A 55675-nucleotide genomic window follows, 5' to 3' on the forward strand; every position below is an offset into this window, starting at 1 on the left:
TGCGCCAGCATGAAGACGGCCGCAAGGCGCTGGAAGCCGCGCTCGGCGACAAGGTGCGTACCACCTCGGTGGAGAACGTGCCCGAGGGTCCCGACGCCGAACGCGTGATCCGCGACCTGGCGCAGCAGGGCCACAAGCTCATCTTCACGCCCAGCTTCGGCTACATGGAGCCCACGCTGAAGGTCGCGCGCGACTTTCCCGACGTGAAGTTCGAGTCCATCACCGGCTACAAGACCGCGCCCAACGTGGCCACGGCCAATGCGCGCTACTACGAGGGGCGCTACCTGGCGGGCATCGCGGCCGGCCGCATGACCAAGACCGCGCTGGCAGGCTACGTGGCCGGCTTTCCGATTCCCGAGGTGCTGCAGGGCATCAACGCCTTCACGCTCGGCATGCGCTCGGTGAACCCGCAGGCGCAGGTCAAGGTCGTCTTCCTGGGCGAGTGGTTCAACCCGCCGCGCGAGCGGGACGCCGCCATGGCGCTCTTCGACCAGAACGTGGACGTGATCGCCTTCCACACCGGCTCCACGGCCGTCATGGCCGCGGCCCAGGAACGCGGGCGCATGGCGGTGGCCTACCACTCGGACATGCGCAAGTTCGGCCCCGAGGCACAGATCGCGGCGGTCACCCACCATTGGGGCGACTACTACACCCGCCGCGCGCGCGCAGCGCTGGACGGCAGCTGGAAGCCGCAGCAGGTCTGGGGCGGCGTGAAGGAGGGCATGGTGCGCGTGGGCCATTTCGGACCGCGGGTGCCCAAGGCCGTGCAGGACGAGGTGCTGGCGCGCCAGCAGGACATCGCCGCCGGGCGCCTGCGGCCCTTCGCGGGGCCGATCGTGGACAACAACGGCCGCACGGTCGTTCCGGCCGGGAGCGCCCTCTCCGACGAGCAGATCCTCAAGATGGACTTCCTCGTGGCCGGCGTGCAGGGAAGCCTTGCAAAATAGCCGCATGAAAGCCTACCGCGCCGGACTGCTTCGCTTCGACGACGAGGGCCGCGCCGTCCACGACAGCGACGGCTTGCTGGTGGTCGGCCCCGACGCCACGGGTGCCCAGGTGGTCCGTGCCGCCGGCTCCTACGCGGCGCTGGCGGGCAACTTCCCGGGCGTGGCCATCGAGCACCTGCCCGGGCGCCTCATCGCGCCCGGCTTCATCGACCTGCACGTCCACTTTCCGCAGACCGACGTGATCGGCTCGCCCGCCGAGGGCCTGCTGCCCTGGCTGGAGAACTACACCTTCCCGCACGAAGCGCAGTTCGCGCAGGACCTGCACGCGCAGGAGATGGCCGAGGTGTTCCTGGACGAGCTGCAGCGCCATGGCGTGACGACGGCGCTCACCTTCTGCAGCTCGCACCCGGCCTCGGTCGACGCCCTCATGGGCGCTGCCGAGCGTCGCGGCCTGCGCCTCATCGCGGGCAAGGTGCTGCAGGACCGCCATTCGCCGGACGGCGTGCGCGACGACACCGAGCAGTCGCTCATCGACACCGAGAAACTCATTCGCAGCTGGCACGGCCGCGGCCGCCTGGGCTACGCCATCACGCCACGCTTCGCGCCCAGCTGCTCGGAGGCGCAGCTGCGCGGGGCGGGGGAGCTGGCGGCGCGTTATCCGGACGTGTGGATCCAGTCGCACGTGGCCGAGAACCGCGACGAGATCCTCTGGGCGCGCGAGCTGTTCCCCGCCTCGCGCAGCTACCTTTCCGTCTACCAGGACTTCGGCCTCATGCGCCCGCGCGCGATCTACGCGCACTGCATCCACTTCGACGACGAGGACCGCGCCCTCATGCGCGACACCGGCGCCGCCGCCGCCGTGTGCCCCACCAGCAACCTGTTCCTGGGCAGCGGCTTCTTCGACTACGAAGGCGCGGACCGCGTGGGCTTCCGCTACGGCCTGGCCAGCGACGTGGGCGGCGGCACCAGCTTCAGCCCCTTCCACACCATGCTCGCGGCCTACTACGTGGGGCGCGAAGGGCAGACCAAGCCGGGCCTGTCGCTCACGCCGGGGCAGCTGTGGTGGCAGCACACCGCCGGCGCCGCGCAGGCCCTGGGACTGGACGGCGTGGTCGGCAACCTGCAGCCGGGCTGCGAGGCGGACTTCCTGGTGCTCGACCCGCAGGCCACGCCCCTGCTCGCGCGCCGCACCGGCCATGCGCGCACGCTGGACGAACTGCTCTTCGCGATGATCGTGCTGGGGGACGATCGGGTGGTCGAGCGCGTCCACATCGCCGCCGGCACCTGAAGCCGCACTCCTACAATCGCCTCCCCGAGGAGAGTCCTTCATGATCAAGAGCGACAAGTGGATCCGCCGCATGGCCGAACAGCACGGGCTGATCGAGCCCTTCGAGCCCGGCCAGGTGCGCGAGGTGGACGGACGGCGCGTCATCAGCTACGGCACCTCCAGCTACGGCTACGACATCCGCTGCGCGCCCGAATTCAAGGTCTTCACCAACATCCACAGCACGGTGGTGGACCCGAAGAACTTCGACGAGAAAAGCTTCGTCGATTTCCACGGCGACAGCTGCATCATCCCCCCCAACAGCTTCGCCCTCGCGCGCACGCTGGAGTACTTCCGCATCCCGCGCAACGTGCTGACCATCTGCCTGGGCAAGAGCACCTACGCGCGCTGCGGCATCATCGTCAACGTCACGCCCTTCGAGCCCGAGTGGGAAGGCTACGTGACGCTGGAGTTCTCCAACACCACCCCGCTGCCCGCCCGCATCTACGCGGGCGAGGGCTGCGCGCAGGTGCTTTTCTTCGAGAGCGACGAGACCTGCGAGGTGAGCTACAAGGACCGCGGCGGCAAGTACCAGGGCCAGCGCGGGGTGACGCTGCCCAAGGCCTGATCAGGCCTGAACCACCGCGGCACGCGCTGCCGCCAGATCCCAGCCGCCCCAGCCGCAGCTCTTGAACAGCACGGGACCGGACCCGCGCGGGCGCGCCGTCCCTTCGAGCAGCGCGGCCAGGGTCGGGAAGTCCTCCAGCGGCAGGCCGGCCTGCATCAGGTCGCCAGCCTCGTGCCGCGCGTCCTCGCTGTCCAGCCACACGCCGCCACCTTCGGCACACTGTTGGCACAGGTCCGCGGACAGCTCCCGCATGCGCGGGGTGAAGGCGCCCACGGCGGCGATGAAGGCGTCGCCCCGGGCGCGCGAGGACAGCACCACCGCGTCGGCCGGCGTGGCCGTGACCACCAGGGGGCAGTGCGCGAGCTGCGCATCCGGGTCGCTCACCACGTCGGCACGCAGGCCGCGTTCACGCGCTAAAGCCGCCAGCGCCTGCGCGCCCTCCGCGCCGCGCGAGGCGATGCGCACTTCGCGCAGGGGCAGCGTGTCGGCGAAGGCTTCGAGGTGCGAGCGGCCTTGCGCACCGGCGCCCACGATCAGCAGCGGCCCCTCGGGCACGGCGGCCAGCGTGCGCGCGGCCAGGGCCGAGACCGCGGCCGTGCGGCGCGCGGTCACCGTGGGGCCGTCCAGCACCAGGCGGCGCTCGCCGGTGGCGATGTCGAAGACCACCACGTCGCCCTGGATGGCCGGGCGTCCCGTGCCGGCGTTGGCGGGGGTGTAGGTGATGAGCTTGGCGATGGCCAGGCGGGCGTCGAAGGCCGGCATGAGGAAAAGGCTGGCGCCGCCCGGCAGGGCCTGCACCGATCGTGCGGGCACCTGCACGGACGGGTCGCGCAGCACCTCGCGCAGCGCCTGCAGCAAGGCGGGGTAGGGGAGCCGCGCGGCCGTGGCGGCCGCGTCGAGCCATTCGGAGGTGGCAGGCATGCGCCGATTCTGTCCTACAGCAGCGTGCGCCCGTTCAGCGCGGCGCAGCCACGCGGGCCTTCCTACGATCACCGGACCTTTCACAGCAAGGCTTTGCCCATGTCCGCCGCCCGTTCACCGTCGCCCTTCGCACCCCTGGGGCACACCGTGGGCATCGTCCTCATCGCATTGCTGGCGCTGGCTTTCTACCTGGTGTGCAGCCATCAGGTGCGAACGGCCGAGGCGCGGCGCATCACGCTCCAGGTGCAGCAGGCCGCGTTCAGCGACTGCCTCCAGTACGTGGTGGGCTCGACCATCGGGGCCTGCACCAGCCGCCTGGGCGCCCAGCCGGCCGGCGCGACCGAGCTTCCCGCCGACGCACCCCAGCTCGTGGTCGGACGCTGACAGCGCGTGCGGATGCGGCGCTGCAACATGGCGCTGCTGTCCGACAGCGCCATCGCCTAGGCGCCGACGCGGTCGAGCCATGGGGTCGTCCTAAGGTGGCGGCATTGCAAATGGAAACACGCGATGCCCCCCGTTCACGGATTCGATCTTGACGACGCTGCCCTGCCGGCGTCCACATCGCTGGAAGCTTGCGACGAGGCCACGACTGCCTTGGCCACGGAGCGGGCTCAGCAAACGGGCACCCTGCTCGGCCAGTTCGCCACGCTGATGGCCGAGCACAGCCGCGGTGTGGAGCCCGAGTTGATGCAGACCGACCGGGAATACGCGCTGTGGCAGCTCGCCTGTGCGCACAGCATCGGCGATCCGGTGCTCAAGCAGCTGGCCGTGCGGCTTTTCGGCATGGTGGACAGAGCCTTCGAACCGGGCCCGTAAGTTGCCACCGCCCAGTCATCGGCTGGGCTTCGGGCCTTTGGACTCCGTGGCGCCCCCGCCCGAGCCGTGGTGTTTGTCGGGCTCGGGTCAAGAACCCGTCTGTCGTCTGTCGTCCCTGCTGCCCGGTCCTTACCCTCGCGGCTGCACCTCGGCGCCCTCGATCAGGAAGCGCACGCGTCGCGCTCCCTGCCATTCATCCGCATCCAGCCGGAACGCCAGCCTGGCTTTTCCGGGCAGCGGCTCGGTCCGTCCGAACCAGATGCCGTCCACCGGATGCCCGTGGTGCCGCAGCTTGAGCGCCAGGTGCCGCTCGCCCACGAGCCGCTGCGAGACGATCTCCAGCTCCTCGCAGAACACGGGCGCGGCGAAGCCCTGCCCCCAGACTTCCTGCTGCAGCGCATCGACCAGGTCCACGCGGCGCCACTCGGGCGCGAGCGGGCCGTCCGTGTGCAGGCTGCGCTGCAGCGTGGCGGCGTCCAGCCATTCGGCCGCCACTTGCGCGATGGCCTGCTCGAAGGTGTCGAAGTGCTCCTCGGGCACCGTGCAGCCCGCCGCCATGGCGTGGCCGCCGAAGCGCAGGAGCACGCCCGGGTGCCGCTTGGCCACCAGGTCCAGGGCGTCGCGCAGGTGGAAGCCGGGAATGGAGCGGCCCGAGCCCTTGAGCTCGTGCTCCTTGCCCGGCGCCTGGCTGGGGGCGAAGACGAAGGTCGGGCGGTGCAGCTGGTCCTTCAGGCGCGAGGCGACGATGCCGACCACGCCCTCGTGGAACTCCGGGTCGAAGACGCAGACGGCCGGCGGCGGTGTCTCGCTCTCGTCGAAGAGCGCCTGCGCCAGCTCCAGTGCCTGTTCGCGCATGCCGGTTTCCAGTTCGCGCCGTTCGCGGTTGATGCCGTCCAGGGCGCGCGCGAGTTCCTGGGCCCGCGCGGCGTCGTCGGTGAGCAGGCATTCGATGCCCAGGGTCATGTCCGAGAGGCGCCCGGCGGCGTTGATGCGCGGGCCGAGGGCGAAGCCGAAGTCCAGCGCGCTGGCCGTGCGCGCGTCGCGCCCGGCCACCTCGAACAGCGCCGCCAGGCCGCAGGGCAGGGCGCCCGCGCGCACGCGGCGCAGGCCCTGCGCCACCAGGCGGCGGTTGTTCGCGTCCAGGCGCACCACGTCGGCGACCGTGCCCAGGGCCACGAGGGGCAGCAGCGCATCCAGCTTGGGCTGGCCCTGCTCGCCGAAGGCGCCGCGCGCGCGCAGCTCGGCCCGCAAGGCGAGCAGCACGTAGAACATCACGCCCACGCCGGCGATGCACTTGCTGTCGAAGCCGCAGCCGGGCTGGTTGGGGTTGACGATGACGGCCGCCTCGGGGAGGCGCTCGCCAGGCAGGTGGTGGTCCGTCACCAGCACCTGCAGGCCCAGGGCATTGGCCTCGGCCACGCCCTCCACGCTCGCGATGCCGTTGTCCACGGTGACCAGCACGTCGCAGCCGCGCTCGCGCACGCGGCGGGCGATGGCTGCCGTGAGGCCATAGCCATCGACCACGCGGTCCGGCACCAGGTAGTCCACCTGCGTGGCGCCCAGCAGGCGCAGTCCGCGCACGCCCACCGCGCAGGCGGTGGCGCCGTCGCAGTCGTAGTCGGCCACGATGCACAGGCGCTTGCGGGCGGCGATGGCGTCGGCCAGGAACACCGCCGCGTCCTGCGCGCCCTTGAGGCCCGACGGCGGCAGCAGGCGGGCCAGGGCGTCGTCCAGTTCCTCGCGGCTGGCGATGCCGCGGGCCGCGTACAGGCGGGCCAGCAGGGGATGGAGCCCCGCCTGCTCCAGGCTCCAGGCGGTGCGGGGGTTCACGTCACGGGTGATGATCTTCATAGGGAGGCGAGCACCTGCGCCGGGGTTGGCGCGCTGCGGAAAAGGCGGGTGGCGCGGGCCCACGCGCCGGGCGGGGGCAGGGCCCAGGTCTGCGCGTGCGAGTCGCCGCACAGGGTCAGTCGAACCTCGCGGTCCGGCGCGAGGGCGTCGAGCAGCCGGGCGATCGGGCCGTCGTCCAGCGCCCGCCAGGCGTCCTGCCAGGCGGCCTCGTCGCCGAGCGCCGCCGCCGGGCCGAGCGACTCGTCCAGCGCGATGGGTGGCGAGGCGGGCGCGGCAGCCTCGGGCAGCGCCCCGGCCGCGCTCAACCAGAACGAATTCACCGGCAGCAGGCCGCGGGCCTCGCGCGCCTCGTTGACCGGGTGGGTGTAGAGCAGCATCTGCATCTCCTGCTGCAGCCGCCGCAGCGGCCGCGCCTCGGGCCCGCGCGGCAGCCAGTCGTCCACGACCGCCCCGCTCACGCGCCCGAGCGATGCGCAGGCCAGGCCCCGCAGCAGCTCGCCGCGGGCCAGCCAGCGCAGCGGCTCCTGGTAGCGAAGCTGCAGCCCGTCTTCCTCGAAGTACGGGGCCATGGCGTCCAGGAGGGCGCGGGAGTCGCCTTCCTCCAGCGCGAGGGACTCGGGGGGCTGCATGCGCACGTGGTCCGTCGCGACCGCCCAGTGGCAGGGGGTGATCCAGCCCCAGGCGGCGCCTGCGGGGTCCTCGCCCTGCCGGCGCAGGTCCCAGGCGGCGCGGGGGGCGTGGCCGTCGCCGGCCCAGAAGCCGCAGGCACGCGCCAGGACGCGCTCGTGGGGAGTCGAGAGCATGCGCGGCCCGCCCTCGTCCAGGCCCATGGGCGCCAGCCGGGCCAGCAGGGCGGACAGCTTGGGCAGCGCCAGCGCCCCCAGCGCGTCGCGGCACCACGGCGCGGCGCAGGATGCGTGGGCCACGAGCACATGAACGCCTTGAGACATGGCGCCATTGTCCCGGATGCCACAATCGCGCTCTTTGGCTCCGGGGCCACAAGCCCCGATTCACGCCCGGCATGCGACTTCCGTACGAACTGCTCCTGGGCTGGCGCTACACCCGCGCCGGCCGGGCCACCCGCCGCAACGGCTTCATTTCCTTCATCTCCGGCGTGTCCATGCTGGGCATCGCGCTGGGCGTGGCGGCGCTGATCATCGTGCTGTCGGTCATGAACGGCTTCCAGAAGGAAGTGCGCGACCGGATGCTGGGCGTGGTCTCGCACATCGAGGTCTATGGCCCGGGCGGCGGCACGCTGCCGGACGTGGCCCGCAGCCTGCGCGAGGTGGGCCAGCACCCGCAGGTGCGCGGCGCCGCGCCCTTCGTGGCCGCGCAGGCGCTGATCGCGCGCGGCGAGGACATGCGCGGCACCCTGGTGCGGGGGATCGACCCGGCGCTGGAGCCGCAGATCACCGAACTTGCGCAGCAGCTGCAGGGCGGCGCGCTCGCGCGCCTCGTGCCCGGCGAGTTCGGCCTGGTGCTGGGCGGCGAGCTGGCGCGCGCCCTCGGGGTGCGCGAGGGCGACCCGGTTACGCTCATCGCGCCCAGCGGCCAGGTCACGCCGGCCGGCGTGGTGCCGCGCCTGAAGCAGATGACCGTGGTGGGCACCTTCGACTCGGGCCACTACGAGTACGACAGCGGCCTGGTGATGATGCACATCGAGGACGCGCAGCGCCTGTTCCGCCTGGAAGGGCCCACGGGGCTGCGCCTGCGCCTGGCGGACCTGCACCAGGCCCGCGAGGTGGCGGCCGAGCTGGCCACGCAGATGACGGGGCCCGTGCTGGTGCGGGACTGGACGCGCCAGAACCGCACCTGGTTCGCCGCCGTGCAGCTGGAAAAACGCATGATGTTCATCATCCTCACGCTGATCGTCGCGGTGGCGGCCTTCAACCTGGTGAGCACGCTGGTGATGACGGTGACCGACAAGCGCGCCGACATCGCCATCCTGCGCACGCTGGGCGCGAGCCCGGGCAGCATCATGGGCATCTTCGTGGTGCAGGGGGCCACCGTGGGCGTGGTCGGCACCCTGGCCGGCCTGCTCCTGGGGCTGGCGGTGGCGCTGAACATCGACGTCATCGTGCCGGCGCTGGAAAGCGCCTTCAACGCGCGCTTCCTGCCGCAGGACATCTATCTCATCAGCCGCATGCCCAGCGAGCCGCTGGCCAGCGACATCGTGCCCATCGCCCTCATCTCCCTGGTGCTCGCCTTCGTGGCCACGCTCTACCCGAGCTGGCGCGCCAGCCGCGTCAATCCCGCGGAGGCCCTGCGCTATGAATGACTCCATCGACCTGAACGGCGGCCCGGTGCTGCTGGCCGAGGGGCTGACCAAATCCTTCCGCGAGGGCGGGCTGGAGGTGGACGTGCTGCGCGGCATCGACCTGGTCGTGCACCCGGGCGAGACCGTGGCCATCGTCGGCGCCTCGGGCTCGGGCAAGAGCACGCTGCTGCACCTGCTGGGCGGGCTGGATGCGCCCTCGGCCGGAAGCGTGCTGCTGCAGGGACAGCCGATGGCCTCGCTGGGTCCCGCCGAACAGGGACGGCTTCGCAACCGGCACCTGGGATTCGTCTACCAGTTCCACCACCTCCTGCCCGAGTTCAGTGCGCTGGACAACGTGGGCATGCCGCTTCGCATCCGGCGCCAGCCCGTGGAGCAGTGCCGCGAGGCGGCGCAGCGCACGCTGGCGGCCGTGGGCCTGGCCGAGCGCGTGCGCCACCGGCCGGCGGAACTCTCCGGCGGCGAGCGCCAGCGCGTGGCCATCGCCCGCGCGCTGGTCACCCAACCGGCCTGCGTGCTGGCCGACGAGCCCACCGGCAACCTGGATCGGCGCACGGCCGAAAACGTGTTCGACCTCATGCTGCAGCTCGCGCGCGAGCAGGGCACGGCATTCGTGCTGGTCACGCATGACGAGTCGCTCGCCGCGCGCTGCGGGCGGCAGCTGCGGCTGGCGGGTGGCCGCCTCGGCTGAGAAGGTGTGAATGAATCTACTGCGCGGCCCGATCTGGCGCCTGCGCTTCTCGCCGTACCCAGGTACGGCTGCGATGCTCGGCGCCACCTCGGACCGCTCGCTACGATTCCTTCACACCTTCTGACTGCGAAGCTCTCAGACGCAGCCGGGCACCAGCCACACGACCAGGGTCTCGTACACCACGGCCACGGCTGACAGGCCGGCCATCCCCAGCGTGGTCCAGCCCACGAACCTGGGTAGCGGCGCGGCCCCGCGCCGGGGGCGCGCCCGCAGGGCGAAGAGCGCGATGAGCCCCAGGGCCAGCACGCCGGACGCGACGATGACCAGGCTGGTGGCCGGCAGGCCCGCCCAGGTCCAGTCGGCGTTCGGACGGGCGCAGACCACCCCGGTGAAGCCGTAGATCAGCACGAAGTGCAGGGCCCAGATGATCGGCCCCGAGCAACTCAGGAGCAGCAGGCGCTGGAAGGACGGGCTCGCCATGGTTCACCCCAGCAGGCGCGGAAAACCGTGGACCACCGCCACGCCGATCACGCCCTGCACCACGGTGTAGTACCAGTACAGCCGCGTGTTCTCGAAGCTCACGCGGCGGGTGGACGTGAGCAGGCCGGCGGCCGCGCGGGCCATGCAGTAGCCACCCATGAAGGTCATCAGGACGGCGTAGAAGCCCTGCACGGAGATGATGGTGTAGACCACCGCGCCGTAGGCGTCCTGCGTCGGTCCGAGCCCGGTTCCCCGCTGCGCCTGGATGTCCACCACCAGGGCGCCCCACAGCAGCGCGATGGCCAGCAGGATCGCCAGGTGCCAGGGCCAATGCGGGCGGGCCTGCGCACGCAGCAGGCGACGACCGGCCCAGCCGATCAGCACCGCGCTGGCCACCTGCATCAGTGCCGAGGCGACTGCCAGCAGCGGGTCGGCCCAGCGGGCGCCCTCGCGCGGCCACAGCTGCGGGGACACCGTCCACAGGTAGAAGTAGGAGAAGACGAGCGACGCGAAGATCGAGCCCGAGACGATGACCAGCACCATCATGGCCCACCAGGAGTGCGACTTCGGCCCGTTGCAATAGACCTGCAGCCGGATGCCGCCGCCCACGTCCACCGGCGGGTGCGAGAAGCCGGGGTCGGTGGACCAGATCCAGCGGAACACCGAGGCCGTGGCGATCACCGCGCAGGCCAGCGCCAGCCACACCAGCTTCACGGTCAGCAGCAGGAAGAAGGCCGCGGTGAAGACCGCGGCCAGGAATGGCGACCAGCCGTAGCCCGGCATCTGCAGCAGGTACTGCGGCTTGGCGTCGATGGGGCTGGTGACGATGGTCTCGCGGCCACCCGTGGGTGCGTTGGGCAGGTAGTACTGACCGTCCTCCACGTCCTTGGAGAGCTTCGGCTGGTCCCACAGCGGCTCGCGGCTGGTGACGAAGGGAATGCTGCGGTTGGCGTAGTTGCCCGAGGGCAGCCACTCCAGCGTGCCGGCGTTCCACACGTTGCCGGCGTTCTCGCCGGTCATCCGGAAGTGCATCGCCAGGTCCACCAGGAACACCAGCACGCCGGCCGCGATCATGTAGGCGCCCACGGTGGAGAGCATGTTGAGCGTGCCCCAGCCCATCTCCGCCGGGTAGGTGTACACCCGCCGGGGCATGCCTTCCAGGCCCGTGATGTGCATGGGAAAGAAGGCCAGGTTGAAGCCGATGAACATCAGCGCGAAGCAGATGCGCCCCAGCGTCTCCGACAGCGGCTTGGAACTGGCATAGGGCATCCAGTAGTAGAAGGCGCCGAAGAGCGGGAAGACCATGCCGCCGATCAGCACGTAGTGCAGGTGGGCGACGATGAAGTAGGTGTCATGGGCCTGCCAGTCGAAGGGCACGATGGCCACCATCACCCCCGTCAGGCCGCCCAGCACGAAGATGAAGAGGAAGCCCAGCACGAAGAGCATGGGCGTCTTGAGCGCGTCGATCTTCTTCGCCGCCGCAAGGGTCGCGATCCAGGCGAAAACCTGGATGCCGCTCGGGATGGACACGGCCATGCTCGCGGCCGAAAAGAAGCTGAGCGACAGCTGCGGAATGCCGGTGGCGAACATGTGGTGCACCCACAGGCCGAAGCTGAGGAAGCCCGTGGCCACCAGCGCGACGACGATGAGGCGGTAGCCGATGAGCGGCCGCTGCGCCATGGTGGGCACGATCATGGACACCATGCCCGCGGCGGGCAGGAAGATGATGTACACCTCCGGGTGGCCGAAGAGCCAGAACAGGTGCTGCCACAGCAGCGGGTCGCCACCCAGGTCGGCGATGAAGAAGGGCCAGTGGAAGGCGCGTTCCAGCTCCAGCAGGATGGTGGCCAGGATCACCGCCGGGAAGGCGAAGATGATCATGCCGGCCAGCACCAGCATGGACCAGCAGTAGATCGGCAGCTTGTCCAGCGACATGCCCGGCGCGCGCGTGCGCAGGATGCCCACCACGATCTCGATGGCGCCGGCGATGGCGGAGATCTCGATGAAGCCGATCCCCAGCAGCCAGAAGTCGGCGTTGGGTCCAGGCGCGTACTCGAAGCTGGTGAGCGGCGGGTACATGAACCAGCCGCCGCGCGGGGCCAGGTCGAAGAAGATGCTGCAGAAGAACACCGTGCCGCCCACGAAGTAGGCCCAGAAGGCGTACATGCTCAGGCGCGGGAAGGGGAGGTCGCGCGCGGCCAGCATGTTGGGCAGCAGCAGCACGCCCATGGCCTCGACCACCGGCACCGCGAACAGGAACATCATCATGGTCCCGTGCATGGTGAACAGCTGGTTGTACAGGTTGTGGCCGACCAGGTCGTTGTCCGGCACGGCCAGCTGGGTGCGCATGATCAGCGCCAGGATGCCGGCCAGCACGAAGAACATCAGCGAGGTGCCGACGTAGAAGGCGCCCACGTAGTTGTTGTTGACAACCGAGAGGAACTTGAAGCCCGAAGGCGGCGCCCAGATGCGCTTGAGTTCGGCCAGTTCCCGCTTGTCGTCGCGCGGGCCCGGGTTGGGCAGGCGGCTGAAGTCGATCTCGTGGTCGGGCGTGGTCATTCGGTCAGCGCAGCTGGTAGAGCAGGAACAGCGCACCCAGGTAGGCGAGCAGGATGAAGAAGGAATCCACGCCCATGCGGCCGATGGTGCGGTTGCGCCGCTCGATGAGGCCGATCAGGAAGATCACCGTGAGCAGCACGCCCAGCAGCGCCAGGCCCAGCGAGAACACCCCCGCCTCGCCGAGCACCGGCGGGCCGGCGTACACCGCATCCACCAGCACGATCAGCGCCACGTTGAACAGGTTGGTGCCCAGGATGTCGGAGATCGCCATCTCGTGCTGGCGCAGGCGCATGGCCGAGACCACCGTGCTCAGCTCGGGCAGGGACGTGGCGAAGGCCAGCAGCACCGCGCCCGCGAAGCCCAGGCCCAGGCCCGTGCGCGTGCCGATGGCCTCGCCGGCCTGGCTCAGGAAGAAGCCGGCCACCAGGATCACCGCGCCCCCCGCCGTCGTGCGCAGCACCAGCGAGCGCATGGAGGCCGCATGCAGCGGGTCGGCCTGCGGCTCGCGCGCGGCGGCGGTCGCCTCGGCGTCGCGCAGGGCGGGGTGCTCGCGCGGCACCCAGGGCTGGCGGCCCTGCGCGCGCGAGATCATCCACAGCGAGAACAGGTAGAGGGCCGGCAGCGACCAGGCCCCGATGCCGATGCCCAGCAGGGGGAAGTCGCCTGTCGCGATGGCGAAGGCCGCCACCACCAGCAGCAGCATGGTGAGCGTGGCCTGCAGCAGCAGGATGGGCGAGGCCGAGACCACCGTGAGCGCATCGCGGCCGATGAAGCCGTCCACGGCGGCCAGCAGCGCCTTCTGCATCGCCACGCCGCCCAGCAGGTTGTTCACGGCGAGCGCCGGCGCGCCCGAGGCGGCCGAGAAGACGGACACCGCGCCTTCGGGCAGCGAGGTGATGCCGCCCAGCAGCACCATGCCCACCGTCACATGGCCCAGTCCGCTCTTGACGGCAATGACATTGGCGTAGCGGGCCAGGCGCGTACCGGCCAGCCACACCGCCACGGCGCAGACGCCGAAGACCAGGTACATCGTCCACAGCGGCACTTGGGCGGTATCGATCACGTTCATGCGCGCGTCACCGCAGGCTCATGAGCCACTCGGCCAGCGCGCGCAGCTCCTCCGGCGAGAACTGGTGGTAGGCCGGCATGCGCGCGCCGTCCTTGATGTGCTGCGGGTTGGCGATCCATCCGGCCAGCGTGCCCACATTGTTGGGAAGCGTGGCCGCCGCGATCCAGCCGCGGCGACCCACGTGCGTGAGGTCGGGCCCGATGCGGCCGTCGGCCGGCGTGCCGCGCACCGTGTGGCAGACACCGCAGCGGTTCTCCAGGAACAGGCGCTGTCCGAGCTGCAGGCGGGGCTCGGGCGGGGTGGATGCGGGCTGCTGCTGCGCCTGGAGCCAGCGCTGGAAGTCCGCCGCGGGCTGCGCGACCACGTGGAAGGCCATCTTGGCGTGCTGCGCGCCGCAGTATTCCGCGCACTGGCCGCGGAACACGCCGGGCTCGCGCGCCTCGATGCGCAACCAGTTCACGTGGCCGGGGATCATGTCCAGCTTGCCCGCGAGATTGGGCACCCAGAAGCTGTGGATCACGTTGTCCGAGACCAGCGCCAGTTCCACGGGCACCCCGGCGGGGATGACGATCTCGTTGGCCGTCTCCACCAGCACGCCGCCCTGCGGGTCCAGGTACTTCACGCGCCACCACCACAGCTCGCCCGTCACCTCGATGCGCAGCACCGAGGCGGCATCCGGCTGGCGCACCAGCGGCGAGACGGCCGAGAGCGTGTAAACCAACAGGGCCGTGAGCACGACCAGCGGGAACACGATGCCACCGCCCACGACCCAGCCGTGCTTTGCGAGCGAGGCGCGCAGCCGGCCCGGCCCGGCCACGGCCAGCAGCACGAGCAGCATCACGAAGACGAAGATGATGGCGCCGCCGACGAACAGCACCCAGGTGATCTCGAGCACCTGCGCCGCGCCTTCGCTCCAGGCCTCGAAAGCCGATTGCGCGGCGGCGCGAACCGGCGGCGCGGCGGGGGAGGGCACGGATGGAATGGCGGTCATGCGGCGGGTGGCAGGGACGTTCGCCGGCGGCGAGCGTCTCGTTCAGTTCGCATCTTGAAGAATCCGCGTGGCCGATGGGGCGGGCGCCGTGCGGCTTTTCAATTGCGTGCTCCTGTTACCTTGCGCTCGCGCTGAGTCTGGCCCCGCGCTGCGCGGCCGCCGTCCAGAATCGTGGCAAAGGTGTCCAGAGTCTCCATCGCATTCCTCCTGCCCGTGGCCTGCGCCGCGCTCCTGTCGCTGGGAGCCTGCTCGAGCGAGCCGGGTCCCATGCGCATCGCCGGAGGCGACCCGCAGCTCGGGCGTGAGCTGATCCAGCGCTACGGCTGCGTGGCCTGCCATGCCATCCCGGGCCTGAGCAGCTACGGCGCCAACGTGGGGCCGCCGCTGCACCGCATGGGGGAGCGTGCCTACGTCGGCGGCGTGATTGCCAACACGCCGGACAACCTGGTGGCCTGGCTGCAGAACCCGGCGGCCATCGATCCGCGCACGGCCATGCCCCGGCTGGGCATTTCGGAGCGCGAGGCGCGGCACATCGCGGCCTATCTCGTGAAGCCTCACTGACCGCCATGACCCTGCGCATCCGCCTCCGCACCCTCGGCCTGGCCCTGCTGGCGGTTCTGGCCGTCGCGGGCCTGGGTGCCTGGCTGTTCGTTTTCTACGGGCTCTACAACGTCGCTGCCTCGCGGCAGCACTATTCGCCGGTGTATTCCCTGCTGAACTACGCGCTGCATCGCTCGATCGCCGCGGAGTCCCGGGGCTTGGAGCCGCCGCCCAACCTGGTCGAGGCCGGCCGCATCCGAAGCGGCGTGGCGCTGTACCAGGCCCACTGCCTGCAATGCCACGGCGCGCCGGGCGTGTCGCCATCGGTCCTGGCCTTCGGCATGACGCCGGAACCGGTCAACCTGATGCCCAGCGCGCGCGCCTGGCCGCCCGAGCAGATCTTCTGGACGATCAAGCACGGCATCAAGATGTCCGGCATGCCCGCCTGGGAGTGGCGCATGCCGGACGAGCAGATCTGGGACCTGACCGCCTTCGTGAAGGCCATGGCGGTGATGTCGCCGCGGGACTATGCGCAGCTCGTGGGAGGGGTGCCGGACCCGGGACCCGGGCGAGCGTCACCCTCGGGCGGTCGGCAGCCGGCTGCGACCTCCACGGGAGCCGGCGCCGGCTGGCGCCCTCGCGAGACGAGCCCGCAGGACGCGGGGCTGCTGGGCGACCCACGCATCGGCAGGGAAAAGGTCGGAAGCTACCTGTGCGCCACCTGCCACGTCATCCCCGGCATGACGGGCGCCACGCGCTCGGTGGGCCCGCCCCTGAACGGCATCGGCACGCGCACCTACATTGCCGGTGTGATCCGCAACCGGCCGGAGAACATGGTGCGCTTCCTGCTGAACCCGCAGCAGGTGGACCCGCTGTCCGCCATGCCTCCGCTGGGCCTGAGCGAACAGGACGCGCGGGACGTGGCGGCGTTTCTCTATACCTTGAGGACGGTGGAGTAGGGCGGGGCGAGCGGACGAGGTGTCAACTTCGCCCCGAACGTGGCGCGCTCTTCATTGAGGCTTTTGTCACCGCGTCCTTCCGCCGTTGGCAGGCATGGCCGGCCGCAACCTTGCGCCGGAATCAGCGGCCGGATGTTCACCGCTTCGGCTCCGCACTACTGCCCACGGCGCAGTGAGCAGGAAAGGAGGCTTGGGCTGCGAGCCAGGCATTGTCGGCCGCCAAGCTCCGCGCCCCTTGCATCTGGCGTGCCGCGTACTCCACGGCCTTGGTGAGGTCCGGCCCGGCCTTGACGGGCTGGTCGAAGACATGGAGGAGCAACTCCGTCACTTGGTTGCCACGCAGACCGGTGCTCTTGACAACATCGACCAGTTGCAGGGCGAGCAGTTCGTTGCGAAGGTGTCCGACGGACAGCTGCCTCTGATCACCGCGGATCTTGGCGAGCAGGGGCTGGGCCAGACTTGCACACTGCCGATCCGCGAACGCTATTGTGAACATTGCCTGGTTGCGGTCGATGGCCGCCTTCTGGTGGCGCAGGGCGCTGCTGGAACTGGAGCCGCCGCCGGGCTTCAACTTCCATTGGCCCCAGCTCACACGGACCTGGGTGGAGTCCGCCAGCTTGGCTCCAGCCAGGAGAGGCTGCAGGTGACACAGCTCTTTGACCTTTGCCGCGCTGATCGGCGGGGGCGCAGATGTAGCGGACGGGCGGGTGCCGCTGAAATAGGCGCTGATTCTGGCGAACATGGCTTGTCCTCGCGAAGAATGATGGGTCGACTCGTTTGAGTCTGCCCATCAGTACTGCGCGGGCCAGCTTGGTTCGATGCACTGCCCGACCAGAACGCCTGCCGCGCCTACCCCCGCGCCGAGATCAGCGCCAACCCGCTCACCGGATCGTGCCGCCGCGCCAGGTACCCCGGTGACTCGACCAGCAGCAGCTCCAGCGTGGGCCGCACGCGCGCCTCCAGCAAATGCCCGCCGACGCAGCTGCCGTCGCGCCGCCCCAGCACCGCGTGAAGGTGGATCTTGGGTTGGTCCCCCTCCAGGGCGATGTCGCCCAGCAGGGACAGCACCTCCACCTGCTCGTCCACCTCGATGCGCTGGTAGTCCTTCTTCTCCCAGTCGAAGTAGCCCAGCGTGGCGCGCTCGAAGGCGCCGATGGCGCTGATGCGGCTGCTGGTGAGGCTGCGCTCGGCGGCGAAGCGCTCCAGGGTGGAGACGACCTCGTCGCCGGCCTCGTAGATGAGGGCGATCGTCTGTTCGGGGCTTTCGTTCAGGACCTTGGCTTTCATGGTTCAACTCCTTGACGTGCGTGCCCGGGCGGGCAGCGCTTGTTGCAGGGCCTGCGCGATGTGCAGGGCTTCGCGTCCGGTGCACTGGTGGATCTGCTCGCGGCAGCTGTAGCCGTCGGCCACGAGCCAGTCGTCCTCGGACCATTCGCGCACCGCCGGCAGCAGCACGCGTTCGCCGCAGGCGATGGACACCTCGTATTTGTGCGCCTCGAAGCCGAAGGATCCGGCCATGCCGCAGCAGCCGGTGTCCGGGGCGGACAGCGCCAGGCCCAGTCGGTCCGCCAGCAACGACTTCTCGCCGGCGAAGTCCAGCACCGACTTGTGGTGGCAGTGGCCGTGCACCAGGGCACGTCGCACCGGCGGCTCGAAGCGGGCCTGGGGCGCATGCCGCTCCAGGAAGTCCGGCAGCAGCATGGACTGTTCGCGCAGCCGCCGGGCCTGCTGGTCGTTCGGCAGCATCTGCGGCAGTTCCTCCTTGAAGACCGAGAGGCAGGCCGGCTCCAGCACCACGATGGGCGTGCCGGCGCGCAGGTCCTCGCCCAGCGCCTCGGTGATGCGCTGCAGGTAGCGGCGGGCGTCATGAAGGAAGCCGAACTCGTAGAGCGGCCGGCCGCAGCACAGCCCGCCGGGCGGCACCCGCACGCGAAAGCCCGCGTGGCGCAGCACGTCCACGGCCGCATGCGCCACCTGGGGATGGAAGTGGTTGTTGAAGGTGTCGGCCCAGAGCAGCACCTCGCCGGCGCCTGCGGGTGACGGGCCGTCGCGAAAGCCCGAAAGGAAGGTGCGCGGTGCGAAGGGCGGGATGCGGCGCTGGGCCGCGATGCCCACGATGCGCTTGGCCAGCGTGGAAAAGGGCGCCGTCTGGCTGAAGAAGTTGGCCAGGCCCGGCGCGTGCGCGGCCAGGCGCGACCACCGGTCCACGTGGCCGAAGGCGTGGGCCAGCAGCGGCCGCGGCGCGTGCTGGTGCCAGTGGTGCATGAACTCGGCCTTGTAGCTGGCCATGTCCACCTTCACCGGGCATTCGGCCTTGCAGCCCTTGCAGGACAGGCACAGGTCCAGGGCCTCCTTGACCGCGGGCTCCTGCCAGGGCGGGTGCAGCGTGGCGTCGGCGCGGCTCGCGTTGAGCATCTCGAACAGCAGGTGCGCGCGGCCGCGCGTGCTGTGCATCTCCTCGCCGGTGGCCATGTAGCTCGGGCACATGGTGCCGCTCTTCTTGCGGCATTCGCCCACGCCCACGCAGCGCAGCGTGGCGCGGGCGAAGTCGCCGTGGTCGGCGGCGAAGTGCATGACCGTCTCGACCGGCTCCGGCGCATAGCCGGTGCCCAGGCGCAGGTTCTCGTCGGAGCGGTAGGGGTGGACCACCTTGCCGGGATTCATCTTCCCTTGGGGGTCCCAGATCGCCTTGAATTCCTCGAAGGCCCGGACCAGTTCCTCGCCGTACATGATCGGCAGCAGCTCGCCCTTGGACTGGCCGTCGCCGTGCTCGCCGGAGATGGAGCCGTCGAAGCGCACCACCAGCTCGGCGGCTTCGCGGATGAAGCGGCGGTACTTCTCGATGCCCGGTGCACTGCGCAGGTCGAAGTCGATGCGCGTGTGCACGCAGCCCTGGCCGAAGTGGCCGTACAGGTCGCAGCCGTAGCCATAGGCCTCGAAGAGCTTGCGCAGCGCGCGCAGGTAGTCGCCCAGGCGCTCGGGCGGCACGGACGAATCCTCCCAGCCCTCCCAGGTGAGGTGCTCGCCCGGGACGTGCGCCGTGGCGCCGAGGCCGGCCTCGCGCACCGACCAGATCATGGCCTGTACCTGCGGGTCCTCGATGAGCTTCATGCTGGGGGCGCCCTGCGCGCCGCGCAGGCGCTCCATGAGCTGCCGCGCCTGCGCGCTCGCGTCCTCGGGCGTGTCGCCGCCGAACTCGACCAGCAGCCAGCCTCCGCCCTCGGGCAGCAGCGCCACGCCTTCGGGGTGCAGGTGGTTGCGCTCCATGTCGGAGACCAGCCGGTCGTCCACGCCTTCGAGGGCGACGGGCTTGGCCTGCATCACCTCGGGCACGTGGTCGCCCGCCTCGTACACCGAGGGGTAGCCGAGCACGAGCAGGCTGCGGGAGGGCGGGCGGTGCACCAGGCGCAGCCGGGCCTCCAGCACCACCACGCAGGTGCCTTCGGTGCCGACCAGGGCCTTGGCGAGGTCGAAGCCATTCTCCGGCAGCAGCTGCGGCAGGTTGTAGCCCGAGACACGGCGCGGGATGCGCGGGAAGCGCTCGCGGATGGCGTCGGCATGGCGCTCGGCCAGCGCCTTGAGGCCGCGCGCGATGTCGGCGCGTCGGTCTGCCGCGCTGCACAGGCGCTCGAAGGCGGCGTCGTCGGTCGCGCCCACGGTCATGCGCAGGCCGTCGTAGGTGAGGATGTCCAGCTCGATGACGTTGTGCACCGTCTCGCCGCCCATCACCGAGTGCGGGCCGCAGGAGTTGTTGCCGATCATCCCGCCCAGGGTGTTGTGGGTGTGGGTGGCGGGGTCGGGCGCGAAGGTGAGGTCGTGGTCGCGCGCCGCGTGGCGCAGGTCGTCGAGCACGCAGCCGGGCTGCACGCGCGCGATGCGGGCCTCGGGGTCGATCTCCAGCACCTGGTTCATGTACTTGGAGAAGTCCAGCACCACGGCCACGTTGCAGCACTGGCCGCACAGGCTGGTGCCGCCGCCGCGCGAGAGCAGCGGCGCGCCGTGCGCGTGGCAGGCCGCCACCGTGGCGACGACGTCGTCCACGTCGCGCGGGATCACCACGCCGATGGGCGTCTGGCGGTAGTTGGAGGCGTCGGTGGCGTAGAGGGCGCGACTGCCGGCGTCGAAGCGCACCTCCCCGCGCACCGTGGCGCGCAGGTCGGCCTCCAGGCGGCGCGCGTCCAGGCCCGCATCATCCGGCGCGGTCTCGTGCCGGTGCGCCATCAGGACTTCTTCTTGCCCTTGCCGCCGACCAGGCCGTCCCACCATTCCTTGGCGCTGGCGATGACGATGCCCACGGCTTCCGGATCGCCCGAGACCAGCGCCTTGGCATAGGAGCGCGCCTGCTTGGCCGAGACGTGCGGCGGCACGGGCGGCACCTTGGGATCGGACATCACCTGCAGCAGCGCCGGCCGGTCCGCGCGCAAGGCTTCGTCCCAGGCCGGGCCGATGGCCTCGGGCGTTTCCACCTTGATGCCCAGCAGGCCCAGCGATCGCGCGTACTCGGCGAAGGGAAAGCTCGGCAGCACCTGGGAGCCTTCGAACTTGGGGTCGCCGCCCATGATGCGCTGTTCCCAGGTGACCATGTTCAGGTCGCCGTTGTCCACCACCAGCACCACCAGGCGCGGGTCGGCCCACTGCTTGTAGCGGTGCGCCACGGTGATGAGGCCATTGATGCCCAGCATCTGCATGGCGCCGTCACCGCTGATGGCGATCACCGGCCGGTCCGGGTAGGCCAGCTTGGCGGCCAGGGCATAGGGCACGGAGGGGCCCATGGTGGCGAGGCCGCCCGAGAGCGAGCCCATCATGCCGCGGCGGAATTTCAGGTCGCGCGCGTACCAGGTGGCCGTGCTGCCCGAGTCGCAGGTGATGATGCAGTGCTCCGGCAGGCGCGGCGACAGCTCCCAGAAGATGCGCTGCGGGTTGATCGGGTCGGCGGTGTTCTGCGAGCGCGCCTCCAGCACGCCCCACCAGTCGCGCACCTGGCCTTCGATCTGCTCGCGCCAGCCGCGGTCGGTCTTGCGTTCCAGCAACGGCAGCAGCTCCTGCAGGGTGAGCTTGCTGTCCCCCACGAGGTTGACCTCCATGGGGTAGCGCAGGCTCAGCTTGCGGCCGTCCAGGTCGATCTGCACGCCGCGCGCCTGGCCCTCCTTGGGCAGGTACTCGGAGTAGGGGAAGCTGGACCCGACCATGAGCAGCGTGTCGCAATTGCTCATCATCTCCCAGCTGGGCTGCGTCCCCAGCAGGCCGATGCTGCCGGTGACGAAGGGCAGGTCGTCCGGCACCGCGGCTTTGCCGAGCAGGGCCTTGGCGATGCCGGCGCCCAGGCGATCGGCCACCTCGATCAGTTCGTCGGTGGCATTGAGCGCTCCCGCGCCCGCCAGGATGGCGACCTTCTTGCCCGCATTGAGCACCTCGGCCGCGGCGCGCAGGCTGGCCGTGTCGGGCGCCACGCGCTTGCCGGTCAGGCCGATGCCGCTGTGGACGGTACTGTGCAGGCGCGGTGGCTTGTCCACCGCGTCCATTTCCTGCAGGTCGTGCGGCAGGATGATGCAGGTCACGCTGCGCTGGTCGCGCGCGATGCGCATGGCGCGGTCCACCAGGTGGCGGATCTGCTCGGGCACCATGGCCGTGTGCACGTACTCGTGCGCCACGTCCTTGAAGAGGGTGTTGAGGTCCACCTCCTGCTGGTAGTCGCCGCCCATGGCCGCGCGGGCGGCCTGGCCCACGATGGCAACCACCGGCTGGTGGTCGGCCTTGGCGTCGTACAGGCCATTGAGCAGGTGGATCGCGCCGGGCCCGGAGGTGGCCATGCACACCGCCACCTCGCCGGTGAACTTGGCATGCGCGCAGGCCATGAAGGCCGCCAGCTCCTCGTGCCGCGCCTGGATGAACTCGATCTTGTCGCTGGCGCGGTCCAGCGCGCCCAGCAGGCCGTTGATGCCGTCGCCGGGGTAGCCGAAGATGCGCCGCACGCCCCATTCGTGCAGGCGCTCGAGGATCTGGTCGCTGGTGGTGGTGCTCATGGCGTCTCCCGGTTGCATGCGGGCCGGGCACGGCCGGCCCCCTGCGGTTCATTGTGGGACGCCACCCGCCCGCCGGGCGTTCACGGCTAGCAGGTGCAAATGGCGTAGTTGGAAGTTACATGGCCGCCCGGAGGCGGCCATGTCGGGGCAGCGTTGCAGGCGGCGCTACAGGATCCGGTTGAACCACAGCAGCGACAGCCCCCCCGCCCCCAGCGCCAACAAGGCCGCGGCGAGCGCGAAGAGCGCCGAGATCTCGGTTTCCTTCTTCTCCACCGTGAGGCGTGAGCTGAGGGACTGGTAGACCTTCTTGAGGTCCTGGGCGGTGCCGGCGTAGAAGTACTCGGCGTCCGTCTTGGTGGCGATCTGCTTGAGGGTTTCCTCGTCCAGGCGCACGCGCATGGACCAGCCCTCGAAGCCAATGGTCTCGCCATCGATGGTGCCCACGCCCACGGTGTACACGCGCACGCCGCGGTCGGCGGCCATCTTGGCGGCCTCCAGGGGATCGACGCCCGTGGTGCGCTGGCCGTCGGTGAGCATGATGATCGCGGCCGAGTTGTAGGAGCCGGGCGGCACCGGGGTGAACTCCTTCTTCTCCTTGCGCTCGGCGTTGATGGCGAAGCCACGCTGGCGCTCGCGCCCGGCCTGCAGGGCCTGCAGCTCGATGCCCTGGTCGGGGAACAGCGTGGCCAGCGAGATGACGATGGCATTGCCCGTGGCCGTGGCGCGCTGGAGCTGGAAGCGGTCGATGGCCGTGACCAGGTCTTCCCGGTTGGTGGTGGGCAGCTGCGCCACCTGCGCCGAACCCGCAAAGGCCACGATGCCGACCTTCACGTGCCGCGGCAGCTCGCCCAGGAAGCTCTTGGCCGCGTTCTGGGCCGCGACCAGGCGGTTGGGTTCGACGTCGGTCGCACGCATGCTGCCGGAGACGTCCATGGCCAGGATGATCGTCTGGTGCGCCGAAGGCAGCGCGATGACCGCCACCGGCCGCGCCGAGGCCAGCAGCATGGCCGTGAGCGAGAGCAGGAAGAGAAGCGGCGGCAGGTGCCGGCGCCAGGCCGAGCGCGTGCCCATCGCTTCCTTGACCACCGACAGCGAGGCATAGCGCACCGCCATCTTCTTCTTGCGGCGCAGCAGCGCGATGTACAGCAGGACGAGCAGCGGCAGGGCCAGCAGCAGCCAGAGGTAGTGGGGCCAGAGGAATTGCATGACGGGACTCTCAGGTCAGGCGGCTTGCTTCAGGTGGGCGGGCAGGCTGCCGGCGGCCAGGCGCAGCCGGCGCTTGCGCATTTCCATGAACCGCATCAGCGCGTCCACCAGGTCGCCGTCGGTGGACAGCTCGAGCGCATCGACGCCCGCCTTGGCCAGGCCCTCGCGCAGCTCGGCTTCGCGCTGCGCGGCCACGGTGGCGAAGCGCTTGCGAAAACCCGGATCGTGCGTGTCCACCAGGAGCTGCTCGCCGGTTTCGGCGTCGCGCAGGGTGAGCAGGCCCAGGTCGGGCAGTTGCAGCTCGAGCGGGTCGAGCAGGCGCACGGCGACCACTTCGTGGCGCCGCGCCAGCTGCGCGAGCGGGCGATCCCAGCCGGGCTCGCTGATGAAGTCGGAGACGACGAAGACGGTGGAGCGGCGCTTGAGCATGGACGCCGCCGCGTCGAGCAGGTCGCGCAGGCGCGTGGTCTGGGCCTCGGGCTGCACCGGCCGGGTCTGCAGGGCATGCAGCAGGTGCAGCACGTGGCGCCGGCCGCCGCGCGAAGGAATGACGGTGTCCACGCCGCTGCCGTACAGCATGGCGCCCACGCGGTTGCCATGGCGCGTGAGCAGGCGCGCGAGCACGGCGACGAATTCGGCCGAGACATGGCGCTTGCGCTGCTCGCCCGACCCGAAGTCCACCGAGGGGCTCAGGTCCAGCAGGAACCAGGCGGCCATCTCGCGGTCTTCGGTGAACACGCGCACGTGGGGCGTGCCCTGGCGGGCGGTGACGTTCCAGTCGATGTGGCGCACGTCGTCGTGATGCTGGTATTCGCGCAGGTCGGCCAGGTCCAGGCCGGTGCCGCGCAGCAGGGTGCGGTAGTCGCCCTGCAGGAGGCCGTCCAGGCGGCGGATGGCCGTCCATTCCAGCCGCCGCAGCACGTGCTCGGCCCGGGATGCCCCGGGCAGCTCGGGCGCGGGCGAGGGCGCCGGGGGGGCGTCGCCGCCGAAGCGTTTACGCAGCCAGTTTTTCATGTTCCAGCGGTCGCGGCGGGGCCGGGATGCGGGCCATGATGCGCTCGACCAGCGTGTCCGAGGCGAGGCCCTCGGACAGGGCCTCGTAGGACAGCACCAGGCGGTGGCGCAGCACGTCGGGGACCAGGTCGCTCATGTCCTCGGGCAGGGCGTAGGTGCGCCCGCGCAGCATGGCCAGGGCGCGGGCGCCTTCCACCAGGTTGATGGTGGCGCGCGGGCTGGCGCCGAAGGTGATGAAGCGGTTCATGTCCTTCAGGCCGTGGCGCGCCGGGTCACGCGTGGCCGAGACCAGCTTCACGGCGTACTGCACCAGGGCGGGATCGACGTAGACGCGGCGGCACTCGGCCTGCAGGGCCGCGAGCTGCTCGGTGGTGGCGACGGGCGAGACGTCCACCTGCGGTCCGGTCACGCGCTCGACGATGACGTACTCCTCCTCGTCGGTCGGGTAGTCCACCAGCACCTTCATCATGAAGCGGTCCACCTGCGCCTCGGGCAGCGGGTAGGTGCCTTCGGTCTCGATGGGGTTCTGGGTGGCCATGACCAGGAAGGGCGAGGGCACGCGGTGGGTCTGTCCGGCGATGGTGACCTGCCGCTCCTGCATGACTTCCAGCAGCGCGCTCTGCACCTTGGCCGGGGCGCGGTTGATCTCGTCGGCCAGCAGCAGGTTGGTGAAGACCGGCCCGAGCGAGGTGCTGAACTCACCGCTCTTCTGGTTGTAGATGCGCGTGCCCACCAGGTCGGCGGGAACGAGGTCGGGGGTGAACTGGATGCGCTTGAAGTTGCCGCGCACGGTGCTGGCGAGCGTCTTGACGGTGAGCGTCTTGGCCAGGCCGGGCACGCCCTCGACCAGCAGGTGGCCCTGCGCCAGCATGGCGACCATCACGCGTTCGAGGAAGCGGTCCTGGCCGACCACCACGCGCTTGACCTCGTAGAGGATCTGCTCCATCAGCTTGGCGGTGTGGCTGTCCTGGCGGGGGGATTCGGAAAGCGAGTCGTTCATGGTGCGAGGAATGAGCGAAGGTCTTCAGAAGGGCGGCAGGCCGGCGGCGTTGGCGGCGTTCTCGATCGGCACGGCGAAGCCGATGCCCAGGAAGGTGCGCGCCGAAGTGGGGTTGAGGATGGCGGTGACGATGCCCACGAGCTGGCCGTCCATGGTGACCAGCGGGCCGCCCGAATTGCCGGGGTTGGCCGCGGCGTCGAACTGGATCAGGTTGCGCATCTCGGCGCCGCTGTCGGGCGAGCGGAACACGCGGCCCAGGCCGGAGACCACGCCGGCGGAGCCGGAGGGACCGATGCCGAAGGGAAAGCCCACCGCCACCACCTTGTCGCCGGGGGCGAGGTCGCCGGTGGAGCGCATGGTGGCGGCGATCATGTCGTCCGGGATCTTCTGCGCCTGCAGCACGGCCAGGTCGTTCTCCGGCTGCACGTTGGTGAGCGAGGCGCTGGCCTCCAGCCCGTCATGGAAGATCACCTTGATGCGGTCGGCGCCCGAGACCACGTGCAGGTTGGTGAGGATCACGCCCTTGTCCACGATGACGACGCCGGTCCCCACGCCGCTTTCGATCTCGTTGTCATTGTCTTCGACCTGCGGATTGGCCGGGGCGGGGCCCAGCGGCTTGGGCTTGTCGGTGCGCTTGTTCAGCTTGGCAAGCTGGTCGGCCGAGAGGCGGTCCTTGCGGATGTAGCTGACCACGCGCACGACGGACGGACGGATGTTCTCGTAGGCGCGGGCGTACTCGGAGGGGATGTTCTGCGTCTCGAGGGTCTTGAGGACGGCGGCGTCGATGTCCTTCTGCGTGAGGCGCCGCTGGGTGGGCTGGACGGCGAAGCTGTAGGCGAGCAGGGCGGCCATGACCAGGATCACGACCCAGAGAAGCTCCGTCTGACTGGGACGGCGCCCGCGTCGACGGGGGGCAGGGGAATCGGGAGGGGCCTGGGCGGCGGCGGCTGAGGCAGAGGCCTCGGGCTCAGGGGATCCAGCGGCCGCTTGGCCTGGGCGGCTGGAGCTGTAGAAGGCTGGCCTGCGCATCCGTCACCTCAAAAACTTGCGAAAGGAGACAAGGAAAACCCGGAGCACACGGTATCACGGATCGGCGGGCACTGCGCCACGCTCGGGCATCATGCGGCGATGTCCGACTGGATCGATACACATTGCCATCTGGACGCGGACGAATTCGCGGCCGATCGCGATGCGGTGCGGCGCCGGGCCGCCGCGGCGGGGGTGGCGCAGTGCGTGATTCCTGCAGTCGCCGCTGCCCACTTCGAGCGGGTGCGCACGCTGGCCCACGCGAACGGCGATGCCTATGCCCTGGGCATCCATCCGCTGCTCACGGCGCAGGCCGGGCCGCAGGACCTGGAGGCGCTCGACGCGCAGCTCGCCCTGCGTGCGGGCGATGCACGCCTGGTGGCGGTGGGCGAGATCGGGCTGGATCACTTCGTGCCCGGCCTGGATGCGGCGCGGCAGGCGCACTTCTATCGCGAGCAGTTGCGGATCGCGGCGCACCACGGGTTGCCGGTGATCCTGCATGTGCGCCGGTCGGCCGATGCGCTGCTGCGGGAGCTGCGGCGCATCCCGGTGGCCGGCGGCATCGCGCATGCCTTCAACGGTAGCTGGCAGCAGGCCTGCCAGTTCGTGGACCTCGGGTTCAGGCTGGGCTTTGGCGGCACGCTGAGCTACGAGCGCTCGCAGCAGATCCGGCGCCTGGCGACGCAGTTGCCGCTGGAGGCCATCGTGCTGGAGACCGATGCGCCGGACATTCCGCCGCACTGGCTGTACCGCACTGCACAGGAACGGGCGGCCGGGCATCCGCAGGGGCGCAACGAACCCGCCGAGCTGACGCGCATTGGCGCCGTGCTGGCGCAGCTGCGGGGCCTGTCCAGCGAGGCGGTGGCCGAGGCGACCACCCGCAACGCCTGCGCGGCGCTGCCGCGCCTGGCGGGCCTGCGCGGCTCACGATAATCGCGCCGGTGAAACCGATCAGCCAAGCGGGCCCCGAACTGCCCGAAGTTAACGTCTCCGAGCACGACGGCATCCGCTACCTGCACCTGGGAAGCGAATGGATCCAGGGCTCGATGCGCATCGCCGCGCCCGACGAGATCGACCTCGAGTACGTGCAGCGCATGATGGCCTGGCTGCTGTTCGTCGATCCGGCCTCCGTGGCGCAGCGCCACGCCATGCAGCTGGGCCTGGGCGCGGCCGCGCTCACCAAGTTCTGCCGCAGGCGCCTGCGCATGCAGACCACGGCCATCGAGCTCAACCCGCAGGTCGTCGCGGCCTGCCGCACGTACTTCAAGCTGCCGCCGGACGATGCCCGCCTGTCGGTGGTGCTGGGCGATGCGGCCGAGGTGGCCGCCCATGCGCACTGGCAGGGCCGCATCGACGCCCTGCAGGTGGACCTGTACGACGAGGAGGCCGCCGCGCCGGTGCTGGACAGCGAAGGCTTCTACGCCGACTGTCGGCGCCTGCTCACCGGGGACGGTTGCATGACGGTGAATCTCTTCGGCCGCTCATCCAGCTACGCGGCCAGCCTGGAGCGGATCGCGGCGGCCTTCGGGCCGGAGGCGGTCTGGGCCTTCAAGCCCACGCGCGAAGGCAACACCGTGGTGCTGGCCCTGCGCACGCCGCAGACGCCCGGGCGCCCCGAACTGCAGGCGCGCGCCGACGCGGTCGAGTCGCGCTGGGGCCTGCCGGCCAGGAAGTGGCTCAAGGTGCTGCGCCGGATCGGCTGAACGCCGAGCCGGGGCGCCATGCCCTGATCTGGTGCGCGCGGTCGGTGGTAGGTGGAACCCACAACTGTTTACCAGCCGCTGCCGCCCACAATCCGCCGGTTATCCAAATACCGAGGAGATTGCCGTGCGCGTGAAGAACCAGAGGGACTTCGTCGCGGGACTCATGTTCACCGTGGTGGGCGTGGCTTTCGCGTGGGGTGCCACGAACTACAACATCGGCGAAGGCGCCCGCATGGGCCCCGGCTACTTCCCGCTCCTGGTGGGAACACTGCTGGCCATCCTGGGCCTGATCGTGGCCTTCGAGGGACTGGTCGTCGAGACCGAGGACGGCGGCAAGATCGGCGCCATCGCCTGGAAGCCCCTGTTCTTCATCATCGCGGGCAACGTGGTGTTCGGCATCGCGCTCGGGGGCTTGCCGGCCATCGGCGTGCCGGCCATGGGCCTGATCGTCGGCATCTACGCGCTGACCATCGTCGCGGCCATGGCCGGCGACGAGTTCAAGTGGAAGGAAGTGCTGATCCTGGGAACCATCCTGGCCATCGGCAGCTACTTCGCCTTCGTCTACATGCTGAACCTGCAATTCCCGGTTTGGCCCAGCTTCATCGTGCGCTGAGGAACCCGAGACCATGGACCTGTTTGCCAACCTTGCCCTCGGCTTCGGCGTCGCGTTCACGCCGATCAACCTGCTCTACGCCTTCATCGGCTGCCTGCTGGGCACGCTGATCGGCGTGCTGCCCGGCGTCGGCCCCGTGGCCACCATCGCCATGCTGCTGCCGGCCACCTACGCCCTGCCCCCGGTGTCGGCGCTGATCATGCTGGCCGGCATCTATTACGGCGCGCAGTACGGCGGATCGACCACCGCCATCCTGGTGAACCTGCCCGGCGAGGCATCGTCGGTGGTGACCATCATCGAGGGCTACCAGATGGCCCGGCAGGGACGGGCCGGACCGGCGCTCGCTTCCGCCGGCCTGGGCTCCTTCTTCGCCGGCTGCGTGGGCACCCTGATCCTGGCCGGCTTCGCCGCCCCGCTGACCGAGGTGGCGTTCAAGTTCGGGCCAGCCGAATACTTCTCGCTCATGATCCTGGGCCTGGTCGGCGCCGTGGTGCTGGCCTCGGGCTCGCTGCTCAAGGCCATCGGCATGATCCTGCTGGGCCTGCTGATCGGCCTGATCGGCACCGACGTGAACTCGGGCGTGGCGCGCTACTCCTTCGACATTCCCGAGCTGACCGACGGCATCGGCTTCATCGTGATCGCCATGGGCGTGTTCGGCTACGGCGAGATCATCATGAACCTGTCCAAGCACGAGAGCGAGCGCGAGGTCTTCACCGACCGCGTCTCGGGCCTCATGCCCACGGCAGCCGACTTCAAGCACATGCTGCCTGCCGTGCTGCGCGGCACCGCCATCGGCTCCGGCCTGGGCATCCTGCCCGGTGGCGGCGCGCTGCTCTCGGCCTTCGCCTCCTACACCATCGAGAAGAAGGTCAAGCTCAAGGCCGGAGAGATCCCGTTCGGCAAGGGCAACATCCGCGGCGTGGCCGGTCCCGAGTCGGCCAACAACGCCGGTTCGCAGACCTCCTTCATCCCGCTGCTGACGCTGGGCATCCCGCCCAACGCCGTGATGGCGCTGATGGTGGGTGCCATGACCATCCACAACATCCAGCCGGGCCCGCAGGTGATGACCAGCAACCCCGAGCTGTTCTGGGGCCTGATCGCCTCCATGTGGATCGGCAACGCCATGCTGATCATCCTGAACCTGCCGCTGATCGGCCTGTGGATCAAGCTGCTGACCATCCCCTACCGCTGGCTGTTCCCGTCCATCGTGCTGTTCTGCGCCATCGGCGTCTACTCCACGAACAACAACACCTGGGACGTGTGGATGGTGGCCATCTTCGGCGTCATCGGCTACGCCTTCATCAAGCTGGGTGCCGAGCCTGCGCCGCTGCTGCTCGGCCTGATCCTCGGCCCAATGATGGAGGAGAACCTGCGCCGCGCCCTGCTGCTCTCCCGTGGCGACTGGAGCGTGATGGTCACGCGCCCGATCTCGGCGACGCTGCTGGGCCTGGCCGCGCTGATGGTGATCATCGTGGCGCTGCCCTCGGTCAAGCGCAAGCGCCAGGAAGCGTTCCAGGAAGAGGACTGAGCCTCGTCCTGACTTCGTGAAAGCGGCGCCTTCGGGCGCCGTTTTTCATTGGCGACCCGGGCGCCGCGCAGGTTGCGGCGGCAGGCGGGGGCGCTGACGCTTCAGTCACGCCGGCGGGAATGCCGGCAACCTGCGTGAGACGGTGGACAATCGCGCTCGCCTCATGAGCCTCTTATTCTTTCGTCCTTCCTTGCCCGGCACCGGCCTGCCCCGAAGCACCGCGGAGCCTGCGTGCGCGCGGTGAGCGTCGCGGCACCGCGCGCAGGCGATCTCGGCGCCGGCCTGTTGCTCGCCGCCGTCGGCGCCACCGCCTTCAGCGGCAAGGCCATCATCGTCAAGCTCGCCTACCGGCACGGCGTCGATGCGGTCACGCTCATCATGTACCGCATGCTCTTCGCGCTGCCCATCTTCGCGGCCATGGCCTGGTGGGCCGGGCGCGGCAAGCCGGCGCTCACCGGGCGCGACTGGCTGGGCGTCACCGGCCTGGGCGTGACCGGCTATTACCTCGCGAGCTTCCTGGACTTCGTCGGGCTGCAGTACATCGGCGCCGCGCTCGAGCGGCTGATCCTCTACCTCAACCCCACGCTGGTGCTGTTCCTGGGCTGGCTCATGTACCGGCGGCCCGTCACCCGGGTGCACGTGGCCGGCATGGCCCTGAGCTACGCGGGCGTGCTGCTGGTCTTCGGCCAGGAGGTCGGGCTGCTGGGACCGCAGGCGGCCTGGGGCACGGCGCTGGTCTTCGCGAGTGCCGTGAGCTATGCCTTCTATCTCACCTACAGCGGCCAGCTGGTGCAGCGCCTGGGATCGCTGCGACTGGTGGGCCTGGCGACCTCGGTGGCCTGCCTGTGCTGCGTGCTGCAGTTCCTGCTGCTGCGGCCCATCGAGGCGGCGTGGGTCGCGCCGCCGGTGATCTGGCTGTCGGTGCTGAACGCGACCTTGTGCACGGCCGTGCCGGTGCTGCTGGTGATGATGGCCATCGAGCGCATCGGCTCGTCGATGACGGCCCAGGCCGGCATGGTCGGGCCGCTGTCGACCATCTTCATGGGCGTGTGGATCCTCGGCGAGCCGTTCACGCCCTGGATGGCCGCCGGGACCGTGCTGGTGCTGGCCGGCATCTACGTGTTCAGCCGCAGCAAGGCCTGAAAGGGCGCACGTCCGGGCGGCCCGTTCCGCGCGCCTATAGTCGCAGGCTTTGCGGGGCGACGCGCCCCGCGTCTTTCATCGTCGAGGAGAAACGTTCCATGGATCTGGGAATCAAGGGCCGCTGGGCTTTGGTGTGCGGGGCCAGCAAGGGCCTGGGGCTGGGCTGCGCCAAGGCGCTGGCGCGCGAGGGCGTGAACGTGGTCATGGTGGCGCGCGGCGCGCAGGTGCTGGACGCGGCAGCGCAGGCGCTGCGCGCCGACGCGGCGCTGCCTGCGGGCACGCAGGTGCTGGCCGTCGCCGCCGACATCACCACGCCGGCGGGTCGGACCACGGCGCTCGCAGCGCACGCGCACTACGACATCGTGGTGACCAACGCGGGCGGCCCGCCGCCGGGGGACTTCCGCCAGTGGGACCGCGAAGCCTGGCTGGCCGCGGTGGATGCCAACATGCTCACGCCCATCGAGCTGATCAAGGCCACCGTGGATGGCATGGCCGAGCGCGGTTTCGGCCGCATCGTGAACATCACCTCCAGCGCGGTGAAGGCGCCCATCGACATCCTGGGCCTGTCCAACGGCGCCCGCAGCGGCCTGACCGGTTTCGTGGCCGGCGCGGCGCGTTCGGCCAAGCTGGCCTCGGCCAACGTGACCATCAACAACCTGCTGCCCGGCGCCTTCGACACCGACCGCCTGCGAACCACCTTCGAGGGCGCGGTGAAGAAGACCGGCCAGACCATGGACGCCGTGATGCAGGCGCGCATGAAGTCCATCCCGGCCGGCCGCTTCGGCCAGCCCGACGAGTTCGGCGCCGCCTGCGCGTTCCTGTGCAGCGCGCAGGCCGGCTACGTGACCGGCCAGAACTTCCTGGTGGACGGCGGGGCCTATCCGGGCACCTTCTGAGCTTGCGCGCCCGGAAGCCGCCTACTTCTTGCGCTGCACGAAGAGGTTGCGCCGGGCGTCCTCCGGGTAGGCGAAGGTGATGGCGCCGTCCTTGACCTGGCCCATGACCATCATGGTGGGCACGATCGCGTCCTTCTCCTGCGGGCTGAAGGGCCGCTCGTAGGTGGCGACCACGCCGTAGTAGGTGCGCTGCATGTTCTCCAGGGCCGCCTTCAGGCGGGGGCCGCTCAGGTCGCCATTGCGGATGTTGAACATGGAATACAGCAGGATGTAGGCCGCGTCGTAGGCCTGCGCCGCCGCCATGGGCACGGGGATGCGCCGCACCTTGTACTTGCGCGCGTAGCCGGCCAGGAAGGCGGCGCGGCGCTCGTTGCTCGGCTCGGCGATGAAGGTCTGTGCCATGAGCGCCCCTTCGGCCGCGCGCCCGGCGCCGTCGATGAAGAAGGGGAAGGACAGCGGCCAGCCACCCACGAGCGGCACGTTCCACTTGAGCGCCTGCCGGCTCAGGGCCACGGCGGCGTTTTCCTTGCCGACGGTGTAGGTGAAGATGACGTTGGCACCGGCTTCGCGGGCGGCGCGCAGCTCGCTGGTGAGGTCGGTGGTGCCCAGCGCGAAGTTGGCCTCGTACACCGGCTCCAGCTTGCGCAGCGCCAGCGCCTTCTTCACGTCGGCCCGGCCCGACTGCCCGTAGGGCGTGGTGTCGGCGAAGATGGCCACCTTCGTCCATCCGCGCTTGACCAGGTCGGCCACCACGAAGTCCGACTGGATGCCGTCCCGCGCCGAAGTGCGGAAGACGTAGCTGTCCGCCGGCGGGAATTTGGTGGTCACCGGACTGCCCGCGGCGCAGGGCACGATCAGCGGCATCTGGTTCTGCTGGAACACGTCCAGCGCCGCCATGGCGACGCCCGTGTTGCAAAAGCCGATGGTGGCGAAGACCTTCTCCTGCGCCAGGGCCTTGGCACCGGCCAGGCCCGTGGGCGGGTCGGCTTTGTCGTCCTGGACCACCAGGTCGATGCGCCGGCCCAGGTAGCCGCCCACCGCATTGATCTCGTCCACCGCCATGCGCACGCCATTGAGCATGGGCACGCCGAAATCCGCGGAGGGGCCGGTGAAGGGGCCGATGACCCCCAGCTTCAGGGGAGGGCCGGAAAACACCGGGGCGTTGTCGGGTGCCTGCGCCAGGGCCGTGAGCGAGACCAGCGCAAGGCAGGCCGCCACGAAGCGTTTGCGGTTCATGAGTCCATCCTCCTTTTTGGGGCGGGCTCATCGTAATGGCCGTCTCCGCCCGCGGCAATGCGGGCTTGCGCACATTGCACAGGGCCGCGGTGCGCAGGAGACAGTCAGGACTTGCGCGGCGACGCGATGACGATGCCGCTCACGATCATCGCGAAGGCGATCGCGTGGTAGATGCGCGGCAGCTCGCCGATCAGGCTGGCCGACAGCACCGCGGCGAAGAGCGGCGTGAGGTTGTTGAAGATGCTGGCCATGTTGGGCCCGAGGCGCTGCACGCCCAGGCCCCAGGAGCGATAGGCCAGGATCGACGGGCCGATGACGATGAAGCTCAGGCCCGCCAGCAGGGGCAGCCCCCAGGCGATGGGCGGCGGATCGAGCAGCGTCCATTCGCCTACTGTGAAGAGCGTAGACCAGGCGATCCCCGGCAGGACCTGTGCGAGCAGGAAGGCGGCCCAGTCGCGGCGGATGGCGGGATCGTCCTGGTCCGAGCGGGTGAGAAGCCAGCTGTACCAGGCAAATGCGGCGGTCGCGAGCAGCATGTACAGGTCACCGGGTACGAAGCGCACCTCGGCGAGGTGCGCGAGGTCGCCCCGCGCGAGCACCAGCAGCACGCCGACCATGGACAGTCCCGCGCCCGCGAATTGGCGCCGGCTGACCGGCTGGCCGAAGAACATCGCGCCCAGGGCCAGCATGAAGGCCGGCATGCTGCAGGCCACCAGGGTGACGTTCATGGGCGTGGAGGTCTTGAGCGCCAGGTACTGCAAGGAGTTGTACATGCCCACGCTGAGCAGGCCCAGCAGCAGGTAGCGCCGCCAGCGTATCCACAGGCCGCTGCCCGGCCGCAGCGCCCAGGCTGCCAGGGGCAGCAGGATGAGAAAGGAGATGGCCCAGCGCAGCAGGTTCAGCGTGAGCGGCGGCACCAGCGGGGCGACCATGCGGCCGACGACCGCATTGCCGGCCCACAGCAGCGGCGGCAGCACGAGCAGGAAGATGTTCCGGGCATCGAGGGTGGCGGTCGTCATGGAGGGGGCACTGTAGCCGAGGCCATTGGCCCCCGGCCCGCGAGCCCGGATGAATCGTGGCAGGATGCGCGCCACCACGAGGAGACTGCATGAGCAAGGTCGTACGCATCCACCAGACCGGTGGCCCCGAGCAGATGGTGCTGGAAGACGTCGAAGTCGGCGAACCGGGACCGGGCGAGATCCGCATCCGCCACCACGCCATCGGGCTCAATTACATCGACGTCTATTTCCGCACCGGCTTGTATCCGCAGGCCTTGCCAGGCGGCCTGGGCATGGAAGGCGCCGGCGTCGTCGAGGCGGTGGGCGAGGGCGTGACCCACCTGAAGGCCGGCGACCGTGCGGCCTATGCCAGCCAGCCGCCGGGCGCCTATGCCGAGCGGCGCGTGATGCCGGCGCGCTGCGTGTGCCGGCTGCCCGACGCCATCGATTTCGAGACCGGGGCGGCCATGATGCTCAAGGGCATGACGGCGCAGTACCTGCTGCGTCGCACCCTGCCGCAGGGCGGCCTGCAGCCGGGCGACTTCGTGCTCTGGCATGCGGTGGCCGGCGGCGTGGGGCTGATCGCCGTGCAGTGGGCCAAGGCGCTGGGCCTGCAGCTGATCGGCACGGCCGGCAGCGATGAGAAGTGCGCGCTGGCCCACTCGCTGGGCGCGGCCCACGTCATCAACTACCGGCGCGAGGACTTCCTGGCCCGCGTGCGCGAGATCACCGGCGGCCAGGGCGTGAAGGTGGTGTACGACTCGGTGGGCAAGGACACCTGGGAGAAGTCCCTGGACTGCCTGCGGCCCTTCGGGCTCATGGCGAGCTTCGGCAATGCCTCGGGGCCGGTCCCGCCCTTCGCGCCGGGCATCCTCGGCGCCAAGGGCTCGATCTACGTCACCCGGCAGACCCTGTTCACCCACATCGCCACGCGCGAGGCCACGCAAGCCATGGCCGACGAGCTGTTCGAAGTCGTGGCCAGCGGCAAGGTGAAGATCCGCATCGACCAGCGCTTCGCGCTGGCGGACGTGCGGCAGGCGCACGAAGCGCTGGAATCACGCAAGACCACCGGCTCGACCATCCTGCTGCCCTGATGCGCCCCCCTCCGGCCAGGCGCGCCTCTCACGCGCCGGGCCCGGCGCCGACAGCGGCGGGTTCAAGCTCCTACAGCCGCTTGCTCGCGCCGCTTGCAGGCACATGATCCGCCGTGCCCTACGGTGGTCGGCATGAGCCTTCGCGCCTTCATCGTCGAAGACAGCCTGACCATCCGGGACAACCTCATCGAGACCCTCGAGGAGCTCGCGTCGGTGCAGGCGGTGGGCATTGCCGAGACCGAGCGGGACGGCGCCGAGTGGTTGTGTGGCCACAGCGCGGAATGGGACCTGGCCATCGTCGATCTCTACTTGCGCGAAGGCAACGGCCTGAACATCGTGTCCGCCTGCCGCGAGCGGCGCGACGGGCAGAAGCTCGTGGTGCTGAGCAACCATGCCAGCCGGGACATCCGCCAGCGCTGCGCCCAGCTGGGCGCCGACGCGGTGTTCGACAAGTCCACCGAGATCGACGCGCTGGTGGACTACTGCGTGCGTCAGGCGGCGCGCTGACTGGGCGCGGCCTCCGGCGCCGCTGCGAAGGACGGCTCCGGTGGCGTGGCGGTCGGACGCAGCCGGCTGGGCGCCAGGGCACCGACCGAATCCAGGATGGGGTAGGCGATGGAGCAGATGTGCGAGTTGATCCGCTTCATGTCGCTGATCAGGTCCAGGTGCAGGGAACTCGTCTCGATGCTCTGCACCGTCTGGTCGCGAAGTCGCGCCAGGTGCGCCCCGGCGTAGGCGCGCTCCAGCTCCCGGAAGCGCGCCTTCTCCTCCAGCAGTTTCTGCGCGTCGTGCACCGAGCCGTTGAGGAAGACGCTCATGCCCAGGCGCAGGTTGTCCACCAGGCGCGCATGCAACTCGCGGATCTCGTCCATGCCGGCGGTCGAGAAGCTGCGGCCATGCCGGATCTTGCGGTCCTCCACGTCGATCAGCACGCGCTCGATGATGTCGCCGATCTGCTCCATGTTGATGGTGAAGCTGATGATGTCGGTCCAGCGGCGGCTCTCCGACTCCCCCAGGGCCTCGCGCGAGATCTTGGTGAGGTAGTACTTGATGGCCGAGTAGAGCTGGTCCACCGTGTCGTCCAGCTTGCGCAGCTCGCCGGCCAGGCGCAGGTCGTTGGTCTCGATGACCCGGAGCATGCCGTGCATCATGGTCTCGACCACGTCGGCCTGGTGCAGGGCCTCGCGCGCGGCGCATGAGATCGCCAGCGACGGTGTGGCCAGCGCGGAGGGGTCCAGGTGGTCGGGGCGGCCGGTCAGCAGGCTGGGGTCGGGCTTGGGCATGAGCGCGTGCAGCCGCCGCGCGAGCGGGCCGGTCAACCCCATGAACAGGACCAGCAGCATGGCGTTGAAGGCGAGGTGGAAGAACACCACTGCGCCGGCGGTGCCGGTGATCGGCGCCGCATGCTGCACCCAGGGGCCGATCAGCAGGACGGCCAGCAGGGCGCCCGCGAACTTGAACACGAGGTTGCCGATGGGCACCTGCCGCACCGCCAGGGCCGAACGCGCCGTGACCATCACGGCCAGCAGGCCGCTGCCGATGTTGGCGCCCAGCGTCAGGCCCAGCGCCACGTCCAGCGGGAGCGCGCCGGAAGCCGCCAGGGTGGCCGCGAGGAGCACGATGGCCAGGCTGGAGTAGGCCGCGATGGCCAGCACCGCGCCCACGGCGATCTCCAGCAGGATGTCGCTGGCCAGCGAGGACAGCAGCGTGCGCACGGTGGGCGACGCCGCCATGATGGCCGTGGACTCGGCCACCAGGCGCAGCGCCAGCAGCATCAGCCCCAGGCCGATCAGCACGCGCCCGAAGCGGCCCGCCTGCGAGTCCTGGCGGGACATGAACAGCACCACGCCGACGAAGATGAACAGGGGCGAAAGCCAGGACAGGTCCTGCGCGAACAGCACGGCCACCAGGCTGCTGCCCAGGTCGGCGCCCAGCATCACGGCGAGCGCGACGGGCAGTGCGACCAGCCCCTGGCCGACGAAGGACGAGACGATGAGGGCCGTGGCGGTGCTGGACTGCACCAGCGCGGTCACGCCCAGGCCGGCCAGGGCCGCCGTGGGGCGCGAGGACATGCTGCCGGCCAGCACGGCGCGCAGGTTGGCGCCGAAGACGCGCAGGATTCCGGTTCGGACCAGGTAGGTGCCCCAGACCAGCAGGGCAATTGCCGCCAGCAGGTTCAGCAGATGCTTCATGTTTAAAGCATCATACGCCCGCGCTGAGCTCGCGTGGAACCCAACACGCTGCGGGACAACCCGCAGCCGTGGCGTGCACCCCTCAGCGCGCGCGCCGCACGCGCAGAAGTTCGTCGAGGATGAGGCCGACCGCGCCGGCGGTGATCGCCGCGTCGGCGATGTTGAAGGCCGGGAAGTACCAGCCGCCGTAGTGCAGCTGCAGGAAGTCCACCACGTAGCCGTGCATCAGGCGATCCACCACGTTGCCGATGGCGCCGCCCAGCAGGCACGCGAGGCTGAAGGCAAAGAGGCGCTGGCCGGCGTGCGAGCGCAGCAGCCAGACGATGAACAGCGCCGCGGCGATGCCCAGGGCGGTGAAGAACCAGCGCTGCCAGCCCGACGCCGAGGCCAGGAAGGAGAAGGCGGCGCCGGTGTTGTGCACCCGCACGATGTTGAAGAAGGAGGTGATGTAGGTCGCATCACCCAGGCGGTAGGCGCCCAGGATGAGGGCCTTGGTGAGCTGGTCCAGGATGAGGATCAGCAGCGCCAAAGCCAGCCAGGGCATCATGCCGGAGGCCGCACCGCCGCGGCCGAGGGAAGCGGACTTGCCGGCCATCACGCGTGCTGCCGGACTTCGCCGGCCCCGAAGAGGTTGCTCACGCAGCGGCCGCAGAGGCTCGGGTGGGCCGCGTCGCTGCCGACGTCGGCGCGCCAGTGCCAGCAGCGCTCGCACTTGGCATCGGGCGAGGGCCGCGCCTGCACCGACAGCGACTCGGCCTGGCGCAGCGCCACGCCGGAGCTGATGAAGACGAACTTGAGGTCCTCGCCCAGGCTGGCGAGCAGGGCGTGGTCCTCGGGTGCGACGGCGAGGGTGAGCAGCGCCTGAAGGGACGAGCCCACCTCGCCTTTCTCACGCAGGGCCTCGACTTCCTTGTTGGCGAGGTCGCGGATCTCGCGGATGCGGCTCCAGCGCGCCAGCAGCGCCGCATCGGGCGCGCCGATCTCGGCATAGGTCTCGAAGAAGATGGAGTCCGACTTGCCGAACAGCTTCCAGGCCTCTTCGGCCGTGAAGCTCAGGAAGGGCGCCATCCAGCGCAGCATGGCATGCGTGATGTTCCACAGCGCCGTCTGCGCGCTGCGGCGCGCATGCGACTTGGGCGCGGTGGTGTAGAGCCGGTCCTTGAGCACGTCCAGGTAGAAGGCGCCCAGGTCTTCCGAGCAGTACACCTGCAGCTTGGCCACCACGGGGTGGAACTCGTAGGCCTCGTAGTGGGCCAGCACCTCGGCCTGGAACTGCGCCGCGCGGCTCATCGCGTAGCGGTCGATCTCCAGCAGCTCGGACGCAGGCACCGCGTCGCGCGCCGGGTCGAAATCGCTCACATTGGCCAGCAGGAAGCGCAGGGTGTTGCGGATGCGGCGGTAGGCATCGACCACGCGCGCCAGGATCTTGTCGTCGCCGGCGATGTCGCCCGAGTAGTCGGAGGCGGCCACCCACAGGCGGATGATCTCCGCGCCCAGCTTCTTGCTGGTCTCCTGCGGATCGACCCCGTTGCCCAGGGACTTGCTCATCTTGCGGCCCTGGCTGTCCACCGTGAAGCCGTGGGTGAGCAGGCCCCGATAGGGCGCGCGGCCGTACATGGCGCAGGCCGTGAGCAGCGAGGAATGGAACCAGCCGCGGTGCTGGTCGTGGCCTTCCAGGTACAGGTCGGCCTCCGGGCCGTTCTCGTGGCCGGCGCCCGCGTGCGAGCCCTTGAGCACCGTGGTGTGCGTGGTGCCGGAGTCGAACCAGACCTCCAGGATGTCCGTGCTCTTGGTGTAGTGCGGCGCGTCGCCCGCGGCGCCCACGCGGGCGAGGATCTCCTCGGCGCCGGCCTTGCTCCAGGCCTCGATGCCGCCGGCCTCGACCATGTCGGCGGCGACGTCCAGGATGTCCATGGTGCGCGGGTGCAGCTCGCCCGAATCCTTGTGCAGGAAGAAGGGCAGCGGAACGCCCCAGCTGCGCTGGCGCGAGATGCACCAGTCGGGCCGGCCCGCGATCATGTCCCGCAGGCGCGCCTTGCCGTTCTCGGGGTAGAAGCGCGTCTCTTCGATGGCGGCCAGCGCCATCTGGCGCAGGGTCTGCGGCGCCTTGTCGCGGGTGAACACGCCTTCGCCCTCGTCCATGCGGATGAACCACTGGGCCGCAGCGCGGTAGATGACGGGCGTCTTGTGGCGCCAGCAGTTCGGGTAGCTGTGCGTGATGCCCTCGGTCGCGAAGAGGCGTCCCGCCTCGCGCAGCGCCTCGATGATGACCGGCACCGCCTTCCAGATGTTCTGGCCGCCGAAGAGGGCGAAGTCCGGCGCGTAGCTGCCGTTGCCCTGCACGGGGTTGAGGATCTGGTCGTAGGCGAGGCCGTGCGCCACGCAGCTGTTGAAGTCGTCCAGGCCGTAGGCGGGCGAGGAGTGGACGATGCCGGTGCCGTCCTCGGCGGTGGCGTAGTCGGCCAGGTACACCGGCGACAGGCGCCGGTAGTCCGGATGCACCTCATGGAGCGGATGACGGAAGTTCAGCCCTTCGAGCTTCTGCCCGGGGGCGGTGGCCAGCACCCGGCCCTCCAGGCCGTAGCGGGCCAGGCACTTCTCGACCAGCGACTCGGCCAGGACCAGGCGGCCGCGGGGTGTTTCCACCAGGGCGTAGACGATCTCCGGATTGAGGTTCAGCGCCTGGTTGGCCGGGATGGTCCAGGCGGTGGTGGTCCAGATGACCGCGAAGCTGGACGCGCCTGCGGCTTGCGAATCGGGCAGGCCGAAGGCACGCAGCAGCGCGGCTTCGTCGTCGGCCTGGAAGCCCACGTCCAGGGTCTGCGACTTCTTGTCCGCGTACTCGATCTCGAACTCCGCCAGCGAGGAGCCGCAGTCGAAGCACCAGTACACCGGCTTGAGCCCGCGATAGACGAAGCCGCGCTCGATCACCCGCTTGAAGGCGCGGATCTCGTCGGCCTCGTTGACCGGGTCCATGGTGCGGTAGGGATGGTCCCAGTCACCCAGCACGCCCAGGCGCTTGAAGTCGGCCATCTGCAGGGCGATCTGCTCGGTGGCGAAGGCGCGGCTCTTGGCCTGCATCTCGTCGCGGGGCAGGTTGCGCCCGTGCTTCTTTTCGATGGCGTTCTCGATCGGCAGGCCGTGGCAGTCCCAGCCGGGGATGTAGGCCGCGTCCAGGCCCTTGAGCTGGCGCGACTTGACGATCATGTCCTTGAGGATCTTGTTGACCGCGTGCCCCATGTGGATCTGCCCGTTGGCATAGGGCGGGCCGTCATGCAGCACGAACTTCTCCTGGCCGCAGCGCGCCTCGCGCAGGCGCTTGTAGAGGCCCTGGTCCTCCCATTCGGCCACCCAGCCGGGCTCGCGCCGGGGCAGGTCGCCCCGCATGGGGAACGGGGTGTCGGGCAGGTTCAGCGTGGACCGGTAGTCGGTCTTGGCGTCTGGCTTGGGATCGGTCTTGGAATCGGACATGGCACGGCCTTCGGGGGCTTCGACAAGCTCAGCCCGGACATGCGTTGGGCGCGAGAGGGGCGGGCAAGGATCGGTGCGGCCGTTCGCCCTGAGCCTGTCGAGGGCGGCGAACGGAGAGCGTCCCAGGCCTAAATTCGGTCGCGGGTGGTCTGCCGGCGGGTGGCGGCGAAGAAGGCGCGTGCTTCCTCGCAGTCGCGCGCAATGCCGGCCTTGAGCTGGTCGAGGCCGGCGTACTTCAGCTCGTCGTGCAGTTTGTGCAGCAGATCCACGCGGATGATTTTACCGTAGGCCCCCTCGGCGCCCAGGTGCGCGGGCCAGTCCAGGCAGAAGGTCTCCAGCAGCACGCGGCCGCCGTTGATGTCCTCGGGGTCGATGGACGGCCGGATGCCGAGGTTGGCCACGCCCTCCAGGGGCCCGTCGGAGAGGCCATGCACATGCACCGCGAAGATGCCGCTGGCCGCCGGCTTCCAGTGGGAAAAGCGCAGGTTGAGGGTGCGAAAGCCGAGCTCGCGCCCGAGCTTGCGGCCATGGACCACGTGTCCGCTGATGCTGTACGGACGCCCCAGCAGCGCGGCCGCGCCGTCCATGTCACCGCGCGCGAGCGCCTCGCGCACCGCCGAGCTGGACACGCGCAGCTTGTGCACCTCGTAGCTGTTCATGCGCGCGACGTCGAAGCCCCCGGCGGCACCGGCGGCGTCCAGCATGGCGTAGTCGCCCGCGCGGCGCGAACCGAAACGAAAGTCGTCGCCCACGAGGACGTAGCGCGCGCCCAGGCCCTGCACCAGCACCTGCTCGATGAAGGCCCCGGGCGACTGGCTGGACAGGCGCGCGTCGAAGGGCAGCACCACGCACTGGTCCACGCCGCAGGCGGCCAGCTCGGCCAGCTTGTCGCGCAGGGTGGCGATGCGCGCCGGCGCGAGCTCGGGCTTGCGCAGGGCCGCGGCGAAGTAGTCGCGCGGATGCGGCTCGAAGGTCAGCACGCAGCTCGGGACGCCGCGATGCCGGGCCTCGTTGTTCAAGAGCGCCAGCATGGCCTGGTGGCCCCGGTGCACGCCGTCGAAGTTGCCGATGGTCAGCGCGCAGGCCGGCGCGATGCCCGGATGGTGGAAGCCGCGGAAGATCTGCATCGGCGCTGGTATCTTTTTGATAGCGCTCGCGCCCGGCCCCAGAGGGCCCGCGCAAGCTCGGTGTCGTTGAATCGGGTTATATTGTCTGCCGAACCCGTCCGGTCGCTCCCCCGTTTGGAAGGAGGCGTTGTTTGAAGGTCTTGAAGTTGTCCGCGCAGGGACTCCCGCAGTCCTGGATTTCGCTGGAACAGGCCGTGCTGCATTACGCAGCCGACGAAGTGCGCTGGGAAGTCGGCGCCCAGATCGCCGTGTTCCGCGGCGGACACAACGCGGTCTCCGGCGAGCAGTCCATCATCGCGGTGAGCAGCATCATCGGCACCAAAGGCGTGCCGAACATCAACCCCTTCGACCTGCGCCCCGGCCTCACCAACAGCAAGCTCTTCGCCCGCGACCGCAACATCTGCGCCTACTGCGGCGTGCGCCATGAGGACAGCTTCCTCACCCGCGAGCACATCATCCCGTTCGCGCAGAACGGGCGCGACCACTGGATGAACGTGGTGACGGCCTGCCGCGCCTGCAACCATCGCAAGAGCAACCGCACGCCCGAGCAGGCCCGCATGCCGCTGCTCTACACGCCCTACGTGCCCAGCCTCTGGGAGGATTTCATCCTTCGCAATCGGCGCATCCTGGCCGACCAGATGGAGTTCCTGATGGCGCATCTGCCGAAGTCCTCGCGGCTGCATTCCTGATCGGGTGCCGACGAGCCGTCCGGGGAACCGGGCGGCATGCCCTCACAATGCCGAGCCATGAGTAGCAGCCCCAACACGCTCAGCGCCCGGACGCTGAGTTCCTACAAGACCCTGCAGGACTGCCCCCGACCGCCGCAGGCAGCCGCGGCCGAGGCGGCGCCCCCGTCCGCGGGGCGGCCCCTCGATGCCGGCTGGCGGCAGTGGATCGTCGAGAACCGCCTGCGCCATTGCACCCCCGCATCCATGGTGGCGACCATGGCTTCGGGGGGGGTCGATCCGCGCGAGGCGGCGGTGGCCATCGCGCAGATGGAGAGCGATCCGGGCTACCTCGCCGCGTTGAAGATGCGCGAATTGCGCGACAAGCTGGCCTCGACCATGGCCAACCTGCAGCGGCTGTGGGAGCAGGCGCCCGACTACGCGCACGTGGAAAAGCGCAGCCGCGTCTCGCGCGAGGAGTTCATCGAGCGTTACGTCCGCGGCTGCCGCCCGGTGGTGCTGACCGATGTCACGCACGACTGGCCGGCCATGGCGCGCTGGAGCCCGCAGGACCTGAAGGAACGCTTCGGCCACCTCACGGTGGAGATCCAGGCCGAGCGCAACGCCAACCAGCGCTACGAGGTGGACAAGCTGGCGCACCGCCGGCAGGTGCGCCTCGCCGACTTCGTGGACCGGGTGCTGCAGGCCGGCCACTCCAACGACGAGTACCTCACCGCCAACAACGAACTGCTGCGGCGGCCGGAGTTCGCGCCCCTGCTGGACGACATCGGCTCCTTGCCGCCGGTGTGCGACCGCGCCACGCTGGGCGAGCGGTCGTCCTTCTGGTGCGGACCGGGCGGGACGGTCACGCCGCTGCACCACGACACGCTGATGCTGTTCCACACCCAGGTGGTCGGCCGCAAGCGCTGGCGCTTCATCTCGCCCCTGCAGACGCCGCGCCTGTACAACCACTACCAGGTCTTCAGCGACGTGAACCTCGACGCCGTGGACCTGCAGCGCCACCCGGAGTTCGCGGGTGTCACGGTGCTGGACGTGGTGGTCGAGCCCGGCGAGACCATGTTCCTGCCGCTGGGGTGGTGGCACCAGGTGTCCTCGCTGGACCTGAGCCTGTCCTTCTCCTACTCCAACCTGGACGTGCCGAACACGTACACCTACGTGAACCCGAACATCACCAACTGGTGATGCCCGGCGTTCACAGCTTCTTCAGTAGGTCAACTCCAGCACCGTTACGTGCCCCTGTGCGGCGGGCCAGGGGCGGCCGACCACGCGCTCGCCGTTGAACTCGGCGACCACCGGCCGCTGCGCGGCTTCGGCGAGCTTCAGCTTCGCGCTCGCGACGCCAGCACCGGGCGGCACGCCCTGTGGCGGCTTGCCGTCCAGGCTCATGCGGTCGCGCGCCGGGTCGAGGTAGCCGCGCGGACGGCTCATCGTCACCAGGGCGGCGGCGTCGCGGTCGGCCTGGGCGATGCGTTCGGGCCGCAGGTGCACGACCTCGCTGCCGCGCGGGAAGGGGCTGCGGTAGATGTGGGTGGTGGCGTAGCCGGGCGCCGAGACCACGAATTCGTAGGGCGTGGCCGGGTCGGCGGTGAAGGGTCCCCAGCGCCCATCGGCGCCGACGGTCTGCTGCCAGGCCGTGGCGCGCCGCTCGCCGGTCTGCGGGTCCACGGCGTGAATGGCCACCTGCGCCCCGGCGACGGGCAGGTTGTTGCTGAAGTCGCCCGAGCGCGGATCGTTCGAGGCGACGCCCGAGCCGAAGATGCGGCCGGACAGCTGCGGCCGCGCCTCGGGCTCGATGCGCGCGGTGGCGGGCGAGCGGCCGGTGATGAAGCGCCAGGTGGCATCGAAGGCGGCGGGGGAGAACGAGGTTTCGCGGTGGTCGATGCGCGGGATCACCACGTTGGTGGCGCCCTTGAGCGCCGGCCCGTCGGTGTCCACCCCCGTGGGCTTGCCGGCCAGCCCCACCCAGCGACCTTCGGGCTGCGCGAACTTGTCGTTGTTGTCCGAGCGGATGGTCATCCACTTCACCGGGCCGGTGACCTCGTCGCCGGCCAGGTTCTTGGGCGCGTTCAGCGCGGTGAGGAAGGGCCCGGTGCCGGAGAACTCGCTGCCCTCGTTGTAGCCCTTGATGGCATAGACGCCGTGGTTGGGCGTGCCACCCAGGATCGCGTGGCTGACCACGGCCGCGCCGCCGCCGTTCTGGATGTAGTTGCGGATGGCATTGCCCCCGCGCGAGTTGCCCACCAGGACCACCTGCGAGGCGCCGCTGGCCGCGAGCGCCTTCTCCACTTCGGCCTTGAGGGCGGCCATGTGTTCGGCCGTGGAGGTGCGTCCCGGCTGCGGCTTTGCGTCGTCGCTGCGCGCGAGCGGGTAGGGCACGTCGATGGCGTGCAGGCGATCCCGCGGCCAGCCATTGGATTCGAACCGCCAGAGCGTGGTCTGCCAGAGCGCGGCGCTGTCGCCGTTGCCGTGCACGAAGACGATGGGCGGGAACTGCGGCGACTGCGACGGGGTCGCGCAGGCCGCGAGCAGGGCCAGGGCGGGCAGGGCGGCCAGCAGGCCGCGGCGGGTCAGGTGGTGGGTCATGTGCGGACGTTGAAGCGCCGGCTGGAAGCCGGCGCGAAGAGGAAGGAAAGCGAGGAGCGCTTCAGGCGAAAACGCCGGCCGTGTCCTGCATGCGCGAGGACACTTCGCCCAGGTGGTGCAGCGTGTCGCCGAAGGTGAGCTCCATCTGCGTGAGCTTCTTGAAGTAGTGGCTGCCGATGTACTCGTCCGTCACGCCGATGCCGCCGTGCAGCTGCACCGAGTTCTGGCCGACGAAGCGCATGGCCACGTTGAGCTGGTACTTGGCGCGGGCCATGGCGCGCCGGCGCTCCTCGGCCGGGGCGTTGAGCTTCAGGCTCGCGTAATAGCTCATGGAGCGGGCCAGCTCCTGCTGCATCTTCATGTCGGCCATGCGGTGGCGCAGGGCCTGGAAGCTGGCAATGGGCACGCCGAACTGCTTGCGGGTGTTCATGTAGTCGGCCGTGAGCGCCATGGTCTTGTCGATCACGCCCACGGCTTCGGCGCACAGCGCGGCGATGCCGATGTCCACCGCGTGCTCCAGGGCGGGCAGGCCGTCCTGGGCCACCAGCGTGGCGGGCGCCTTGTCGAACTTCACTTCGGCCGCGCGGCTGCCGTCCTGGGTGACGTAGCCGCTGGCATGCACGCCGCCGCCCTGCTCGACGAGGAAGAGGGCGAGGCGACCCTGCGCCATCGCGGGCACGAGGAAGGCATCGGCCTCGTCACCGGCGGGCACCAGGCTCTTGGTGCCGCTCAACTGCCAGGCGCCGCCGCTCTCGGTGGCTTGCGTCTCGGACACGTCCAGCCGCCAGCGGGCGCGACGCTCCTGGTGGGCCAGCACCACCAGCGCGTCACCCGATGCGATGCGGGGCAGCCAGGCGTCCTGCAGGTCCTGCGGCGCGTAGGCGCCGAGGACGCCACTGGCGATCAGGGTCTGGCCCAGCGGCTCCAGCACCATGCCGCGTCCCAGTTCCTCCATGACCACCATGGCCTCGACCGGGCCCATGCCCATGCCGCCCTGGTCTTCGGGCACGTACAGGCCCGCCAGGCCCAGCTCGGCGAGTTCGCCGTAGGTCGTGCGGTCGAAGCCGCCCGCCTTCACCGCGGCTCGGCGCCGCTCGAAGGTGTAGCTGCGGTCCACCCAGCGGCGCACCGCGTCGCGCAGTTGTTCCTGGTCGTCGGAAAAATCGAAATCCATCTCGTGCTCCTCAGCCAAGAACGGTTTGCGCCACGATGTTCCGCTGCACCTCGTTGGAGCCGCCGTAGATCGTGGTCTTGCGCATGTTGAAGTAGGTGGCCGCCAGCGGTGCGAGGGCGACGGCGCCGCCCGGGAAGTCGCCCTGCCAGCCGGCTTCCATGGCTTCCTGGATGAAGGGCAGCGAGAAGGCGCCGCCGGCCAGCATCATGAGTTCGGTGTAGCGCTGCTGGATCTCGCTGCCGCGGATCTTGAGCAGGCCGGCGATGTCCAGCGAGTTCTTGCCCGACTTCTCGGCCGAGAGCACGCGCAGCACGAGCATCTCCAGGGCCACCACGTCCACTTCCAGCTTGGCGATCTCGTCGCGAAAGCGCATGTCCTCCCACACGCCCTCGGCCTTGGCGATGCGCTTGACGCGCTCCAGTTCGCGCTTGGCGCGGTTGACGTCGGCGATGTTGGTGCGCTCGTGCGAGAGCAGGTGCTTGGCGTAGGTCCAGCCCTTGTTCTCCTCGCCGACCAGGTTCTCGGCGGGCACCTCCACGTTGTCGAAGAAGACCTCGTTCACCTCGTGGCCGCCGTCCAGCATGATGATCGGCCGCACCTCGATGCCGGGCGACTTCATGTCGATCAGCAGGAAGGAGATGCCGGTCTGCGGCTTGCCCGAGGTGTCGGTGCGCACCAGGCAGAAGATCCAGTCGCCGTACTGGCCCAGGGTGGTCCAGGTCTTCTGGCCGTTGACGATGTACTTGTCGCCACGCCGCTCGGCGCGGGTCTTGACCGAGGCCAGGTCCGATCCCGCGCCGGGCTCCGAGTAGCCCTGGCTCCACCACACCTCGCCGGAGGCGATGCCCGGCAGGAAGCGCTTGTGCTGCTCGGGCGAGCCGAAGGCCATGATGACCGGGGCCACCATCACCGGCCCGAAGGGCACGATGCGCGGCGCGCCGGCCAGGGCGGTCTCTTCCTCGAACAGGTGCTTCTGCACCGCGTTCCAGCCGGGACCGCCGAACTGCTGGGGCCAGCCGTAGCCCAGCCAGCCCTTCTTGCCGAGGATCTTCGCCCAGCGCTGCATGTCCTCGCGCGTGAGGTGAAGGCTGTTGTGAACCTTGTGCGCGATGTCCTGCGGCAGGTTCTCGCGAACCCAGGCGCGGATTTCCTCGCGGAACTGCTGCTCTTCGGGGGTGAATGCCAAATCCATTGCGTCGGTCTCCAGGCCAGCCGGGTTTCTAGCACGGTCGTGCAAATCCGCATGTCCGCGGAGCGACAAATGCCGCTTGGGATAATCCCGGGTTCCATGAAGAACATCGTGATCCTGATCTCCGGCGGCGGCTCCAACATGGCGGCCATCGTGCGCGCCGCCCGCAGGGAGCAATGGCAGGAGCGCTTCGGCGCCCGGGTGGCTGCCGTGATCAGCAACCGGGCGGACGCCGGCGGCCTCGTCTTCGCGCGCGAGCAGGGCATCGCCGCGGAGGTGGTGGACCACAAGCGCCACGATTCGCGCGAGGCCTTCGAGGCCGAGCTAGCCGAGGCCATCGACCGCCACCGGCCGGCGCTGGTGGTGCTGGCCGGCTTCATGCGCATCCTCACGCCCGGCTTCGTCGCACGTTACGCGGGACGCCTGCTGAACATCCACCCCTCGCTGCTGCCGGCCTTTCCCGGCCTGCACACGCACCAGCGGGCGCTGGACGCGGGCTGCCAGGTGGCGGGGGCCACCGTGCACCAGGTGACCGCCGAGCTCGACCACGGTCCCATCCTGGAGCAGGCCGTGGTGCCGGTGCTGCCCGGCGATACGGCGCAGACCCTGGCCACGCGCGTGCTCACCCAGGAGCACCTGATCTACCCGCGCGCCATCGCAAGCCTGCTGCAGTCCGCCTGAAGAACCCGAATCCATGCACCCCAAAGCCCTGCTGGACGCCTGCGCCGAACTCGTCGGCCAGGTCCTCAAGCTCGACCACCCCGCCGATGCGGTGGTGTCGCGCTATTTCCGCGAGCACCGCAGCCTGGGCCCGCGCGAGCGCGCCACCCTGGCCGAGACGGCCTACGCGGTGCTGCGGCGCAAGCTCCTGTACGACCACTTCGCGCCCTCGGGCACCGGCCCGCGCGAGCGGCGCATGGCCATCCTCGGCTTCGCCGGCCCGCGCGATTTCCTCAAGAGCGCGCTCAGCGACGCGGAGCGCCGCTGGCTGGACCAGTGCGACGCGGTGGTGCCGGCCGATCTCCTGGAGCGGCACCGCCACAACCTGCCCGAGTGGCTGGTGGCGTCCCTGAAGGCACAGGTGGGAGCGGAGTTCATGGCCCTGGCCGAGAGCCTCAACCGGCCCGCGCCGCTGGACCTGCGGGTGAACACGCTGCAGGCGCGCCGCGAGGACGTGGCACGCGAGCTGGCCCAGGCGGGCATTGCGAGCGAGCCCACGCCCTGGTCGCCCTGGGGCCTGCGTCTGGCGGATAAGCCGGCCCTCACGAAGCTGGACGCGTTCACGCGCGGCGCGATCGAGGTGCAGGACGAAGGCTCTCAGCTGCTGTGCGCCATGGTGGACGCCCGGCGCGGCGAGATGGTGGTCGATTTCTGCGCCGGCGCCGGCGGCAAGACGCTGGCCCTGGGCGCCGCCATGCGCAATACCGGCCGGCTCTATGCCTTCGACGTGTCCGCGCATCGGCTGGACGCGCTCAAGCCCCGGCTGGCCCGCAGCGGCCTGTCCAACGTCCACCCCGCGGCCATCGCGCACGAGCGCGACGAGCGCATCAAGCGCCTGGCCGGCAAGATCGACCGGGTGATCGTCGACGCACCGTGTTCGGGCCTGGGAACGCTGCGCCGCAATCCGGACCTCAAGTGGCGGCAGTCACCGCAGGCCGTGCAGGAAATGACGGCCAAGCAGATGGCCATCCTCAGCAGCGCCGCACGCCTGCTCAAGCCCGGCGGGCGGCTGGTGTATGCCACCTGCAGCCTGGTGCGGGAGGAGAACGAAGCCATCGCCGAGGCGTTTTCGGCTCAGCAGCCTGGCTTCGAGGTGTTGCCGGCAGTGCAGGCGCTGGCGCCCCTCAAGCTCGCGGACGCGGCGCAGCTGTGCAGCGGTGACCACCTGCGGCTGTGGCCGCATCGGCATGAAACGGACGGATTCTTCGCCGCCGCCTGGGTCCGTAGCTGACTTTTGTAGTCATTTGCCCTGATTCTCATCCTCGACTTGAACCCCGCGCCCTAGAATCGCTCTCACCTCTAACGTTCCAATTCGGGGTTCCCCTTCCACTATGTTTCTTCCTGACTGGGCTGTGCTGAACGCAGCCATCGACCTCCTGGCCCATGGTCTGCTGGACCTGAGCTGGTGGCAGATCGTGCTGTACACGCTCGTGACCACGCACATCACCATTGCCAGCGTCACCATCTTCCTGCACCGCACCCAGGCGCACCGGGCCATGGACCTGGGGCGCATCCCCTCGCACTTCTTCCGCTTCTGGCTGTGGCTCGGCACGGGCATGGTCACCAAGGAATGGGTCGCTATCCACCGCAAGCACCACGCCAAGTGCGAGACCGAGGACGATCCGCACAGCCCGCAGACGCGCGGCATCGAGACCGTGCTGTGGCGCGGCGCCGAGCTGTACCGCGAGGAGGCCAAGAACAAGGAAACGATGGCCAAGTTCGGCCACGGCACCCCGGACGACTGGATCGAGCGCAACCTCTACACGCGCTTCAGCTGGCAGGGCGTGGGCCTGATGCTGATCCTGAACGTCGCGCTCTTCGGCGCCATCGGCCTGACGGTCTGGGCCGTGCAGATGCTGTGGATCCCGATCACCGCGGCCGGCGTGATCAACGGCATCGGCCACTACTGGGGCTATCGCAACTTCGAGGCGCCGGACGCCAGCACCAACATCGTTCCCTGGGGCGTGCTGATCGGCGGCGAGGAACTGCACAACAACCACCACACCTACCCCACGGCGGCCAAGTTCTCCGTGAAGAAGTACGAGTTCGACATCGGTTGGGTCTACATCAGCCTGATGCAGAAGATCGGCTGGGCCAAGGTCAAGAAGGTGCCGCCCAAGCTGCGCCTGGGCGCCGTGCGCCCGGTGGCGGACGAAAAGACCCTGGAAGCCTTGATCGCGCACCGCTACGAGGTCATGGCCCAGTACGGCCGCGAGCTGCGGCGTGCCTGCAAGGACGAGATTGCCGTGCTCAAGGCGCGGGGCCACGACCTGGGAACGCTCAAGGGCGCGCGCCGCTGGGTGCACCGCGACGCCGACCGCGTGCCGGCCAGCTTCCGGCCCCAGGTGGCGCAGGCCCGCGAGGCGCACCCGGTCCTCGACAAGATGCTCACCATGCGCGAAGAGCTGCGCCAGATGTGGCTGAACACGCATGTCTCGCGCGAGCAGCTCGCCGCGGACCTGGCGGCCTGGTGTCGGCGCGCAGAGGAGAGCGGCATCGCGCGGCTGCAACAGTTCGCCGTGGGGCTGCGTTCCGCTCACGCCTGAGGCCACCCGCTTTCCGAAAAGCCCGGTTCGCCGGGCTTTTTTCTTGCCCGCGCGAACTGGCGCGCCATGAAAAAAGCCCCGCATTGCGGGGCTTCGTTTGTCGTGACCGGTCGGGCAACCCAGGTTGCCCGTGGAATCACTTCAGCTTGATTTCCTTGTACTCCACATGCTTGCGAGCCTTGGGGTCGAACTTCATGATCGACATCTTCTCGGGCATGGTCTTCTTGTTCTTGCTCGTGGTGTAGAAGTGGCCGGTGCCGGCCGTGGATTCGAGCTTGATCTTCTCGCGTCCGCCTTTGCTGCTTGCCATGTCGCTGCTCCTTGATTAGGCCTGGCCGCGGGCACGCAGGTCCGCCAGCACGCTGTCGATGCCGTTCTTGTCGATCAGGCGCAGTGCGGCGCTGGAGACGCGCAGGCGCACCCAGCGGTTCTCGCTCTCGACCCAGAAACGGCGGTATTGCAGGTTCGGAAGGAACCGGCGCTTGGTTTTGTTGTTGGCGTGGGAAACGTTGTTCCCGACCTTCGGGCCCTTGCCCGTGACTTCGCAGACGCGTGCCATGACGCACTCCAGCTTCGTAAAAACGGCGGTCACTGTCGTGAGCGCCTCACCTCGCCAGTAGGGTGGCGGTAACCCATTGCGGTATTGCCGCGGCAGGCCCAAAGGCGAGCCGGACTCGGCAAAGCCCACGATTATAGGCGCAAGCGCTCCCGGCCGCCGCGGCGCCCCGCTCAGCCGCCTTCCTGCTCCAGGAAGCGCTGCGCGTCCAGGGCCGCCATGCAGCCGGTGCCGGCGCTGGTGATGGCCTGCCGGTACACGTGGTCCTGCACGTCGCCGGCGGCGAACACGCCCGGCACGCTGGTCATGGTGGCGAAGCCGTTCAGGCCCGAGCGCGTGAGGATGTAGCCGTCCTTCATCTCGAGCTGGCCCTGGAAGATCTCGGTGTTGGGCGAGTGGCCGATGGCGATGAAGCAGCCCTGCAGCTTCAGGTCCTCGGTCTCGCCGGTCTGCGTGTCCTTCAAGCGTACGCCGGTGACCCCCACCTCGTCCCCCAGCACCTCGTCCAGGGTCTTGAACAGCTTGAGCTCGATCTTGCCGGCCTTGACCTTGTCCATGAGCTTGTCCACCAGGATGGGCTCGGCCCGGAACTTGTCGCGCCGGTGCACCAGGTACACCTTGCTCGCGATGTTGGACAGGTACAGCGCCTCTTCCACGGCGGTGTTGCCCCCGCCGATGACGCAGGTGACCTGCTCGCGATAGAAGAAGCCGTCGCAGGTGGCGCAGGCGCTCACGCCCTTGCCCATGTAGTGCTGCTCCGAGGGCAGGCCGAGGTAGCGTGCCGAAGCGCCGGTGGCGATGATGAGTGCGTCGCAGGTGTAGCGGCCGCTGTCGCCCACCAGCGAGAAGGGGCGCTTGCTGAAGTCGACCGCATTGATGTGGTCGAACACGATCTGCGTCTTGAAGCGCTCGGCATGTTCCTGGAAGCGCTGCATGAGCTCGGGGCCCTGCACGCCGTTCACGTCGGCCGGCCAGTTGTCCACCTCCGTGGTGGTCATGAGCTGGCCGCCCTGGGCGATGCCGGTGATGAGGAGCGGGTTGAGATTGGCGCGGGCGGCATAGACGGCGGCGGTGTAGCCGGCCGGGCCGGAGCCGAGGATCAGGACTTGGGCGTGTTGAGTGTTCATGTTGGCAAAACCACTGCGGCACTATTTCCGCGCGGTGTACATTTCGAGCCACGTCGGGCGAGTATCCACCGCGCACTGCAACGCGATGCTCGCCTGTTTCAATCGAAGCGATTGTAAGAACCCATGGCAGAGCACACTCCTCGTCCTGCCCAGGGAGGGATGAGATGTCGATGCTGTCCAACCTGGAGCTGATCCGCCGCGTTCCGCTGTTCGCGCTGCTCACGTCGGCCCAGGCCGAGTCCGTGGCCGACGCCGTGGTCAAGCGCCGCTTCAAGCGCGGCGAGGTGATCGTCGAGCAGGGCGACAAATCCAACACGCTGTTCATCATCCTCACGGGCCGGGCGCGCGTCATCACCGCGGACAAGCGCGGCCGCGAGGTGATCCTGGCCACGCTGCAGCCGGGTGACTACATCGGCGAGATGAGCCTCATCGATAACGAGGCGCATTCGGCCACGGTGCGTGCCGAGGTGCAGACGGACATGCTGTGCCTGGGCCGGGCCGAGTTCGCGCGCTGCCTGCCCGAGAACAGTTCCATGGCCTACGCGATCATGAAGGGCCTGGTGCAGCGGCTGCGCGCGGCCGACCGCAAGATCGAGTCGCTGGCCCTCATGGACGTGTACGGCCGCGTCGCGCGTGCGCTGCTGGAGTTCGCGGCGCCCGATCGTGAAGGGCTGATGAGCATTCGCGAGCGCATCTCGCGCCAGGACATCGCCAAGATGGTGGGGGCCTCGCGCGAGATGGTCAGCCGGGTCATGAAGGACCTGGAGGACCGCGGCTTCATCGAGACGCGGGAGGACGGCTCCATGCTGATCAAGGACCGCCTGAGCACCCTTGGCTGAAGAACCCTTGGAGCGGGGTCGCGCGGCCGCCACGGTCGACGGTCGAGCAGGCGCGTTTGTGGACTAGTATCTCGGCCAGTGCCCGGCGCCAGTCGGGCGGGTGCCGTCCTTCGAATGAGTTATTCCCTTTCCACGCTTCGTGGCGGCGCTGCCGCTGCGAACCGCGCCGCGGCGGCCAGCCGGTCGGGCCTGCGGCGCTTCACGCAGGAGTTCGGCCTGGTGCTGGGCGCCGTCGGCCTGCTGTTCTGGCTCATCGCGCTTTTGAGCTATTCCGCGCAAGACCCGGCCTTCTCGACCTCCGGCGCGGGTGCGCCGATCGCCAACTGGGGCGGCCGGCTCGGCGCCCTGTTCGCGGACGGAAGCTACTTCCTGCTGGGTTATTCCGTCTGGTGGTGCCTGGCCGCGGGCCTGCGGGCCTGGCTGTCGGCCCTGGCCACCTGGATGCGCGCGGATGGCAGCGGCATGGACCGGTCGAGTTTCTCGCGCTCGCGCACGGCCTTCTGGGCCGGGCTGCTGGTGCTGCTGGTGGCCAGTGCCGGGCTGGAATGGTCGCGGCTGTATCGCTTCGAGGGCAGCCTGCCTGATCACGCCGGCGGTGCGATCGGCTTCCTGGTCGGGCCGCCGGCCGTTCGCTGGCTGGGCTTCACCGGCTCGGGCCTGGTGTTCATCGCGCTGGTGGTCATCGCCGCGGCCCTGGTCTTCCGCTTCTCCTGGGGCCGCGTGGCCGAGGCCCTGGGCGCGCGCATCGACGGCTTCGTCAGCTCGCGGCGTGAGCGGCGCGAGATCGAGGAGGACCTGGCCCTCGGCCAGCGCGCCGCGCGCGAGCGCGAAGAGGGTTTGCTGGAGGAGCGCATCGAGATCGACGAGCAGCATCCCACGCCCGTGCTGATCGAGCCCGTGGTGGTCGCCGTGCCCAAGAGCGAGCGTGTCGCCAAGGAGCGGCAGAAGCCCTTGTTCCAGGAGTTGCCGGACAGCAAGCTGCCGCAGGTGGACCTGCTGGACGGACCGCAGGGCCGGCAGGAGACGGTGTCGTCCGACACGCTGGAGATGACCTCGCGGCTCATCGAGAAGAAGCTCAAGGACTTCGGCGTGGAGGTTCGGGTGGTGCTGGCGCAGCCCGGGCCGGTCATCACGCGCTACGAGATCGAGCCGGCCACGGGCGTGAAGGGCTCGCAGATCGTGAACCTGGCCAAGGACCTGGCGCGTTCGCTGTCGCTGGTGTCCATCCGGGTGATCGAGACTATTCCCGGCAAGAACTACATGGCGCTGGAACTGCCCAATGCCAAGCGCCAGTCCATCCGCCTGTCGGAGATCCTGGGCTCGCAGGTCTATCACGAGGCCAAGTCCATGCTCACCATGGGCCTGGGCAAGGACATCGTGGGCAATCCGGTGGTGGCCGACCTGGCCAAGATGCCGCACGTGCTGGTGGCCGGCACCACCGGTTCGGGCAAGTCGGTGGGTATCAACGCCATGATCCTCTCGCTCTTGTACAAGGCCGAGGCGCGGGACGTTCGCATCCTCATGATCGACCCCAAGATGCTGGAGATGTCGGTCTACGAAGGCATCCCGCACCTGCTGGCCCCGGTGGTCACCGACATGAAGCAGGCCGCCCACGGCCTGAACTGGTGCGTGGCGGAGATGGAGCGCCGCTACAAGCTCATGTCCAAGCTCGGCGTGCGCAACCTGGCCGGCTACAACGTGAAGATCGACGAGGCGGCGGCCAAGGAACAGTTCATCTACAACCCCTTCAGCCTCACGCCTGACAGCCCCGAGCCGCTGGAGCGCCTGCCGCACATCGTGGTGGTGATCGACGAACTGGCCGACCTCATGATGGTGGTGGGCAAGAAGATCGAGGAACTGATCGCCCGCCTGGCGCAGAAGGCGCGCGCCGCCGGCATCCATCTCATTCTGGCCACGCAGCGGCCCAGCGTGGACGTGATCACCGGCCTCATCAAGGCCAACATCCCCACGCGGATCGCCTTCCAGGTGTCCAG

At 69.6% G+C, this 55675-nt stretch carries 51 protein-coding genes (2 of these 51 running past the window's edge); 24 read left to right on the forward strand and 27 right to left on the reverse strand.

Features of this window, described 5'->3' with window-relative positions:
* The 3 genes in view from EZ242_RS08315 to dcd are tightly spaced (at most 40 nt apart) and all read left to right on the forward strand, a layout consistent with a single transcriptional unit that may run on beyond the window.
* A protein-coding gene (locus EZ242_RS08315) for a BMP family ABC transporter substrate-binding protein (protein ID WP_135284671.1) crosses the window boundary here: on the forward strand, positions 1-947 show its 3' portion. The gene continues 127 nt to the left of window position 1, outside the view; only the last 947 of its 1074 coding nucleotides appear in the window; the start codon falls outside the window, past its left edge; it ends in the stop codon at positions 945-947.
* A 4-nt stretch (positions 948-951) separates the two neighbouring features.
* Positions 952-2235 carry a guanine deaminase gene (gene guaD / locus EZ242_RS08320; protein WP_135284672.1) on the forward strand — a complete coding sequence of 428 codons (1284 nt, stop codon included), beginning with the start codon at positions 952-954 and terminating at the stop codon, positions 2233-2235.
* Between the two features lie 40 nt (positions 2236-2275).
* Entirely contained in the window at positions 2276-2839 is a 564-nt protein-coding gene (dcd, locus tag EZ242_RS08325; RefSeq protein ID WP_135284673.1) for a dCTP deaminase, read from the forward strand.
* Here dcd and EZ242_RS08330 read toward each other — a convergent pair whose 3' ends face one another.
* A complete protein-coding gene (locus EZ242_RS08330) occupies positions 2840-3760 on the reverse strand; it encodes a delta(1)-pyrroline-2-carboxylate reductase family protein (RefSeq protein ID WP_135284674.1) in 921 nt (306 codons plus the stop codon). It abuts the gene before it with no gap.
* A gap of 99 nt (positions 3761-3859) precedes the next feature.
* Here EZ242_RS08330 and EZ242_RS08335 point away from each other — a divergent pair, with 99 nt between their 5' ends.
* On the forward strand, positions 3860-4144 hold the full coding sequence (locus EZ242_RS08335) for a hypothetical protein (protein WP_135284675.1): 285 nt from the start codon (positions 3860-3862) through the stop codon (positions 4142-4144).
* A gap of 123 nt (positions 4145-4267) precedes the next feature.
* Entirely contained in the window at positions 4268-4576 is a 309-nt protein-coding gene (locus EZ242_RS08340; RefSeq protein ID WP_135284676.1) for a hypothetical protein, read from the forward strand.
* A 129-nt stretch (positions 4577-4705) separates the two neighbouring features.
* On the opposite strand, the gene recJ is transcribed toward EZ242_RS08340, so the two are convergent.
* Positions 4706-6427, reverse strand: coding sequence for a single-stranded-DNA-specific exonuclease RecJ (gene recJ / locus EZ242_RS08345; protein WP_135284677.1), 1722 nt, complete (start codon positions 6425-6427; stop codon positions 4706-4708).
* Positions 6424-7377 (reverse strand): hypothetical protein, encoded by a 954-nt coding sequence (locus EZ242_RS08350; protein WP_135284678.1) that lies wholly within the window; start codon positions 7375-7377, stop codon positions 6424-6426. Before EZ242_RS08350 ends, recJ begins: the two co-directional genes overlap by 4 nt.
* A gap of 71 nt (positions 7378-7448) precedes the next feature.
* Here EZ242_RS08350 and EZ242_RS08355 point away from each other — a divergent pair, with 71 nt between their 5' ends.
* Both EZ242_RS08355 and lolD read left to right on the forward strand, forming a co-directional pair.
* The gene (locus EZ242_RS08355) at positions 7449-8705 is read left to right on the forward strand and encodes a lipoprotein-releasing ABC transporter permease subunit (RefSeq protein ID WP_135284679.1); all 1257 of its coding nucleotides are present in this window, start codon (positions 7449-7451) and stop codon (positions 8703-8705) included.
* On the forward strand, positions 8698-9393 hold the full coding sequence (lolD, locus tag EZ242_RS08360) for a lipoprotein-releasing ABC transporter ATP-binding protein LolD (RefSeq protein ID WP_135284680.1): 696 nt from the start codon (positions 8698-8700) through the stop codon (positions 9391-9393). The genes EZ242_RS08355 and lolD overlap by 8 nt, the downstream gene beginning before the upstream one ends.
* Positions 9394-9528: 135 nt before the next feature.
* On the opposite strand, the gene EZ242_RS08365 is transcribed toward lolD, so the two are convergent.
* From EZ242_RS08365 to coxB, 4 genes are read right to left on the reverse strand one after another with little or no spacing between them, the layout of a single operon-like run.
* The gene (locus EZ242_RS08365) at positions 9529-9873 is read right to left on the reverse strand and encodes a hypothetical protein (protein WP_135284681.1); all 345 of its coding nucleotides are present in this window, start codon (positions 9871-9873) and stop codon (positions 9529-9531) included.
* Between the two features lie 3 nt (positions 9874-9876).
* Positions 9877-12432, reverse strand: coding sequence for a cbb3-type cytochrome c oxidase subunit I (locus EZ242_RS08370; RefSeq protein WP_135284682.1), 2556 nt, complete (start codon positions 12430-12432; stop codon positions 9877-9879).
* Between the two features lie 4 nt (positions 12433-12436).
* The gene (locus EZ242_RS08375) at positions 12437-13501 is read right to left on the reverse strand and encodes a sodium:calcium antiporter (RefSeq protein WP_205960620.1); all 1065 of its coding nucleotides are present in this window, start codon (positions 13499-13501) and stop codon (positions 12437-12439) included.
* Between the two features lie 7 nt (positions 13502-13508).
* Positions 13509-14492, reverse strand: coding sequence for a cytochrome c oxidase subunit II (gene coxB, locus EZ242_RS08380; RefSeq protein WP_135284683.1), 984 nt, complete (start codon positions 14490-14492; stop codon positions 13509-13511).
* 180 nt (positions 14493-14672) lie between these two features.
* Between coxB and EZ242_RS08385 the strand changes: the two genes are divergently transcribed.
* A complete protein-coding gene (locus EZ242_RS08385; protein ID WP_240787024.1) occupies positions 14673-15053 on the forward strand; it encodes a c-type cytochrome in 381 nt (126 codons plus the stop codon).
* A 5-nt stretch (positions 15054-15058) separates the two neighbouring features.
* On the forward strand, positions 15059-15991 hold the full coding sequence (locus tag EZ242_RS08390; RefSeq protein ID WP_135284684.1) for a c-type cytochrome: 933 nt from the start codon (positions 15059-15061) through the stop codon (positions 15989-15991).
* Between the two features lie 136 nt (positions 15992-16127).
* Here the strand turns inward: EZ242_RS08390 and EZ242_RS08395 are convergent, their stop codons facing one another.
* From EZ242_RS08395 to EZ242_RS08430, 8 genes are all read right to left on the reverse strand, one after another.
* Entirely contained in the window at positions 16128-16733 is a 606-nt protein-coding gene (locus EZ242_RS08395) for a hypothetical protein (protein WP_135284685.1), read from the reverse strand.
* Positions 16734-16840: 107 nt separating this feature from the next.
* Positions 16841-17278 (reverse strand): PPC domain-containing DNA-binding protein, encoded by a 438-nt coding sequence (locus EZ242_RS08400; protein ID WP_135284686.1) that lies wholly within the window; start codon positions 17276-17278, stop codon positions 16841-16843.
* A 3-nt stretch (positions 17279-17281) separates the two neighbouring features.
* Positions 17282-20212, reverse strand: a complete 2931-nt coding sequence (locus tag EZ242_RS08405) for an FAD-binding and (Fe-S)-binding domain-containing protein (RefSeq protein WP_135284687.1) — start codon at positions 20210-20212, stop codon at positions 17282-17284.
* The gene (locus EZ242_RS08410; protein ID WP_135284688.1) at positions 20212-22014 is read right to left on the reverse strand and encodes a thiamine pyrophosphate-requiring protein; all 1803 of its coding nucleotides are present in this window, start codon (positions 22012-22014) and stop codon (positions 20212-20214) included. The genes EZ242_RS08405 and EZ242_RS08410 overlap by 1 nt, the downstream gene beginning before the upstream one ends.
* A 165-nt stretch (positions 22015-22179) precedes the next feature.
* Positions 22180-23220, reverse strand: a complete 1041-nt coding sequence (locus EZ242_RS08415; protein WP_135284689.1) for a VWA domain-containing protein — start codon at positions 23218-23220, stop codon at positions 22180-22182.
* A gap of 15 nt (positions 23221-23235) precedes the next feature.
* Entirely contained in the window at positions 23236-24234 is a 999-nt protein-coding gene (locus EZ242_RS08420; RefSeq protein WP_135284690.1) for a DUF58 domain-containing protein, read from the reverse strand.
* On the reverse strand, positions 24215-25234 hold the full coding sequence (locus EZ242_RS08425; RefSeq protein ID WP_135284691.1) for an AAA family ATPase: 1020 nt from the start codon (positions 25232-25234) through the stop codon (positions 24215-24217). Before EZ242_RS08425 ends, EZ242_RS08420 begins: the two co-directional genes overlap by 20 nt.
* 24 nt (positions 25235-25258) lie before the next feature.
* Positions 25259-26263 carry a S1C family serine protease gene (locus EZ242_RS08430; RefSeq protein WP_135284692.1) on the reverse strand — a complete coding sequence of 335 codons (1005 nt, stop codon included), beginning with the start codon at positions 26261-26263 and terminating at the stop codon, positions 25259-25261.
* A 99-nt stretch (positions 26264-26362) separates the two neighbouring features.
* On the opposite strand from EZ242_RS08430, the gene EZ242_RS08435 reads away from it, so the two are divergent.
* From EZ242_RS08435 to EZ242_RS08460, 6 genes are all read left to right on the forward strand, one after another.
* On the forward strand, positions 26363-27193 hold the full coding sequence (locus tag EZ242_RS08435; protein ID WP_135284693.1) for a TatD family hydrolase: 831 nt from the start codon (positions 26363-26365) through the stop codon (positions 27191-27193).
* An 8-nt stretch (positions 27194-27201) separates the two neighbouring features.
* Positions 27202-27963, forward strand: a complete 762-nt coding sequence (locus tag EZ242_RS08440; RefSeq protein WP_240787025.1) for a spermine/spermidine synthase domain-containing protein — start codon at positions 27202-27204, stop codon at positions 27961-27963.
* A 163-nt stretch (positions 27964-28126) separates the two neighbouring features.
* Positions 28127-28576, forward strand: a complete 450-nt coding sequence (locus EZ242_RS08445) for a tripartite tricarboxylate transporter TctB family protein (RefSeq protein WP_420821244.1) — start codon at positions 28127-28129, stop codon at positions 28574-28576.
* Positions 28577-28589: 13 nt separating this feature from the next.
* Positions 28590-30104, forward strand: a complete 1515-nt coding sequence (locus tag EZ242_RS08450) for a tripartite tricarboxylate transporter permease (RefSeq protein WP_135284695.1) — start codon at positions 28590-28592, stop codon at positions 30102-30104.
* Positions 30105-30335: 231 nt separating this feature from the next.
* Entirely contained in the window at positions 30336-31247 is a 912-nt protein-coding gene (locus EZ242_RS08455; RefSeq protein WP_135284696.1) for a DMT family transporter, read from the forward strand.
* 98 nt (positions 31248-31345) lie between these two features.
* On the forward strand, positions 31346-32143 hold the full coding sequence (locus EZ242_RS08460) for an SDR family oxidoreductase (RefSeq protein WP_135284697.1): 798 nt from the start codon (positions 31346-31348) through the stop codon (positions 32141-32143).
* Positions 32144-32164: 21 nt separating this feature from the next.
* Here EZ242_RS08460 and EZ242_RS08465 read toward each other — a convergent pair whose 3' ends face one another.
* Both EZ242_RS08465 and EZ242_RS08470 read right to left on the reverse strand, forming a co-directional pair.
* Positions 32165-33379, reverse strand: a complete 1215-nt coding sequence (locus tag EZ242_RS08465) for an ABC transporter substrate-binding protein (protein WP_135284698.1) — start codon at positions 33377-33379, stop codon at positions 32165-32167.
* 104 nt (positions 33380-33483) lie between these two features.
* Positions 33484-34398 carry a DMT family transporter gene (locus EZ242_RS08470; protein WP_135284699.1) on the reverse strand — a complete coding sequence of 305 codons (915 nt, stop codon included), beginning with the start codon at positions 34396-34398 and terminating at the stop codon, positions 33484-33486.
* Positions 34399-34487: 89 nt separating this feature from the next.
* On the opposite strand from EZ242_RS08470, the gene EZ242_RS08475 reads away from it, so the two are divergent.
* Together EZ242_RS08475 and EZ242_RS08480 are read left to right on the forward strand one after the other, a co-directional pair.
* Complete coding sequence (locus EZ242_RS08475; RefSeq protein WP_135284700.1) at positions 34488-35471, forward strand: quinone oxidoreductase family protein; 984 nt, start codon at positions 34488-34490, stop codon at positions 35469-35471.
* A 132-nt stretch (positions 35472-35603) separates the two neighbouring features.
* The gene (locus EZ242_RS08480; RefSeq protein ID WP_135284701.1) at positions 35604-35978 is read left to right on the forward strand and encodes a response regulator; all 375 of its coding nucleotides are present in this window, start codon (positions 35604-35606) and stop codon (positions 35976-35978) included.
* On the opposite strand, the gene EZ242_RS08485 is transcribed toward EZ242_RS08480, so the two are convergent.
* The 4 genes from EZ242_RS08485 to EZ242_RS08500 form a co-directional block, all read right to left on the reverse strand.
* Positions 35963-37663, reverse strand: a complete 1701-nt coding sequence (locus EZ242_RS08485; protein ID WP_135284702.1) for a Na/Pi cotransporter family protein — start codon at positions 37661-37663, stop codon at positions 35963-35965. The two genes, EZ242_RS08480 and EZ242_RS08485, sit on opposite strands and share 16 nt — an antisense overlap.
* A gap of 82 nt (positions 37664-37745) precedes the next feature.
* On the reverse strand, positions 37746-38258 hold the full coding sequence (gene lspA / locus EZ242_RS08490; RefSeq protein WP_135284703.1) for a signal peptidase II: 513 nt from the start codon (positions 38256-38258) through the stop codon (positions 37746-37748).
* Complete coding sequence (ileS, locus tag EZ242_RS08495; protein WP_135284704.1) at positions 38258-41134, reverse strand: isoleucine--tRNA ligase; 2877 nt, start codon at positions 41132-41134, stop codon at positions 38258-38260. Before ileS ends, lspA begins: the two co-directional genes overlap by 1 nt.
* A 128-nt stretch (positions 41135-41262) precedes the next feature.
* Positions 41263-42261, reverse strand: a complete 999-nt coding sequence (locus EZ242_RS08500) for a bifunctional riboflavin kinase/FAD synthetase (protein WP_135284705.1) — start codon at positions 42259-42261, stop codon at positions 41263-41265.
* 131 nt (positions 42262-42392) lie between these two features.
* Here EZ242_RS08500 and EZ242_RS08505 point away from each other — a divergent pair, with 131 nt between their 5' ends.
* Positions 42393-42950, forward strand: a complete 558-nt coding sequence (locus tag EZ242_RS08505) for an HNH endonuclease (RefSeq protein ID WP_135284706.1) — start codon at positions 42393-42395, stop codon at positions 42948-42950.
* Positions 42951-43007: 57 nt separating this feature from the next.
* Positions 43008-44129 (forward strand): cupin-like domain-containing protein, encoded by a 1122-nt coding sequence (locus EZ242_RS08510; RefSeq protein WP_167784695.1) that lies wholly within the window; start codon positions 43008-43010, stop codon positions 44127-44129.
* A gap of 21 nt (positions 44130-44150) precedes the next feature.
* Here the strand turns inward: EZ242_RS08510 and EZ242_RS08515 are convergent, their stop codons facing one another.
* The 3 genes from EZ242_RS08515 to EZ242_RS08525 all read right to left on the reverse strand — a co-directional run bounded on the left by EZ242_RS08515 (position 44151) and on the right by EZ242_RS08525 (position 47896).
* Complete coding sequence (locus EZ242_RS08515; protein ID WP_135284708.1) at positions 44151-45530, reverse strand: alpha/beta fold hydrolase; 1380 nt, start codon at positions 45528-45530, stop codon at positions 44151-44153.
* 61 nt (positions 45531-45591) lie between these two features.
* Positions 45592-46704, reverse strand: coding sequence for an acyl-CoA dehydrogenase family protein (locus EZ242_RS08520; RefSeq protein WP_135284709.1), 1113 nt, complete (start codon positions 46702-46704; stop codon positions 45592-45594).
* A gap of 10 nt (positions 46705-46714) precedes the next feature.
* Positions 46715-47896 (reverse strand): acyl-CoA dehydrogenase family protein, encoded by a 1182-nt coding sequence (locus EZ242_RS08525; RefSeq protein ID WP_135284710.1) that lies wholly within the window; start codon positions 47894-47896, stop codon positions 46715-46717.
* A 96-nt stretch (positions 47897-47992) separates the two neighbouring features.
* Between EZ242_RS08525 and purN the strand changes: the two genes are divergently transcribed.
* From purN to EZ242_RS08540, 3 genes are all read left to right on the forward strand, one after another.
* Positions 47993-48574, forward strand: coding sequence for a phosphoribosylglycinamide formyltransferase (purN, locus tag EZ242_RS08530; protein ID WP_135284711.1), 582 nt, complete (start codon positions 47993-47995; stop codon positions 48572-48574).
* A gap of 13 nt (positions 48575-48587) precedes the next feature.
* A complete protein-coding gene (locus tag EZ242_RS08535; protein WP_135284712.1) occupies positions 48588-49844 on the forward strand; it encodes an RsmB/NOP family class I SAM-dependent RNA methyltransferase in 1257 nt (418 codons plus the stop codon).
* A 100-nt stretch (positions 49845-49944) separates the two neighbouring features.
* On the forward strand, positions 49945-51159 hold the full coding sequence (locus EZ242_RS08540) for a DesA family fatty acid desaturase (protein WP_135284713.1): 1215 nt from the start codon (positions 49945-49947) through the stop codon (positions 51157-51159).
* 136 nt (positions 51160-51295) lie between these two features.
* Here EZ242_RS08540 and rpmG read toward each other — a convergent pair whose 3' ends face one another.
* From rpmG to trxB, 3 genes are all read right to left on the reverse strand, one after another.
* The gene (gene rpmG / locus EZ242_RS08545) at positions 51296-51469 is read right to left on the reverse strand and encodes a 50S ribosomal protein L33 (RefSeq protein WP_135284714.1); all 174 of its coding nucleotides are present in this window, start codon (positions 51467-51469) and stop codon (positions 51296-51298) included.
* A 15-nt stretch (positions 51470-51484) separates the two neighbouring features.
* The gene (gene rpmB / locus EZ242_RS08550; protein WP_135284715.1) at positions 51485-51718 is read right to left on the reverse strand and encodes a 50S ribosomal protein L28; all 234 of its coding nucleotides are present in this window, start codon (positions 51716-51718) and stop codon (positions 51485-51487) included.
* A gap of 170 nt (positions 51719-51888) precedes the next feature.
* The gene (trxB, locus tag EZ242_RS08555) at positions 51889-52842 is read right to left on the reverse strand and encodes a thioredoxin-disulfide reductase (RefSeq protein WP_135284716.1); all 954 of its coding nucleotides are present in this window, start codon (positions 52840-52842) and stop codon (positions 51889-51891) included.
* A gap of 164 nt (positions 52843-53006) precedes the next feature.
* Here trxB and EZ242_RS08560 point away from each other — a divergent pair, with 164 nt between their 5' ends.
* Both EZ242_RS08560 and EZ242_RS08565 read left to right on the forward strand, forming a co-directional pair.
* Complete coding sequence (locus EZ242_RS08560) at positions 53007-53681, forward strand: Crp/Fnr family transcriptional regulator (RefSeq protein ID WP_135284717.1); 675 nt, start codon at positions 53007-53009, stop codon at positions 53679-53681.
* Between the two features lie 114 nt (positions 53682-53795).
* A protein-coding gene (locus EZ242_RS08565) for a DNA translocase FtsK (protein WP_135284718.1) crosses the window boundary here: on the forward strand, positions 53796-55675 show its 5' portion. 457 nt of this gene lie beyond the right edge of the window; only the first 1880 of its 2337 coding nucleotides appear in the window; the start codon lies at positions 53796-53798; its stop codon lies beyond the right edge, outside the window.

It is taken from the genome of Ramlibacter rhizophilus, from assembly GCF_004681965.1.
GTDB classification, from domain to species: Bacteria; Pseudomonadota; Gammaproteobacteria; order Burkholderiales; family Burkholderiaceae_C; genus Ramlibacter; species Ramlibacter rhizophilus.

Bases quoted from the DNA above. Each gene is read 5' to 3' on its own strand.
- EZ242_RS08330 (WP_135284674.1), bottom strand. From the start codon at position 3,760: ATGCCTGCCACCTCCGAATGGCTCGACGCGGCCGCCACGGCCGCGCGG.
- EZ242_RS08390 (WP_135284684.1), top strand. From the start codon at position 15,059: ATGACCCTGCGCATCCGCCTCCGCACCCTCGGCCTGGCCCTGCTGGCG.
- EZ242_RS08520 (WP_135284709.1), bottom strand. From the start codon at position 46,704: ATGGATTTCGATTTTTCCGACGACCAGGAACAACTGCGCGACGCGGTG.
- EZ242_RS08420 (WP_135284690.1), bottom strand. From the start codon at position 24,234: ATGAAAAACTGGCTGCGTAAACGCTTCGGCGGCGACGCCCCCCCGGCG.
- lspA (WP_135284703.1), bottom strand. From the start codon at position 38,258: ATGGCCGGCAAGTCCGCTTCCCTCGGCCGCGGCGGTGCGGCCTCCGGC.
- EZ242_RS08410 (WP_135284688.1), bottom strand. From the start codon at position 22,014: ATGAGCACCACCACCAGCGACCAGATCCTCGAGCGCCTGCACGAATGG.
- EZ242_RS08365 (WP_135284681.1), bottom strand. From the start codon at position 9,873: ATGGCGAGCCCGTCCTTCCAGCGCCTGCTGCTCCTGAGTTGCTCGGGG.
- lolD (WP_135284680.1), top strand. From the start codon at position 8,698: ATGAATGACTCCATCGACCTGAACGGCGGCCCGGTGCTGCTGGCCGAG.
- EZ242_RS08560 (WP_135284717.1), top strand. From the start codon at position 53,007: ATGTCGATGCTGTCCAACCTGGAGCTGATCCGCCGCGTTCCGCTGTTC.
- rpmG (WP_135284714.1), bottom strand. From the start codon at position 51,469: ATGGCAAGCAGCAAAGGCGGACGCGAGAAGATCAAGCTCGAATCCACG.
- EZ242_RS08525 (WP_135284710.1), bottom strand. From the start codon at position 47,896: ATGGATTTGGCATTCACCCCCGAAGAGCAGCAGTTCCGCGAGGAAATC.
- EZ242_RS08515 (WP_135284708.1), bottom strand. From the start codon at position 45,530: ATGACCCACCACCTGACCCGCCGCGGCCTGCTGGCCGCCCTGCCCGCC.
- dcd (WP_135284673.1), top strand. From the start codon at position 2,276: ATGATCAAGAGCGACAAGTGGATCCGCCGCATGGCCGAACAGCACGGG.
- EZ242_RS08470 (WP_135284699.1), bottom strand. From the start codon at position 34,398: ATGACGACCGCCACCCTCGATGCCCGGAACATCTTCCTGCTCGTGCTG.
- EZ242_RS08465 (WP_135284698.1), bottom strand. From the start codon at position 33,379: ATGAACCGCAAACGCTTCGTGGCGGCCTGCCTTGCGCTGGTCTCGCTC.
- EZ242_RS08450 (WP_135284695.1), top strand. From the start codon at position 28,590: ATGGACCTGTTTGCCAACCTTGCCCTCGGCTTCGGCGTCGCGTTCACG.
- coxB (WP_135284683.1), bottom strand. From the start codon at position 14,492: ATGACCGCCATTCCATCCGTGCCCTCCCCCGCCGCGCCGCCGGTTCGC.
- EZ242_RS08415 (WP_135284689.1), bottom strand. From the start codon at position 23,220: ATGCAATTCCTCTGGCCCCACTACCTCTGGCTGCTGCTGGCCCTGCCG.
- EZ242_RS08445 (WP_420821244.1), top strand. From the start codon at position 28,127: ATGTTCACCGTGGTGGGCGTGGCTTTCGCGTGGGGTGCCACGAACTAC.
- EZ242_RS08370 (WP_135284682.1), bottom strand. From the start codon at position 12,432: ATGACCACGCCCGACCACGAGATCGACTTCAGCCGCCTGCCCAACCCG.
- EZ242_RS08460 (WP_135284697.1), top strand. From the start codon at position 31,346: ATGGATCTGGGAATCAAGGGCCGCTGGGCTTTGGTGTGCGGGGCCAGC.
- EZ242_RS08430 (WP_135284692.1), bottom strand. From the start codon at position 26,263: ATGCGCAGGCCAGCCTTCTACAGCTCCAGCCGCCCAGGCCAAGCGGCC.
- EZ242_RS08355 (WP_135284679.1), top strand. From the start codon at position 7,449: ATGCGACTTCCGTACGAACTGCTCCTGGGCTGGCGCTACACCCGCGCC.
- EZ242_RS08400 (WP_135284686.1), bottom strand. From the start codon at position 17,278: ATGAAAGCCAAGGTCCTGAACGAAAGCCCCGAACAGACGATCGCCCTC.
- EZ242_RS08480 (WP_135284701.1), top strand. From the start codon at position 35,604: ATGAGCCTTCGCGCCTTCATCGTCGAAGACAGCCTGACCATCCGGGAC.
- EZ242_RS08340 (WP_135284676.1), top strand. From the start codon at position 4,268: ATGCCCCCCGTTCACGGATTCGATCTTGACGACGCTGCCCTGCCGGCG.
- rpmB (WP_135284715.1), bottom strand. From the start codon at position 51,718: ATGGCACGCGTCTGCGAAGTCACGGGCAAGGGCCCGAAGGTCGGGAAC.
- EZ242_RS08485 (WP_135284702.1), bottom strand. From the start codon at position 37,663: ATGAAGCATCTGCTGAACCTGCTGGCGGCAATTGCCCTGCTGGTCTGG.
- EZ242_RS08535 (WP_135284712.1), top strand. From the start codon at position 48,588: ATGCACCCCAAAGCCCTGCTGGACGCCTGCGCCGAACTCGTCGGCCAG.
- purN (WP_135284711.1), top strand. From the start codon at position 47,993: ATGAAGAACATCGTGATCCTGATCTCCGGCGGCGGCTCCAACATGGCG.
- EZ242_RS08435 (WP_135284693.1), top strand. From the start codon at position 26,363: ATGTCCGACTGGATCGATACACATTGCCATCTGGACGCGGACGAATTC.
- recJ (WP_135284677.1), bottom strand. From the start codon at position 6,427: ATGAAGATCATCACCCGTGACGTGAACCCCCGCACCGCCTGGAGCCTG.
- EZ242_RS08350 (WP_135284678.1), bottom strand. From the start codon at position 7,377: ATGTCTCAAGGCGTTCATGTGCTCGTGGCCCACGCATCCTGCGCCGCG.
- EZ242_RS08425 (WP_135284691.1), bottom strand. From the start codon at position 25,234: ATGAACGACTCGCTTTCCGAATCCCCCCGCCAGGACAGCCACACCGCC.
- EZ242_RS08510 (WP_167784695.1), top strand. From the start codon at position 43,008: ATGAGTAGCAGCCCCAACACGCTCAGCGCCCGGACGCTGAGTTCCTAC.
- EZ242_RS08500 (WP_135284705.1), bottom strand. From the start codon at position 42,261: ATGCAGATCTTCCGCGGCTTCCACCATCCGGGCATCGCGCCGGCCTGC.
- guaD (WP_135284672.1), top strand. From the start codon at position 952: ATGAAAGCCTACCGCGCCGGACTGCTTCGCTTCGACGACGAGGGCCGC.
- EZ242_RS08540 (WP_135284713.1), top strand. From the start codon at position 49,945: ATGTTTCTTCCTGACTGGGCTGTGCTGAACGCAGCCATCGACCTCCTG.
- EZ242_RS08375 (WP_205960620.1), bottom strand. From the start codon at position 13,501: ATGAACGTGATCGATACCGCCCAAGTGCCGCTGTGGACGATGTACCTG.
- ileS (WP_135284704.1), bottom strand. From the start codon at position 41,134: ATGTCCGATTCCAAGACCGATCCCAAGCCAGACGCCAAGACCGACTAC.
- EZ242_RS08395 (WP_135284685.1), bottom strand. From the start codon at position 16,733: ATGTTCGCCAGAATCAGCGCCTATTTCAGCGGCACCCGCCCGTCCGCT.
- trxB (WP_135284716.1), bottom strand. From the start codon at position 52,842: ATGAACACTCAACACGCCCAAGTCCTGATCCTCGGCTCCGGCCCGGCC.
- EZ242_RS08335 (WP_135284675.1), top strand. From the start codon at position 3,860: ATGTCCGCCGCCCGTTCACCGTCGCCCTTCGCACCCCTGGGGCACACC.
- EZ242_RS08405 (WP_135284687.1), bottom strand. From the start codon at position 20,212: ATGGCGCACCGGCACGAGACCGCGCCGGATGATGCGGGCCTGGACGCG.
- EZ242_RS08475 (WP_135284700.1), top strand. From the start codon at position 34,488: ATGAGCAAGGTCGTACGCATCCACCAGACCGGTGGCCCCGAGCAGATG.